Annotated in this window: 62 protein-coding genes and 1 pseudogene (1 of these 63 cut by a window edge); 38 read left to right on the forward strand and 25 right to left on the reverse strand. The window is 67.1% G+C overall.

What is annotated here, in order from left to right; all coding sequences use genetic code 11:
• Positions 1–15: 15 nt before the first annotated feature.
• Positions 16–1,176 (reverse strand): IS110 family transposase, encoded by a 1,161-nt coding sequence (locus tag NDR87_RS32930; RefSeq protein WP_251941284.1) that lies wholly within the window; start codon positions 1,174–1,176, stop codon positions 16–18.
• Positions 1,177–1,719: 543 nt separating this feature from the next.
• Here NDR87_RS32930 and NDR87_RS32935 point away from each other — a divergent pair.
• Positions 1,720–2,196, forward strand: a complete 477-nt coding sequence (locus NDR87_RS32935; protein WP_251917919.1) for a hypothetical protein — start codon at positions 1,720–1,722, stop codon at positions 2,194–2,196.
• Between the two features lie 398 nt (positions 2,197–2,594).
• Here the strand turns inward: NDR87_RS32935 and NDR87_RS37500 are convergent, their stop codons facing one another.
• A complete protein-coding gene (locus NDR87_RS37500; RefSeq protein ID WP_286014331.1) occupies positions 2,595–2,717 on the reverse strand; it encodes a hypothetical protein in 123 nt (40 codons plus the stop codon).
• A 42-nt stretch (positions 2,718–2,759) separates the two neighbouring features.
• On the opposite strand from NDR87_RS37500, the gene NDR87_RS32940 reads away from it, so the two are divergent.
• Together NDR87_RS32940 and NDR87_RS32945 are read left to right on the forward strand one after the other, a co-directional pair.
• Positions 2,760–2,978, forward strand: a complete 219-nt coding sequence (locus tag NDR87_RS32940) for a hypothetical protein (RefSeq protein ID WP_251917918.1) — start codon at positions 2,760–2,762, stop codon at positions 2,976–2,978.
• A gap of 572 nt (positions 2,979–3,550) precedes the next feature.
• Positions 3,551–3,796, forward strand: coding sequence for a hypothetical protein (locus NDR87_RS32945; RefSeq protein WP_251917917.1), 246 nt, complete (start codon positions 3,551–3,553; stop codon positions 3,794–3,796).
• Between the two features lie 570 nt (positions 3,797–4,366).
• On the opposite strand, the gene NDR87_RS37960 is transcribed toward NDR87_RS32945, so the two are convergent.
• Positions 4,367–4,576, reverse strand: a complete 210-nt coding sequence (locus NDR87_RS37960; protein ID WP_372494376.1) for an NUDIX hydrolase — start codon at positions 4,574–4,576, stop codon at positions 4,367–4,369.
• Positions 4,577–4,650: 74 nt separating this feature from the next.
• Entirely contained in the window at positions 4,651–4,968 is a 318-nt protein-coding gene (locus NDR87_RS32950) for a hypothetical protein (protein WP_251917916.1), read from the reverse strand.
• A 362-nt stretch (positions 4,969–5,330) separates the two neighbouring features.
• Between NDR87_RS32950 and NDR87_RS32955 the strand changes: the two genes are divergently transcribed.
• Positions 5,331–6,227: an aminoglycoside phosphotransferase family protein gene (locus tag NDR87_RS32955; RefSeq protein WP_251917927.1), complete on the forward strand. Its 897-nt coding sequence runs from the start codon at positions 5,331–5,333 to the stop codon at positions 6,225–6,227.
• Positions 6,228–6,288: 61 nt separating this feature from the next.
• Here the strand turns inward: NDR87_RS32955 and NDR87_RS32960 are convergent, their stop codons facing one another.
• Positions 6,289–7,677 (reverse strand): FAD-binding oxidoreductase, encoded by a 1,389-nt coding sequence (locus tag NDR87_RS32960; RefSeq protein ID WP_251917915.1) that lies wholly within the window; start codon positions 7,675–7,677, stop codon positions 6,289–6,291.
• A 63-nt stretch (positions 7,678–7,740) separates the two neighbouring features.
• On the opposite strand from NDR87_RS32960, the gene NDR87_RS32965 reads away from it, so the two are divergent.
• Positions 7,741–8,733, forward strand: coding sequence for a YafY family protein (locus NDR87_RS32965; protein ID WP_251917914.1), 993 nt, complete (start codon positions 7,741–7,743; stop codon positions 8,731–8,733).
• A 156-nt stretch (positions 8,734–8,889) separates the two neighbouring features.
• Positions 8,890–9,113: pseudogene (locus tag NDR87_RS32970) on the forward strand (transposase); the annotation flags it as partial.
• Between the two features lie 345 nt (positions 9,114–9,458).
• On the opposite strand, the gene NDR87_RS32975 reads toward NDR87_RS32970, so the two are convergent.
• A complete protein-coding gene (locus tag NDR87_RS32975) occupies positions 9,459–10,136 on the reverse strand; it encodes a DUF6461 domain-containing protein (protein WP_251917913.1) in 678 nt (225 codons plus the stop codon).
• Between the two features lie 462 nt (positions 10,137–10,598).
• Here NDR87_RS32975 and NDR87_RS32980 point away from each other — a divergent pair, with 462 nt between their 5' ends.
• The gene (locus NDR87_RS32980; protein WP_251917912.1) at positions 10,599–10,745 is read left to right on the forward strand and encodes a hypothetical protein; all 147 of its coding nucleotides are present in this window, start codon (positions 10,599–10,601) and stop codon (positions 10,743–10,745) included.
• 267 nt (positions 10,746–11,012) lie between these two features.
• On the opposite strand, the gene NDR87_RS32985 is transcribed toward NDR87_RS32980, so the two are convergent.
• Positions 11,013–11,528, reverse strand: coding sequence for a hypothetical protein (locus NDR87_RS32985; RefSeq protein WP_251917911.1), 516 nt, complete (start codon positions 11,526–11,528; stop codon positions 11,013–11,015).
• Between the two features lie 579 nt (positions 11,529–12,107).
• On the opposite strand from NDR87_RS32985, the gene NDR87_RS32990 reads away from it, so the two are divergent.
• From NDR87_RS32990 to NDR87_RS33000, 3 genes are all read left to right on the forward strand, one after another.
• Complete coding sequence (locus NDR87_RS32990) at positions 12,108–12,986, forward strand: 3-hydroxyacyl-CoA dehydrogenase (RefSeq protein ID WP_251917926.1); 879 nt, start codon at positions 12,108–12,110, stop codon at positions 12,984–12,986.
• A gap of 335 nt (positions 12,987–13,321) precedes the next feature.
• Complete coding sequence (locus NDR87_RS32995) at positions 13,322–14,317, forward strand: ketoacyl-ACP synthase III family protein (protein WP_251917910.1); 996 nt, start codon at positions 13,322–13,324, stop codon at positions 14,315–14,317.
• Positions 14,318–14,563: 246 nt separating this feature from the next.
• A complete protein-coding gene (locus NDR87_RS33000; RefSeq protein ID WP_251917909.1) occupies positions 14,564–15,589 on the forward strand; it encodes a hypothetical protein in 1,026 nt (341 codons plus the stop codon).
• A 551-nt stretch (positions 15,590–16,140) separates the two neighbouring features.
• Here NDR87_RS33000 and NDR87_RS33005 read toward each other — a convergent pair.
• Together NDR87_RS33005 and NDR87_RS33010 are read right to left on the reverse strand one after the other, a co-directional pair.
• On the reverse strand, positions 16,141–16,611 hold the full coding sequence (locus NDR87_RS33005) for a hypothetical protein (RefSeq protein WP_251917908.1): 471 nt from the start codon (positions 16,609–16,611) through the stop codon (positions 16,141–16,143).
• An 82-nt stretch (positions 16,612–16,693) separates the two neighbouring features.
• Positions 16,694–16,852, reverse strand: coding sequence for a hypothetical protein (locus NDR87_RS33010; RefSeq protein WP_251917907.1), 159 nt, complete (start codon positions 16,850–16,852; stop codon positions 16,694–16,696).
• A gap of 298 nt (positions 16,853–17,150) precedes the next feature.
• Here NDR87_RS33010 and NDR87_RS33015 point away from each other — a divergent pair, with 298 nt between their 5' ends.
• The 6 genes from NDR87_RS33015 (at position 17,151) to NDR87_RS33040 (ending at position 23,130) form a co-directional block, all read left to right on the forward strand.
• The gene (locus NDR87_RS33015) at positions 17,151–17,891 is read left to right on the forward strand and encodes a hypothetical protein (protein ID WP_251917906.1); all 741 of its coding nucleotides are present in this window, start codon (positions 17,151–17,153) and stop codon (positions 17,889–17,891) included.
• Between the two features lie 384 nt (positions 17,892–18,275).
• Positions 18,276–19,184 carry an ABC transporter ATP-binding protein gene (locus NDR87_RS33020; RefSeq protein ID WP_251917905.1) on the forward strand — a complete coding sequence of 303 codons (909 nt, stop codon included), beginning with the start codon at positions 18,276–18,278 and terminating at the stop codon, positions 19,182–19,184.
• On the forward strand, positions 19,181–19,960 hold the full coding sequence (locus NDR87_RS33025; protein ID WP_251917904.1) for an ABC transporter permease: 780 nt from the start codon (positions 19,181–19,183) through the stop codon (positions 19,958–19,960). The genes NDR87_RS33020 and NDR87_RS33025 overlap by 4 nt, the downstream gene beginning before the upstream one ends.
• A 38-nt stretch (positions 19,961–19,998) precedes the next feature.
• On the forward strand, positions 19,999–21,150 hold the full coding sequence (locus NDR87_RS33030) for a sensor histidine kinase (RefSeq protein WP_251917903.1): 1,152 nt from the start codon (positions 19,999–20,001) through the stop codon (positions 21,148–21,150).
• Entirely contained in the window at positions 21,150–21,815 is a 666-nt protein-coding gene (locus NDR87_RS33035) for a response regulator transcription factor (RefSeq protein ID WP_251917902.1), read from the forward strand. The genes NDR87_RS33030 and NDR87_RS33035 overlap by 1 nt, the downstream gene beginning before the upstream one ends.
• A gap of 70 nt (positions 21,816–21,885) precedes the next feature.
• A complete protein-coding gene (locus NDR87_RS33040) occupies positions 21,886–23,130 on the forward strand; it encodes an MFS transporter (RefSeq protein WP_286014332.1) in 1,245 nt (414 codons plus the stop codon).
• Between the two features lie 130 nt (positions 23,131–23,260).
• On the opposite strand, the gene NDR87_RS33045 is transcribed toward NDR87_RS33040, so the two are convergent.
• Positions 23,261–23,377 carry an excalibur calcium-binding domain-containing protein gene (locus tag NDR87_RS33045; protein ID WP_251917900.1) on the reverse strand — a complete coding sequence of 39 codons (117 nt, stop codon included), beginning with the start codon at positions 23,375–23,377 and terminating at the stop codon, positions 23,261–23,263.
• A gap of 8 nt (positions 23,378–23,385) precedes the next feature.
• On the opposite strand from NDR87_RS33045, the gene NDR87_RS37505 reads away from it, so the two are divergent.
• Positions 23,386–23,520 (forward strand): hypothetical protein, encoded by a 135-nt coding sequence (locus NDR87_RS37505; RefSeq protein ID WP_286014333.1) that lies wholly within the window; start codon positions 23,386–23,388, stop codon positions 23,518–23,520.
• Between the two features lie 563 nt (positions 23,521–24,083).
• Here the strand turns inward: NDR87_RS37505 and NDR87_RS33050 are convergent.
• On the reverse strand, positions 24,084–24,950 hold the full coding sequence (locus NDR87_RS33050) for an LLM class flavin-dependent oxidoreductase (RefSeq protein WP_251917899.1): 867 nt from the start codon (positions 24,948–24,950) through the stop codon (positions 24,084–24,086).
• A gap of 161 nt (positions 24,951–25,111) precedes the next feature.
• On the opposite strand from NDR87_RS33050, the gene NDR87_RS33055 reads away from it, so the two are divergent.
• Positions 25,112–25,795: a rhomboid family intramembrane serine protease gene (locus tag NDR87_RS33055; RefSeq protein ID WP_251917898.1), complete on the forward strand. Its 684-nt coding sequence runs from the start codon at positions 25,112–25,114 to the stop codon at positions 25,793–25,795.
• A gap of 16 nt (positions 25,796–25,811) precedes the next feature.
• On the opposite strand, the gene NDR87_RS33060 is transcribed toward NDR87_RS33055, so the two are convergent.
• Positions 25,812–27,173, reverse strand: a complete 1,362-nt coding sequence (locus tag NDR87_RS33060; RefSeq protein ID WP_251917897.1) for a flavin monoamine oxidase family protein — start codon at positions 27,171–27,173, stop codon at positions 25,812–25,814.
• A gap of 207 nt (positions 27,174–27,380) precedes the next feature.
• Between NDR87_RS33060 and NDR87_RS33065 the strand changes: the two genes are divergently transcribed.
• Positions 27,381–28,274, forward strand: coding sequence for a 3-hydroxyacyl-CoA dehydrogenase family protein (locus tag NDR87_RS33065; RefSeq protein WP_251917896.1), 894 nt, complete (start codon positions 27,381–27,383; stop codon positions 28,272–28,274).
• A gap of 95 nt (positions 28,275–28,369) precedes the next feature.
• Here the strand turns inward: NDR87_RS33065 and NDR87_RS33070 are convergent, their stop codons facing one another.
• The 4 genes from NDR87_RS33070 to NDR87_RS33085 all read right to left on the reverse strand — a co-directional run bounded on the left by NDR87_RS33070 (position 28,370) and on the right by NDR87_RS33085 (position 31,604).
• Positions 28,370–29,161 (reverse strand): acyl-[acyl-carrier-protein] thioesterase, encoded by a 792-nt coding sequence (locus NDR87_RS33070; protein WP_251917895.1) that lies wholly within the window; start codon positions 29,159–29,161, stop codon positions 28,370–28,372.
• Between the two features lie 100 nt (positions 29,162–29,261).
• Entirely contained in the window at positions 29,262–30,401 is a 1,140-nt protein-coding gene (gene hppD / locus NDR87_RS33075) for a 4-hydroxyphenylpyruvate dioxygenase (RefSeq protein ID WP_251917894.1), read from the reverse strand.
• The gene (locus tag NDR87_RS33080) at positions 30,398–30,895 is read right to left on the reverse strand and encodes an EF-hand domain-containing protein (RefSeq protein ID WP_251917893.1); all 498 of its coding nucleotides are present in this window, start codon (positions 30,893–30,895) and stop codon (positions 30,398–30,400) included. Before NDR87_RS33080 ends, hppD begins: the two co-directional genes overlap by 4 nt.
• Positions 30,896–31,079: 184 nt before the next feature.
• Entirely contained in the window at positions 31,080–31,604 is a 525-nt protein-coding gene (locus NDR87_RS33085) for a DUF4142 domain-containing protein (RefSeq protein WP_251917892.1), read from the reverse strand.
• A gap of 148 nt (positions 31,605–31,752) precedes the next feature.
• On the opposite strand from NDR87_RS33085, the gene NDR87_RS33090 reads away from it, so the two are divergent.
• Positions 31,753–32,367: a hypothetical protein gene (locus NDR87_RS33090; protein WP_251917891.1), complete on the forward strand. Its 615-nt coding sequence runs from the start codon at positions 31,753–31,755 to the stop codon at positions 32,365–32,367.
• 27 nt (positions 32,368–32,394) lie between these two features.
• Entirely contained in the window at positions 32,395–32,595 is a 201-nt protein-coding gene (locus NDR87_RS33095) for a hypothetical protein (protein WP_251917890.1), read from the forward strand.
• On the opposite strand, the gene NDR87_RS33100 is transcribed toward NDR87_RS33095, so the two are convergent.
• Both NDR87_RS33100 and NDR87_RS33105 read right to left on the reverse strand, forming a co-directional pair.
• Positions 32,570–33,160 carry a GNAT family N-acetyltransferase gene (locus tag NDR87_RS33100; protein WP_251917889.1) on the reverse strand — a complete coding sequence of 197 codons (591 nt, stop codon included), beginning with the start codon at positions 33,158–33,160 and terminating at the stop codon, positions 32,570–32,572. The genes NDR87_RS33095 and NDR87_RS33100 overlap by 26 nt on opposite strands.
• 66 nt (positions 33,161–33,226) lie before the next feature.
• Positions 33,227–34,075 carry a helix-turn-helix transcriptional regulator gene (locus tag NDR87_RS33105; RefSeq protein ID WP_251917888.1) on the reverse strand — a complete coding sequence of 283 codons (849 nt, stop codon included), beginning with the start codon at positions 34,073–34,075 and terminating at the stop codon, positions 33,227–33,229.
• A 138-nt stretch (positions 34,076–34,213) separates the two neighbouring features.
• Here NDR87_RS33105 and NDR87_RS33110 point away from each other — a divergent pair, with 138 nt between their 5' ends.
• From NDR87_RS33110 to NDR87_RS33125, 4 genes are all read left to right on the forward strand, one after another.
• Positions 34,214–34,993: an NAD(P)H-dependent oxidoreductase gene (locus tag NDR87_RS33110; protein ID WP_251917887.1), complete on the forward strand. Its 780-nt coding sequence runs from the start codon at positions 34,214–34,216 to the stop codon at positions 34,991–34,993.
• Positions 34,994–35,282: 289 nt separating this feature from the next.
• Positions 35,283–36,341 carry a phenylalanine--tRNA ligase subunit alpha gene (pheS, locus tag NDR87_RS33115; protein ID WP_251917886.1) on the forward strand — a complete coding sequence of 353 codons (1,059 nt, stop codon included), beginning with the start codon at positions 35,283–35,285 and terminating at the stop codon, positions 36,339–36,341.
• Positions 36,342–36,371: 30 nt separating this feature from the next.
• Entirely contained in the window at positions 36,372–38,873 is a 2,502-nt protein-coding gene (gene pheT / locus NDR87_RS33120; protein ID WP_251917885.1) for a phenylalanine--tRNA ligase subunit beta, read from the forward strand.
• A 389-nt stretch (positions 38,874–39,262) separates the two neighbouring features.
• Positions 39,263–39,502, forward strand: coding sequence for a hypothetical protein (locus tag NDR87_RS33125; RefSeq protein WP_251917884.1), 240 nt, complete (start codon positions 39,263–39,265; stop codon positions 39,500–39,502).
• Positions 39,503–39,516: 14 nt separating this feature from the next.
• On the opposite strand, the gene NDR87_RS33130 is transcribed toward NDR87_RS33125, so the two are convergent.
• Both NDR87_RS33130 and NDR87_RS33135 read right to left on the reverse strand, forming a co-directional pair.
• A complete protein-coding gene (locus tag NDR87_RS33130) occupies positions 39,517–39,921 on the reverse strand; it encodes a VOC family protein (RefSeq protein WP_251917883.1) in 405 nt (134 codons plus the stop codon).
• Positions 39,922–40,315: 394 nt separating this feature from the next.
• Positions 40,316–40,666, reverse strand: a complete 351-nt coding sequence (locus NDR87_RS33135; protein ID WP_251917882.1) for a PepSY domain-containing protein — start codon at positions 40,664–40,666, stop codon at positions 40,316–40,318.
• A gap of 119 nt (positions 40,667–40,785) precedes the next feature.
• Here NDR87_RS33135 and NDR87_RS33140 point away from each other — a divergent pair, with 119 nt between their 5' ends.
• Positions 40,786–41,463 (forward strand): response regulator transcription factor, encoded by a 678-nt coding sequence (locus NDR87_RS33140; RefSeq protein WP_251917881.1) that lies wholly within the window; start codon positions 40,786–40,788, stop codon positions 41,461–41,463.
• Between the two features lie 28 nt (positions 41,464–41,491).
• Positions 41,492–42,922 (forward strand): HAMP domain-containing sensor histidine kinase, encoded by a 1,431-nt coding sequence (locus NDR87_RS33145; RefSeq protein ID WP_251917880.1) that lies wholly within the window; start codon positions 41,492–41,494, stop codon positions 42,920–42,922.
• Positions 42,923–42,931: 9 nt separating this feature from the next.
• On the opposite strand, the gene NDR87_RS33150 is transcribed toward NDR87_RS33145, so the two are convergent.
• Positions 42,932–43,339, reverse strand: coding sequence for a DUF6463 family protein (locus NDR87_RS33150; RefSeq protein ID WP_251917879.1), 408 nt, complete (start codon positions 43,337–43,339; stop codon positions 42,932–42,934).
• Positions 43,340–43,432: 93 nt separating this feature from the next.
• Between NDR87_RS33150 and NDR87_RS33155 the strand changes: the two genes are divergently transcribed.
• Positions 43,433–43,993: a TetR/AcrR family transcriptional regulator gene (locus NDR87_RS33155; protein ID WP_251917878.1), complete on the forward strand. Its 561-nt coding sequence runs from the start codon at positions 43,433–43,435 to the stop codon at positions 43,991–43,993.
• Here NDR87_RS33155 and NDR87_RS33160 read toward each other — a convergent pair.
• Positions 43,915–45,156, reverse strand: coding sequence for an MFS transporter (locus tag NDR87_RS33160; protein ID WP_251917877.1), 1,242 nt, complete (start codon positions 45,154–45,156; stop codon positions 43,915–43,917). The genes NDR87_RS33155 and NDR87_RS33160 overlap by 79 nt on opposite strands.
• Positions 45,157–45,239: 83 nt before the next feature.
• Between NDR87_RS33160 and NDR87_RS33165 the strand changes: the two genes are divergently transcribed.
• Entirely contained in the window at positions 45,240–45,731 is a 492-nt protein-coding gene (locus tag NDR87_RS33165) for a helix-turn-helix domain-containing protein (protein ID WP_251917876.1), read from the forward strand.
• Here the strand turns inward: NDR87_RS33165 and NDR87_RS33170 are convergent.
• On the reverse strand, positions 45,655–46,575 hold the full coding sequence (locus NDR87_RS33170) for an ATP-grasp domain-containing protein (RefSeq protein ID WP_251917875.1): 921 nt from the start codon (positions 46,573–46,575) through the stop codon (positions 45,655–45,657). The genes NDR87_RS33165 and NDR87_RS33170 overlap by 77 nt on opposite strands.
• A 65-nt stretch (positions 46,576–46,640) precedes the next feature.
• Here NDR87_RS33170 and NDR87_RS33175 point away from each other — a divergent pair, with 65 nt between their 5' ends.
• A complete protein-coding gene (locus NDR87_RS33175) occupies positions 46,641–46,922 on the forward strand; it encodes a hypothetical protein (protein ID WP_251917872.1) in 282 nt (93 codons plus the stop codon).
• A gap of 281 nt (positions 46,923–47,203) precedes the next feature.
• Positions 47,204–49,072 carry a Xaa-Pro dipeptidyl-peptidase gene (locus NDR87_RS33180; RefSeq protein ID WP_251917870.1) on the forward strand — a complete coding sequence of 623 codons (1,869 nt, stop codon included), beginning with the start codon at positions 47,204–47,206 and terminating at the stop codon, positions 49,070–49,072.
• 4 nt (positions 49,073–49,076) lie between these two features.
• Here the strand turns inward: NDR87_RS33180 and NDR87_RS33185 are convergent, their stop codons facing one another.
• On the reverse strand, positions 49,077–49,898 hold the full coding sequence (locus NDR87_RS33185) for a hydrolase (RefSeq protein ID WP_251917869.1): 822 nt from the start codon (positions 49,896–49,898) through the stop codon (positions 49,077–49,079).
• A 163-nt stretch (positions 49,899–50,061) separates the two neighbouring features.
• Here NDR87_RS33185 and NDR87_RS33190 point away from each other — a divergent pair, with 163 nt between their 5' ends.
• Together NDR87_RS33190 and NDR87_RS33195 are read left to right on the forward strand one after the other, a co-directional pair.
• Positions 50,062–50,229 carry a hypothetical protein gene (locus NDR87_RS33190; RefSeq protein ID WP_251917867.1) on the forward strand — a complete coding sequence of 56 codons (168 nt, stop codon included), beginning with the start codon at positions 50,062–50,064 and terminating at the stop codon, positions 50,227–50,229.
• Between the two features lie 15 nt (positions 50,230–50,244).
• A complete protein-coding gene (locus NDR87_RS33195; RefSeq protein WP_251917866.1) occupies positions 50,245–50,589 on the forward strand; it encodes an MmcQ/YjbR family DNA-binding protein in 345 nt (114 codons plus the stop codon).
• Between the two features lie 7 nt (positions 50,590–50,596).
• Here the strand turns inward: NDR87_RS33195 and NDR87_RS33200 are convergent, their stop codons facing one another.
• Positions 50,597–51,091, reverse strand: a complete 495-nt coding sequence (locus NDR87_RS33200; RefSeq protein WP_251917865.1) for a MarR family winged helix-turn-helix transcriptional regulator — start codon at positions 51,089–51,091, stop codon at positions 50,597–50,599.
• 74 nt (positions 51,092–51,165) lie between these two features.
• Between NDR87_RS33200 and NDR87_RS33205 the strand changes: the two genes are divergently transcribed.
• The 5 genes from NDR87_RS33205 to NDR87_RS33225 form a co-directional block, all read left to right on the forward strand.
• Positions 51,166–52,101: an NAD(P)/FAD-dependent oxidoreductase gene (locus tag NDR87_RS33205; RefSeq protein ID WP_251917863.1), complete on the forward strand. Its 936-nt coding sequence runs from the start codon at positions 51,166–51,168 to the stop codon at positions 52,099–52,101.
• A 138-nt stretch (positions 52,102–52,239) separates the two neighbouring features.
• The gene (locus NDR87_RS33210; RefSeq protein ID WP_251917861.1) at positions 52,240–52,800 is read left to right on the forward strand and encodes a phospholipase D-like domain-containing protein; all 561 of its coding nucleotides are present in this window, start codon (positions 52,240–52,242) and stop codon (positions 52,798–52,800) included.
• Positions 52,801–52,810: 10 nt separating this feature from the next.
• Positions 52,811–53,575 carry an alpha/beta hydrolase gene (locus tag NDR87_RS33215; RefSeq protein WP_251917860.1) on the forward strand — a complete coding sequence of 255 codons (765 nt, stop codon included), beginning with the start codon at positions 52,811–52,813 and terminating at the stop codon, positions 53,573–53,575.
• 9 nt (positions 53,576–53,584) lie between these two features.
• Entirely contained in the window at positions 53,585–54,076 is a 492-nt protein-coding gene (locus NDR87_RS33220) for a hypothetical protein (protein ID WP_251917859.1), read from the forward strand.
• Between the two features lie 34 nt (positions 54,077–54,110).
• On the forward strand, positions 54,111–54,319 hold the 5' end (the start) of the coding sequence (locus NDR87_RS33225; RefSeq protein WP_251917858.1) for a hypothetical protein. 814 nt of this gene lie beyond the right edge of the window; only the first 209 of its 1,023 coding nucleotides appear in the window; the start codon lies at positions 54,111–54,113; its stop codon lies off the right edge, out of view.

Genomic DNA, 54,319 nt, shown 5'->3' on the forward strand with positions numbered 1-54,319 from the left:
TGGCACCCCTTTAGGTCAAGACCTTCTCGGGGTGTGGGGGTTAGCCTGTGTGGTGGGTCCGGGTTGTGGCTTGTCCGAAGGATCGGTGTGCGGGTTGGAGCCGGTCACGCTGGAGTCAAGAGTCGTTCCCGATTGCCCTCCCGGGCCCGTCAATTCACGGCGTTGCTGATCGGCGAGTATGTGGGTGTAGACGACGTTGGACAGCCGGCGTTTGAGCGCGCGTAGCGCTTCCATCGAGGTCTTCCCACCCGCTTTGCGGGCGTCGTAGTAGACGCGGCCGGGCGTGTGGTGGCGGAGTTGGACCACGGCCATGATGTGCAGGACGCGGTTGATCTTGCGGTTACCGGCACGGGACAGTCGATGCCGCTGCTGCTGTCCGGAGGAGGCGTCCAGGGGTGCGGTGCCGTTCCAGGATGCGAACCGGTCCCGGTTGGCGAAGCGGTGGATATCGCCGGTATCGGCCAGAAGCCGTGCGGCGGAGGATGGTCCGATGCCGTGCAACTCCATCAGCGTGGAGCCGCGTTCGAGGACCAACTGCCGCAATTCCTTGTCGGCTTCTTTGATCTTGCGGTCGATGGTTTCCAGTTCCTCGATCAGCTCCATGACCAGCCGCTTGTGGACCGTGGCGACCGGGCCGCGCGGTGCGATCGTCGCCACCAGTTCGCGGGCTTGGCGGGCGGACAGGAACTGTTTGGCGCCGCCGGGGATCAGTTCCAGCAATTGCCGGTGCAAACGGTTGATGGTGTCGGTGCGGGCGTGACCCAGTCCGTCGCGACGGTCGGCGAGCAGCCCGAGCGCGACCAGTTCCGGATCGACGCTGACACGTCGCAGATTCGGGGCGTGCAGGGCCGCCAGGGCGACCGAGTGCGCGTCGACGGGGTCGGTTTTGCGGCCGTTGCCGGTGGCGAACACCCTGACTTGTGCCGAGAGTTTCGTCGGTACGTCGATGACGGTTTCCCCGTCGTGGACCAGCCGGTGCGCCAGGTGACGGCCGATGCCGTTGCATCCCTCGACCGCCCAGACACGATCGGGGAATTGTCCTGTTGCGGCGAGCATTTCCGCATAGCCGGCGCGGTCGGTGCCGTATCGGCCGGTGGCCAGCACGCGGCCGGTCTGGTCGATGGCTTCGATGGTGGCCGAGCGTTTGTGTGGATCCATCCCGATGATGACGGTCATCGCCAGTCCTCCCGTTGGTCGCCGACAGCTGGTGTCCGTGCGGGAGGGCACCGCTAGTTCGAGCCGTGGGCACACCACCTTTCGAGCCACTCCCGACACGGCACCCGATGGGAGGCAAGCCAATTTGAGAGCCACACCGAACCCTGATGGTGGGCAGCCGAACGAGAGAGCACCCCCACCGGGCACCTGGACCGGATCCTGGCCGGGACCCGATCGTGATACCAGTTTCTAACTAGCCGAATGCAGGATGACCAGCGATATTGCTGTGATGTAAACGGACATGCCGACTACAGTCGACGGAGTGGAGTACGAGATGTGGATCGACGGGAACATGCGGACGGTATTCGCGGATCCGACGTTGCCCGTGGACCTGAAAGACCCGTACGCCAATGTCGTTGGGATCGTCCGGGCTGGCTCCGCCGTGGCCCACGCGGCAGCGGCGCAGGACGTCCGGTCATGCCGAATGCCGTGCGTCGCTCGATGCTGCCAGACGGGCTCGTTCGGAGAGCTCACGTCGGTAAATCGGATGACGGTTCTCCCCGTGTGGCCGTAGCCTTCCCGGCACCGGGCGGTAACACCGTCCCGGTAATACCGTTGAGGACGCCCGGAATGATCACCGAAACGATTCCCATGTGGACCTCCCAGCGAACGCTGGTTCCCCTGCGTGATGTGCTCGAGTTGTTCCCGCCGAACAACTGGCGGTGGACGGTCGAGGAGTTCGACGGGATGTTCGGACGATTACCTACCGACATCACCTGGGCCACCTGGGCCCGGTTCCAGGAGATGGTGGCCACAGGGGCAGTGGTATTCGACTGGAACGGAATCCAGCAGTTCGCAGACAGTGTCGATCAGATGATCGAGGGCCGGATCGTCGCGACCGATGAGAACGACAGCACCGTGGTCCAGCTGGACGCGTTCGACAGCAGTGAATACCAGATCGTCATCGATCCCGCCTGGAGCGGTGCGGCTGCGGTCGTTTCCGCTGTTCGTTCCGAGATGGTGCCCCGTCAAGCACCGTAGTCACGAGTGCTCGCGCGCATGGTGAGGAATGGCTACCTCACCCGATATTGATGTCACCTTCGCCGGTGACGATCTCGTGTTGGGGCTAGCCTCGGCCGCGTACCTCGCCCGGTACGCCGGAACCTCCCGGGAGCACTGCAGTTCCGACCTTCGCCTGTACTTCGTATGGTGCTGTGAGCATGGCCTGGTGCCACTGACCGCCAACCGGCCGAAAATCGAACGCTACGTGGGTTGGATACGCGAAGTCCGCCGATACAAGCCCGCCACGGTCGCGCGGCGGATGGCGGTGATCGCGGGCTCCTACCGCACCTATTGTCATCGACGGCGTCCTCGACCACTCACCCGCCGAGTACGTCCGGCGACCGCGGGTCGCCAACGAGTCACCGACACTGGGGCTTTCACACCTGCAGTTCGAAGCCCTGCTGTCGGCGGCGCAACCGGTTCGACTTCGCGTTGGTGGTGATGCTGGACCTGCTCGGGTTACGGATCTTCGAATACAAGGCCGCCGGATGGATCGGCACTGCGCCACCCGCCGACGTCGCCGGCCGGCCGAGGTGTCGGTGGTGCGTCTGCCGCGGATGCACCCGCACATGCTGCGGCACAACATGCTGCGGCACACCCTCGTGACCACCACGCTCGACGCCGGAGTCGACCTGCGCGATGTCCAGATCGCCGCCCGCCACGCCGACCCACGCACCACCATGCGCTACGACCGCGCCCACACCAACCTCGACCGGCACCCGAACTACATCCTGGCCGCCTATATGGCCTCAGGCACATGACAAGTCAACACCCCCGCATGCCGAGAGGCGGATGTCGGTAGGCCGCCGGCGACCCCGGTCCGTCGCGGTGTGCAGTTCGGGAAGGCGCGCATACATGTACATGTCGCGGGTTGGCCAGCGATCTTCTTACACCTGCGAAGCAGGCCCTCACGTCGGTATCCGGCCGACTCCGCGGCGCGCCATGATCCCTCGTTCCATGGCTCGACACACAGCTCTGGCCGCGACACTTCGATCGGCGGTCCAATCCAGTACCCGACGGTCCGTGATCGCAGCAATAATGGGGGTGTTCTCGCGCCGTCAATGGCGCTTCATAGCAACGAGGTTGCATACGTTAGCGCGGTGCGTCTATGGGGAGAGTTCCCGCTGGCAGCAGCGGTGAGGATACGCCGCCCGATGAGGCGGGCCACATCAGGTTTCTCCGAACTTGTGTAGGGCTGGCATTCGCTCTGTGGGCGGCGGCTCTGGCACAGCCACTGGTCGACCTTACAGAAAGTAACTGGGGAGTAAGGGGTGTAATCCAAACCATCGAGGTCTACCCGTTCGAAACTGGGGTAGCTCCAGGTGCGGCTGGTTTGTTCGTCGGCGGTACCTTCCTGGCCATCATCGCGGCGGGGATCGCCGTGGGCACGCTCTCGTCTCATGACGCCCGCATCCGGGGCTACGGTGGTGTGCTGGCCCTCTATGTCTTCATCTGGTGCGGCTACGGTGGATTCATTTTCCTGAGTTCGTTCGACGCTGGCACGCCTCTTACCGGTATGTGGATGATCCTGACGGCCAATCTATTGCTGGCGGCGGCCATGCTCAGCTCGAACCACTAGCGTAGTACTCCAGCCGGACTTCACGATCAGGTGAGGTGGCGGGATCGTCGCTGGTAGTGGCTGATGTTGGTGCCGACGGCGCGCCTGGTCTATGTGGGCAATGCCGGCGTAGGGCGCCACACGTGCTGTAATACCTCGCCCCGGACGGCCCGGTCCGGGGCGAGGTCGGCCATCGAGAACGGCTGCAAAGCAACGTATCTCGGCCTCAATGAATTTGACACGGTCAAATACTGCACATCCGCCGCTCAACTGCCAGATCTGACGAGCTGAGCGGCTTTTGGAATCGACGTGAGACGTCCGCTCATGCCGCTTACGGGGCGCTTCGGATCGGCCGAGCCGCAGCCGACCGATCGCACCATCACATCTATTGCTGGTCCAGCAGTGATTGGACGGTAGCGCGCACATGCCACACGAGATCGAGTTCGAGAGCCTCCTGTAGCGTTGCCCACACATGATCGTCATGCTCGGAAGGAGCAAGAACAACTGCGCCACAGTCGTTTTCGATCGCCCGATAGGTCAGAGTGTGGAACGTAAGCGGGCGACCGTCGGTGTCGGCATTCGTATAGTGCGTCAGCGTCTCGGCAACACTGATTCGCAGGCCAGCTTCCTCCCATGTTCCCGGATCGCAGCCTCGGCACACGATTCCCCGTCCTCGACGGTGCCACCGGGGATATCCCACTGGTGGCCCAGATAGCGGCCACCCCGTCTCCGCAGCAGTAGCACTGTGTCCGCACGAGTTATCCATGCATGCGCTACAAACCGGTCCGTGGTCTCATCCACTCGATCCGCCCCTCAGCCGTCAGCCAGTCGACTACGACACGATAGTCCCGCTGACGCCGACTTCAGAGCGTTCGTCAACCGCAACAGAATAGGTTGTCGCAGGGTTTGCCCACCTCACTGCCGTAGGCCACGAAGTTCTGGATCGGTGACAGAATCCGCTGGACAATGTGGTTCTCCCACACCGGAGCGGATTCCTCGGCTTCCGTTCGCCAAGACGGCGCTTGATCGATGTCGATGTCGAAACGCCTCTCAGCGTCGACGAACAGCGTCCAGATCGGGTGATCGGGAAAACTGTTGATTCGCAGCACCCACCACTGCCCGTCGACCAGGGCAGCAACCGGGAAGTAGGCATTTCCGGTCCTTCGCCATCGGGGGCGTTCGTACAGTTCCATCCCCATAGTCTCCCGATCCCGTCGTTCACTGTCAGCGGGACGTCCGGTCAGCTTTACAACTCCGAATGGCCAGTTCTACTGATGTCCTAACATGCTGCCCTACCTTTCTGGTGTAACCCTGGTCGTCCGGAGTGATTGGGGTGTGCAGGCGGGGCGGGTATGCCTTTCATGCCTGCTGCCTTTGATGGCTCCAAACGGCCACCACCAGTACCTCGGAAGATCAACGGGCCGAGATCATCTGGGATGGCAGACCATCCTCAACTGCCGATTTCAGGATGTCGTACTGCGAAGTCCAAGCCTCGATGCCTGGGCAAATCGCTTGCGCTGGAAGATCGCCATGCCCGAGTCTGCTTGGTGTGACGATGCACGTCGGCCAGTTGTCCATTTCGCATGCGACCGTGCGGGTCTTGGTGGATGAGCAGTTCCCGGAATGGCGCAATCTTCAGATCAGAAGCGTGACCGGCCTGGGAACCGACAATGCCATCTTCCGGGTGGGTGACCGGTTCGCGGCACGGTTTCCATTGCAGCCCAGCGACTTCGAGACGACGCGGCGGCGGCTGCAGGATGAGGCGGCAGCGGCACGTGAGCTGGCCGGGCGTACGCGATTCCCGACACCTGAACCGGTCGCGCTGGGTGAACCCGGGGCGGGTTATCCGCTGCCCTGGGCGGTGCAGACCTGGCTGACCGGCGTTGCGGCCACTGATGAGGACCCGGGCGAGTCGGTCGCCTTCGCTTGCGAACTGGCCGAGTTCATCCGCGGTGTGCGCGCGATCGACACCCGTGGCCGCACGTTCGGCGGTGACGGCCGGGGCGGCGAGCTACAGTCCCACGACGATTGGATGCGGACTTGTTTCCGGCATAGTGAGGGCCTCATGGATGTTTCGGTATTGCGTTCGATGTGGTCGATCATGCGAGAGCTGCCGCGCGGTGCGACCGACGATGTGATGAATCACGGTGACCTGATTCCCGGGAACGTGCTGGTGTCCGGTGGGCACCTGGCCGGAATCCTCGATGTCGGTGGATTGGGGCCGGCGGATCCTGCCTTGGACTTGGTGAGTGCCTGGCACCTGCTCGACGCCGGTCCGCGTCGCATACTTCGCGATCAGCTGGAATGCGATGACTTGGAGTGGGAACGCGGGAGGGCATGGGCGTTTCATCAGGCAATGGGTCTGGTGTGGTATTACATCGACAGCAATCCGATCATGAGCCGGATCGGCCTGCGCACCCTCGACCGCATCGCGGCCGACATGCCCGCCTGAAGTAAACCGTCGTCTGTGAGAGGGATTCATATTTGTCCCCGAACGCACGGTTTGAGGACCGTCAGATTAGGTCTGCGTCCGAGTCGTTCGGTGGCGCAGGCGCCGGGATCGGGTGGTTGGCGTACAGGACGCCGCGCGGGTCATAGTGTGCCGTGATCTCGCTGAGGCGATCGGCATCTGCTGGCGTGAAGGCGGTCCGCACCTGATCCGGCTCGAGAGGGCCGAACGTGAAGTTCAGCGAGAGCCCGAGCCGGTGGAGTGTGAAGGGGGCGAGCAGCTCGTCATGGACCTGAGACACCCCGCTCGGATGGCCGTCGTGGATCAGGGACAACACGCCCACCGAGTACTGGGCAGACCGATGGCCCACGGCGTTCGGAACATTCGGGGTGCGCGCCATAGCGCCCCCGAGGTGTCGCACCCCGACGGTGCACCCGCCGGGTGTGGCGCCAGCTCGATGGGCGAGTGCGGTCAGGGCGCGCGGATCGAGGTCGTCGACCAGCACGCTCTTCCCCCGGTAGGCCGCCGGCCGGTCCGGTTCGTCGGAGACCGCCCCGGACTGCGTGTAGGGAAGGGTGCGCAGCGTGTTCCGCAGCTGCGGTCCGGCGCGGAGCAGCGGCTCGACGAGACGTCGTCCTTCTTCCTCCGGTCCGGCGAAGCTGACCTGAAGTTGGACTACCTGACGTCCTCGCACGTCCGCCGGGATCATGGGTAGGTCCGGGAAGGGGATCAGCACCGCCGCCGAGGTCATCGCCTCCGGTACCGACCTGGTCCACTCGGTCCAGGCGGTGAGCACCTCGGGGGATTTCGCGAGGTCGAACATCAGGTTGCCGCCGTAGAGCTCTGCGACGGGCATGAGGTCGATCTCCATGCCGGTCACGACCGCGAGGTTGCCGCCACCTCCGCGCAGTGCCCAGAACAGGTCAGGTTCGTCCTCAGGGCTCACCTGCCGGATCTTGCCGTCTGCGGTCACCGCCTCGAATCGCGTCACGTGGTCGGCGGCGTAGCCGTAGCGTCGGGCGAGGAGCCCGATGCCCCCACCCAGGGTGTAGGCGACTGCGCCGACCGAGGGGAGGCTGCCCGACAGCGGGGCCAGCCTGTGTGGTGCCGCCTGCTCGATGACATCCTGCCACCTCGCCCCGGCCGGGACCCACGCCCTACGCGTCGCGGCGTCGACCCTCACCTCACGCATGCGCCTCGTATCGATCAGCAGGCCCCCGTCGAGAGCGCGCGTGCGCCCATGCCCGGTGGCCTGGACCGCCACCTGCATCCGGTGAGCCGCGGCGAAGGAGACGGCTCGAGAGACATCCTCGGCGCTCCTCGCCTCGAGCACGACCGCCGGGTGATGCGGCGCAAGGAGCTGGGCACCCGCCCTATCTTCCGGGTCTTGGGTACCGCTGTATATGGTTCCGTCCACGTCGAAGGGCTGAATGTCGGTCTCGGTGATCTCCATGACTGCGACGCTAGACATTCTTCCGGACATTAGGCGTCCGCAATGAGTGGCAGTCTGGACTTCATGACGGACGAACCTCGACGGCGCGATCTGCCCGAGCGGATGCTGCGTCTGCTCGGCCTGCTGCAGACGCGACGGACCTGGACGGCCGCCGAACTGGCCCAGCGGCTGCGAGTGACCGAGCGAACGGTGCGCCGCGACATCGACCGGCTGCGGGCCCTCGACTACGCGGTAACCGGAACCACAGGAACGTCGGGCGGGTACCGGCTTGCAGCCGGGAGCAGTATGCCGCCCCTATCGCTCGAGGACGACGAGGTCGTCGCGGTGGCTGTCGGGCTCGCCATGGCCAGCCGGGGGAGCGTTAGCGGGATCGAGGACGCCTCGCTCACCGCCCTGGTCAAGCTCGAGCAGATCTTCCCGGCGCGTCTGCGCCCGCAACTGGCTGCGATCTCCCGCGCCACCAGCGCCGCACCCGGCGATTACGCAGCACAAGTCGACCCGGCCACACTGGCCGTGCTGGCCGCCTGCTGCCGCGAGCACGAGAGCGTCCGCTTCGGCTACCGCGACCGTACCGGACGCCGCAGCGCACGGCGGGTCGAGCCGCACAGTCTCGTCATCCTCCGCGGCTTGTGGTACCTCGTGGCATATGACCTCGATCGCGAGGACTGGCGCATCTTCCGCATAGATCGAATCGACACTCCTCTGCGCACCCACCGACCCGCCGAACGGCGGGACCTGCCGACCGCCGATGCTGTCGGCTTCGTCATGCGCTCACTGGCGGCGGCCTCCTACCGCTACACGGCGCGACTAACCGTGGACCTCTCGGCAGCAGACGTCAGGGCAGGCATCTTCGGCCTGATCCCCGGCGAGATCGACGACCTCGGCCCCGGCCGGTGCCGGATCCGCCTCACGGCCGAGTCTCCGGAGCTGGTCACCCAGTACATCGTGCTCGTCGCCGCCCTCGGAGCCGAGTTCGTCCTGGACGCACCCCCTGATATCACGGATCGTCTGCACCGGCTCGGAACGCGACTGGGTCGGACCCGGTCGCATGATTGATGACGTAAGCCGGGACGCGATCCCGATGCGATCGGCGCTCTTCCACCTGCTCAACGAGGCGGCCCCACGGAAGGTGAACCATCCCGGGCACCTCCTTCGTTGTTGCCCCAGCACCGGCAGTACGTAGAACCGTTCGGCAGTAGCCTCGCGGTCCACTTGGCGAAGCCACGGGCCCGTGGTCTGGCCGGGGTGCACCTGGTCACCTCCGATGCGCACGCCGGCCTCAAACGAGCGATCAGGAGCAGTTCGTCGGCACCGCCTAACAACGGTGCCGGGTGCACTTCATGCACAGCATCGGCGCCGCCGCCTCTGCCAAGCAGATGCCGCCGAACCTGGCCGCGATCAAGACGATCTTCGCGCACAAGGACCCCGATGACATGCGGATCCGCCAACAAGAACTGGGAACGCCCGCCACCAACACCTGGGAACCGACACCACTGAGCCTGGTCGTCAGCCGCCGTCTATAGCTGGGAGTCGCAGCAGGACGTCCGCACATGCCGCTGGGCGGGCGGTAGGCGTAGTGAGATCGATTGCGTCGCATGACGTCCGCACATGCCGAATACAGGATAGTTTGAACCCGCCAGTATCGAGAATCGAACGATTTCGCGGCGACACCAGGTGGATGTCGAGCGGACCGAGATGCGCTCTACGACTTCACCGGCCGTACCAGCAAGCGCACCGGGCCCAGCGGTGGTGTGGTCGGGAGGTGGCTATCCCGACCTGTGCTACCGGCGGGGGGCGATAGGCCCGATGAGCAGGGGCTGGTCCAGCATGTCTGCGGTGAACGACACTCCGGTGACCTTCGCCGCCAGGGCGAAGGCCCTCGGCACGCCGGTGCTGAGGCTGATGTCCCAGGCGTCCGAATCGCTCTCGGGTTCATCCTCATCGGCGTCATAAATGTAGTCATCGTCGGTCATGTCCAGCTGCATGCCCAGCTCGCGCATGTAGTCGTTGAGCCGGTCGGGCTCGCTACCCCAACGGATATGCGGGTACCACAGTTGGTGGCCGGTCACGATCGTCCCGTCGATCGCGTATTCGAGGCTGTGCTCGGCGTAGTCGTGTCGGGTTATCGCCAGGACTTCACAGTCTCGCGATAGCTCCGCCAGCGTCTTGTGGTCAGTCACCCACCACCCGCACGGTTCGATGGCCACGCTCCAGGCACCGGCCCGAAACACGCCCACGTAACCGCCGCCTTCCCCGCCGCCGGTCTTGCCGAGGAGCTCGTTGAGCTCTTCGAAGTCCGACTCCTGGCCGGAGGCGCCACCGTTGCTGAAGCGGCGCACCACCTCCGGCGGGTCCAGGTTTCGGAAGAAGGCGACGCTGAAGATCACGCCCAGCGGACCCGCTTGGCTCTCGGATGCGTTGAGCCACTGGAATGGGGCAAGGGGATCGGTTGTCGCCATGTGGGTGATGGTGGCAGACCCCACCGACAACCATTCGATCGTCTGGATGCTTGATCATTGTCCTCAGCGCGGACTTCCCGTGGCTCCGTTGACGTCCGAGCGGCTCGCCGGCCTGATCCGCGAGGGTCAGCAGAACACCGGACTTGCTGCCACTGGCGACCATTCTTGCCGCGCGGGCGAGGTGGCCCTCGGCACCGAGCACATCGGATCGCCATCCGGGACCGCCCGAAAGCACTGAAATGCCGCGTTCCGGGCGTGCGGCCAGTCGCAGTCGTTGGATGCCAGCCGGTTTCACGGACGTGCTCTTCTGCCGAATGGAGCTTTCGCGGTCAGTCCTGCCAGCCTCGGGTTCGGTAGCAGTCACGAGATGCCCTGGGATTTGGACATTCGCGGCCTGGCAGGCCGCGTAAGGTCAGGGAGTTGCATCGAGCGTGCAGGAGCATTCGCTGAGGAGGCCATGCTATGAGTGACCCGCAGTCCGAACGGGAATCGAACATTCCGGACGCACCCGAGGGTGACACCCGTCGTGAGTCGACGGAGAAGCCGGAAATCAGTGCTGACAGCGCGCCTCCCGATTTCGAGGGCGCAATTGAGTTCACAGACGAGTGAGGAGACCTGCCCGGCTCGCTGGCCGACAGCGAGCCCGGCGAACGCACTCTATTGCCGCGTGGAGCGCGTTTCGAGGCCGCCACGCGGCACACCCAAAGATCAACGCGCAGAGATCATCTCGGCCTCGGCGATGCACATAATGCCGAGGTGCGTGCATTCAAGTGGGCGCACACTTCTGTCGGCTGCTGGATGTGACGTCGCAAGTTCAGTACTGCTGGTGATTGATGCCAGATGTGGTGAATACCCCACTGAGGGCGTGTTCGGCGTTTACGGTCGTGTGGTGGCGTCCTCGACGTCGGCGTATTCGATTTCTCCGAAGAGCAAGGAGATGTTCAGGAAGGATCCGATGACCCATTCCCGCGCGCTGGTTACCTTGGTCGTCGACGACACACCGGCCTCGAGCTCGAGCAATTGCCGATCGACTGGCCAACCGAGCGCGGCGGCGCGCTCGGACGACGCGTCGATCGACGGAACTCCGACCACGACCGCGAACGGTCCCTCGCCGCGCTCGGCCAACACGGCGCGAAGAGCGTCCGCGGCGGGCAAGCCACCATACGGTGCCGCGAACTCGAGTCCGGCATCCCACGAAATCAGCGCACGGACACCGGCGGACTCGTTGACAACTTCGTCGAATGTTGTCTCGAACAGCTCGCTCATCTGCTTGACGTAACGCGGCAGATTTTCCGGCTCGACGAGCCAGGTGAAATGATCGATGCGGTTCTTCGCAGGCATGATTTCCCTCCATGGATCCGAAGTTCTATGTGCTGGCAGCTCGGTAATCATGATGTTGCTGTATCAAGTCCAGGGGGAGGGAGAGTTTTTCCTGGTAACGCCAGTCCTACCCTCGACTTTGACCAGAAAAACGACGAGCGGTGCGACCCTGGATTCGCTGCGTTCCGGCGGGCCCGTCGCGAATGTCACAGTACGGTTGGTCTTGCGTCAAACCCTTGGCAGCATGTCAGGGGCCGCAACCGGGATGCCAGATCGGCGGCCCGACCGCAGTTCAGTACGACGCGCGATAATGCCGCGTTCCGCGCGGTCCGAGACGGGCCACGCAGTACGCCGAACAGCAACGCGCAGAAGCTCGGCCATGGGAGACCTTCGTAGTCGGCGCCTGCTTCGGGGGTGAGTCGTAGAAGGGCGTCCCACGTCGTCCGGTGCATCAATCCACTGTCGGTGGAAGCTTGTCGCGCCATGTACACGTCGAGACCTACTGATTGCCGACTGCGAAGGTGGTACCGCCGTTACCAGGAAGAACTGTCCCTTACAGGCGCTCGCGAGCCGCAGCAGACTGGTGTCCGACACCGCCGGTGCGCGCACATTCTTCGTTATCTGAAAGAGGTAAGCAGAAAGGGGAAAGCAATGACTTTCGAGATTCGTAAGGTGACCGTTCTCGGAACCGGAGTGCTGGGTTCGCAGATCGCGTTCCAGACCGCGCTGCACGGGTTCGACGTCACTGCCTACGACATCGACGAGGACGCCCTCACCGCCGCCCGCGATCGCTTCGCCAAGCTCGCGGCGACCTACCGCGATGAGGTGCCCGGCGCGGCCGACGGCACCGCCGACAAGACGGCGTCGAGCATCGAGCTCAGCTGCGACCTCGCCCACGCGGTTGCCGACGCCGATCTGGTCATCGAGGCCGTGCCCGAGGTTGTGAGTATCAAGCAGGACATCTTCAAGCGACTGAGTGAACTGGCACCGGAGCGGGCTATTTTCGTCACGAACACGGGTCACCTGCTCCCGAGCGAATTGAAGGACTTCACCGGGCGTCCGGACAAGTTCCTCGCGCTGCACTTCGCCAACGAGATCCGCGAGCGCAACACCGCCGAAGTCATGGGGACGCCCGAGACCGATCCCGCGGTGTACCGGGCGGTCGTGGACTTCGCGGCGGCGATCGGTATGGAGCCGATCGAGCTACACAAGGAAAAGGCGGGATTCTTGCTCAACTCGATGTTCATCCCCTTCACGAACGCTGCTCTGGGCCTTGCCGTGGACGGGTACGCCGAGCCGGAGATGATCGACAAGACCTGGCGGATCGGCACGCGGGCCTCGATGGGCCCGTTTCAATTGTTGGACATCATCGGTTTCAACAGCGCCTACAACGCGCTCTCTTCCGGTAACGAAGACGAGCAACGGTTCGCGGCCTGGTTGAAGGAGAACTACATCGACAAGGGCAAGCTCGGTGTCGCCACCGGTGAGGGCTTCTACCGATATCCCGCAAACAACACCACGGAGGCCTGACGACCTAGTGTCGATGGCCCTGTCGGCACGCCACGCTCGGTATTCAGCACCGCCCGAACAGCAGCCGACAAAATCCGTCGGTCATCTCGAGGCAGCGTGTTATCGCGTCGAGTCCCGGGGGAGGAAGGTTTTTCCCAGGAAAACCGTTCCCGCTCTCGTCATATGAAATGCCGATACGCTGAAGCAGTGGTCCTGCTCGCTGACCAATGAGGGTGGCTACCAATCAGAAGGCCAACCGGTCGTAGACGTATTCGTCCAGTGGCGATGAGGTAAAGATAAAGCTCAACCATTCTCCCGGCGTCGAGACCGAACCAGAGACAAGTTAGGAGCAAGACATGCTTTGGAACGATGTCTATGTAGGAGGCACTGGGCGGTTTTTGCCGCCTCTCGTCGACGCATCCTCCCTCCTCGACGATGACGACGAACATGTCGATCCCAGCGCCCTCGAACTTTCCGACTACCAATCATTCTCGGCCTCACCGGATCTGACAGCACCGCAGATGGCTGCCCGCGCCGCAGCCGGGGCGCTGCGCCACGCCAATTGCGACAGTGCCGACATCACCATGCTGATCTACGCATACTTCGACGAGCAAGATCATCTCACTCCCGCATGCCATCTACAGCGCGTCCTGTCGATCCCCGACGCGATCTCGGTCGAGCTGGGGAACGCAAGCAACGGTGGTGCCGCCGCAATCGAAGTGGCCGCCGGACACGTGCGTATCGCCCCCTCGGGATCTGCCGCGCTTGTCACTGCCGCCAGTCGATTCCAATCCCCACGCTGGCGGCGGTGGCATCCCGCCTTGAGCTCGTTTCTTGCCGATGGCGCCGCAGCCGTTGTTCTAGCCAAAGATGGCGGATTCGCCCGCCTCATTTCTACCGCGCACACTTCGGCTCCCGAACTCGAACATCTGGCTACCATCACCAAGGACGGCAAGTCGAGCGGGCCGTTACTCCTCATGGAGGAAAATCTCGAACCCCACCAGGCAACTCTCGCACGGGGAATGCAAGACACCGCCTCCCAAGCCTTGGAAGAAGCCGACATCAAACCCAGCGACCTGACCCGCATGGTTGTCACCGGCTTGGGACTCGCTCCGCTGTCCGCGCTCGTTCTGGAACCATTGGGCATCCCAGTCGACCGGACCACATGGTCACTGCAACGTCAGCTCGGCCACGTCGGTTCCTGCGATCAGCTGATCGGACTCGACCACGTCATACGCGAAGAATCGCTTCGGCCCGGAGACACCATTCTGGTTTTCGGCTCGGGCCTGGGCTTCCGCTTCACCTGCGCCGTACTCGAAATCACCGAACAACCCACGGCCACAACCGCATGACACGGGACATGTCGGATTGTCCAGGACAACTTCACCCTGGACCGCTAGGACCGCCGCACTGTTGCGGTGATCTCTAGTTGGTTTATGTCTTCCCCCGGGTTCAAAGCGTGAATGTGCTTGTTAGAGACGGGCGGAATGTGAATCCGGAGAACATTGAAGGAAGGCTTCTTGTCGGTGATCGAGACGACCGGCCTTGATCGGGCCGACGTGAGAGCTGAAGAAGAGAACCGAAAGGGGATTACTGCCATGAGTGATACCGCTACCGGGCGCCAGAAGGCGCTGATCATGATCTCCTCGGCACGAGAGGTGCCGTTGGGCGAACCTGCCGGAACCCGCCTGTCGTCGGGGTTCTTCCTCAGCGAGATGGGCCCGCTGTTGCAGGATTTCCGGCGTGACCACAACCTTGTCTTCGTGACGCCGGATGGTCGGCCGCCGCAGTTGGATGTCAACTGCCTGTTCCTCGCGGGCTACGCCCCGCTCGACAAGCAGGCCGAGGTGGGCGCCGAGGCCGCGGCCGCGCAGGCGGCGGACTTCGACCCCGAGGCGTTCCGGCGCGACCATCCGGAGCTGGTGGCGGCTCGTGACCGCGAATTGCAGACCGCATATGAGCTACTGGGCCGGATCCCGGTGTCGGATCCCCTGCCCATGACCGACAAGGAGGTCGTGTCGATCCGCGACGAGGTCGCCGAGACCTTCCGATCCCAGCCGGTTCACGAGTGGATGTCGGCCAAGGACCTCATCGACCGCGACCGTGACCCCGCCGATCCGTTCGACCTCGGCGACTTCGCCTTCATCCACCTGCCCGGCGGTCATGCCCCGGTCGTCGACTTCGGTGACAACCCCTATCTCGGCGCGCTGCTCAATATCCTGCACGACAAGGGCGTCGTCCTTTCCATGATCTGCCACGGCCCCCTGGCGCTGGTCTCGACCAAGTACCGCGTCAGCGACGACGGCCGGATCACCACCGACGGTGACCACCCGCTGGCCGGAGCGCACGTCACGACGCTCGCCAAAGAGCTCGAGCGATCGTCGACGGACGCTTCGAAGGGCGGCTACCTCGCGCTCCCGGGCAAACAGACCCGGTTGACCGAATATGTCGAGGACCGGCTGCGAGAAGCCGGATACCGGGTCGAGATTCCGGCCAACCCACTCGAGCCCCTGGCGGTCTACGACGAGGACAGGAACCTGCTCACCGGCGACGGTCCGCAGGCCATGCGGGAGCAGACCACCCGACTCCGCACCATCCTGACCCGGGCGGAGGCCGCGCTATGAGTGCAGCAGACAAGAACAAGCAGCTGATGAAAGAGATGTTCGACCGGCTCGCGTACGGCGACGCAACACGTATGAGCGAGCTGTTGCTGGCCCGTGCCAAGGTGATCGGTACGACGATCCGGGGGCGAAGCCCTGCTGAAAAGCAGTGCTGGCGCATAAAATCCGTACCAAAGTCGCCCTCTGCTCACCGAGCGCCGTATTCAGGTACCCATCGAGGCGACATATCGACTCGAGGAGTACGCCGATGCCTACGGCCGCCTGGCCGCGCCGGGCAAATTCGGCAAGATTGTCTTCACGCCATAACTCGTGATCACAGTATCCTTGTAGGTGGGAGATCGATGACGTGCTGATCGGCCTGGTTGACCTGAACATCGATGAGTTGGTGCGTTGCCGGATCAGCGGGTTGCTTGTTTATCCAGTTCGCCGTGCAGGAATGCTACGGTGCGGTCTCACTCGCGCCGTAGCGCTCCCAGTGTTGAATGCACCAAAATGCCGTGGGGTGCGCGGTCTGCGGTGAGCACTCGCCGATCCGAAAGATCGGCGAATGGAGATCATTTCAGACGAGAGAACGCAACCAAATGCCGATCATGTGATGGTTCGTATGCGTCACGCGAAACGTCGGCGCGTGTGTTGGATGACTCGGCAACTACCGCGAGGCCGGGGCAGGAGCCGACCGCTGAGGACGGGACGGTCGAGGCGGGCATCTTCTTCGGGCACCCCGACACCGAGGTTCTCCGCAAGCTTGTAGAACAGTCGCGAGCTCCCAACGGGCCGTATTTTCGGTCGTATTCGTCTTCTTCGAGTCGGGCGCCGAGGGTCTGGCCCTCGGCGTCGAAGCGGTGCGGGTCGCTGCCTGTCCGTGCGAAAGCGTCCGTGCTGAGTCCGGTGATGAGGCGGCCGTTCTCGGCGTACTGGAACACCACTCCCATGGCGGCGTGCAGCACCAATGCCGCGGTTCCGAGCGAGGCGCGCAGCACCAGTCCTGGGTCTTCCATCGATTTCCGGCTACCGTGCTCCTTCACCCAGGCCCAGCTTCGGTAATGCCCTGCAGTGACCACATATCCGTCATGGTCATAGAGAAGATTGCCCAGCTCGTAGTGGAAGTCATTCGGCCGCGCACCCCACCGTGTCCTGGTCGATGCCCATTCGCTCCAACAGCTCTCGGGCGTTGATCTGACGGGCGAAGGTGAGGTTGACCTGCGGCAGATTCCTGCCGTACAGCCAGCCGAGGCCGCCGGTGTCGTCATCAGGTGAAGCAGTCACAGCGGCTGACACTGCCATGAGCCCCCGACATCCATGGCGGGCCCGCCCGGAACCGCAGTCTAGGGCTACGGCCACTGTGGCAGACAATCCGGTTTCATGCGCCTGGCGGTTGCGAGACCCATTGGCATCGGAGCGTCCAGAAATGCCGCTGGTCGCGCGGGCCGGGGCAGCCGCACGGCACGCCGGAAGATCAACGCGCAGAGACCATCTCGACGTCCCGACGCGCCGTAATACCGATGAGCACGCATGGTTCCGGTTCGGACTTCGAGCGGAACGCACTGCCAGTACAGTCCCGCGCATGACTTACTACCTCGCCCACAGAGGCGGTGAGTGCGCGTTCTTCGGTGTCCCTTTCCCCGCCGTCGGAGTTCGAGTGGAGTTCGACAGGGACAAGCTCTTCGCAGCCCGTGAACGATTGTCGGGTGCACCGGCCGGTCCGAAGGCCGATGAGGACGACGGACTCGTCGTGCACGAGGAGCCAATGGCGGTGCTGGCGTTGCCCGATCGACTGTGGCGCGTCGACGACCTCGATGGTGAAATCCGGATTCATCCGAGCAACCGCTGGATACGGTGCACGTCTTTGACCGTGCGCGAGGAGCTACCCAACTGGTTGGTGATGGGTCCGCACGGCGACCTGGTGGCACAGGTGATCGACCAGGCGCGAGACCTGACCGATGAACAGGCCCGAGCCATCGCAGCCATGGACCCGGACGAGGAGATCCGGTTGACGCGCACCGTGTGGGATCGATGGCTTCACAACCCCGAATCGCCGGTCGGCTGCGGCTCGCCGGTCGGCGCCGGCCTGCTCGAGGTGCACCAGGCGGTGACCGCAGCCGCACGACGGACAGGCCCACACCTGTTCGGTTGGGACCAGGAAGATGAGGCGGAGGTCATCACCGACATGGCGTGGCGACAAGCCGACGCGGCCGCTACCGCCGCTGCTCTCGCATATGGAGCACCGCACATCCTCGACGACCAGGAAAACCGCCGACTGGCCCTGCGCTGGACCGCCGTGATCGGTACAGCGACTTCCGCCTGACTCGAATCTTTCCCGCGCGGCTGCCCCGACTTCGAATCATCCGATACCACCGCTGGTCACGCGGTCGGGGTAGCGAAATCGACTGCGCCGCGGAACGTCCGGTATTGGCGATGAGCGAGCATTCGTCCGTTCCGGATATGACTCCTGTCTACGGCGATCACCATTACGTCAGAGGTAATCGACAGGATGCGTTGGTGTGGCCGGGATGGCGGTTATGAGTGATCTTGCGGGCAGCACCACCCGTACTGTCGTCGAGGAGTTGCTGAGCCTGATCGGCTCAGGCGGCGGTCGTCGAACGGGTGGGTCCGTGGTACCGGAGAGGGATACGGGAGACCACTCTCGTGCGGGATGTGCTCGGTGCGTGGGATTTCTAGCGTTGACGGTGTGATCGAAGCACAGGGTTTGACGAAAACCTTCGGCACCGCTGTCGCCGTGGACGAGGTGTCGTTCCGGGCGAATCCTGGGGCGGTGACGGGTTTTCTGGGACCCAATGGGTCGGGGAAATCGACTACGTTGCGGTTGATTCTGGGGCTGGACAGTCCGACCCGCGGCCGGGTACTGGTCGACGGGAAGCCGTACCGGGAGCTGGTGCGGCCCCTGCATATCGTCGGGGCGCTGCTGGATGCACGCGACGTGCACGGTGGGCGCAGTGCGCGCGGGCACCTCGCGATGCTCGCTGCGACGCACCGGATTCCGCGGCGCCGGATCGGCGAGGTGCTCGATCTGGCCGGGTTGGCACCGGTGGCCGATCGGCGGGTGCGAAGCTTTTCGCTGGGGATGCGGCAGCGGCTCGGCATGGCGGCGGCGTTGCTCGGAGAGCCTCGGGTGCTGATTCTCGACGAGCCGATGAACGGGCTGGACACGGAGGGCATTCGGTGGCTGCGGATCCTGTTGCGGTCGATGGCCGATCGAAACTGCACGGTGCTGTTGTCCGGCCATGTGATGAGCGAGATGCAACTGGTGGCCGATCACCTGCTCGTGATCAACGGCGGTCGGTTGATCGCCGACGAGCCTGTCACGGAGTTCGTTGCCCGCCACAGTGATCCGATCGTGCGGGTCCGCGCCGCCGACTTGGCGGCCTTGGCCGGACTGCTGGGTTCGGAGATGGAGATACGCGGTGAGGTCGGTCTCGTGCGCGGTATCGGATCGCGGGAGATCGGACGGCTGGCGGTCGCGTACGGCATCGTGCTCGACGAACTGACCCCGGTCCATGGCTCGGTGGAGGACGCGTTCACCCGCCTGATCGTCGACCATCGGCGGTCTTCGCGCCCTCAGGTTCGGGAGAACGCATGACCGCCATGCCATCTGCGGCAACCACCGGTGCGGTGCTGAGCGATCAGATTCGGTCGGAGCTGATCAAGATCTGCTCGGTGCGGCCGCTGCGGTGGCTGCCGGTGCTGGCGGTGCTGATCGCGCCGGTGCTGGCGCTCGTCGTCGGGCTGACCGGCAGTCTGGAGCCCGACGACACCGTCACCGGTGCCGCGCTGACCGGAGTGTCGGTGGCCCTGGCGGTCGTCGGGTCCTGGGGCGCCCTCGTGGTCACCACCGAGTTCGGCTCCGGCACCATCCGGCCGGTGCTGGTCGCGACGCCCCAACGCCGTATCGTCCTGGCGGCGAAGACGATCGTGGTTGCGCTGGTTGCCACCCTCGTGGGTGTGCTGTCGCCGACGCTGGCCTACCTTGTCGGTGTGGCGGTCATCGACACCGCGAAATATACTGCGGGGCAATTCTTTCCGGGCATAATAGGCATTTGTGGATGTTTTCCAACGGTCGCGACGCTGGGGCTCGCGGCCGGAGTGGTCGTCCGGAATTCGGCCGCCGCGGTTGCCCTGATGGGTGCGCATCTCGTACTGCCGCAGATGACCGCCGCGCAAGCCGTCGGAGATCTGCACAAATGGATGACCCTCATCGCTCCGTCCGCGGTGGTTGCGAAACTGTCGGGCAGTTCGGATGCGGCGCCGGAGATCATGGGAACAGTCGGCGGATGGCCACGGCTTGCTCTGGTCGTTGTGGGCGCGATCGGCGCACTCGCCGCTGCCCGACGGATGCTGGATCGGGCGGACGCGTGAACCCCGCGCCAAATCGGGTCGTGGCCGATAGTGGATACATGACCGCGATGACCGCACGCCTGGCTCGGCTGCAGCCGTGGGGGTCATGGTTCGTGTTCGGAGCCATGGTGGTTGTCGCGAGCGTGATGTTCGTGGTCGTGACCCATACGCTGATGTCGGACACCGGCTTGTCGGACCGGCAGGCAATCGGGCTGGCGCTGGTGCAGGGACTCGCGCTGATGCTGGCGCCGCCGCTGGCGCCGCTGGCGTGGGCGTGCTCGATGACGGCGGTCGTGCTGGCGTCCGTGTGGGCCGGTGCGGGTCTGTGGGTGGACGCGATGACCAACAGCTACCTGATCGTGCTCGGCGCGATCGCCGTCTCGGTACCGGCCCGCCACGCCGTGGCCTACTGGGCCGGAACCAGCGCGGCCGGAACACTGCTGGCGATCGTCCGGCGCCCGGATGCTTGGCTGTCGAATTTGCTCGAGGTGATGGTCCTCGCCGCCGTGGTGCTGGTCGCCGGTGCCGCCCTGGGCGGTCTCGCGGCGGCGCGGCGGCGGCTGCGCGATGAGCAGGCGGCGGTACAGCGGCAGCGGGAACGTACGGCGCTACTGGAGGAGCGGACCCGCATAGCCCGGGAGCTGCACGACGTGGTGGCGCACCATATGTCGGTCATCGCGATCCAGGCCGAGGCTGCCCGGTACCGCGAACCACAGTCCGCGCCGGAGACATTCGCCGCGATCCGTGACAGCGCCCGCACGGCACTGGGGGAGATGCGGCGGATTCTCGGTGTGCTGCGTTCCGGCGATACCGGGGCGGCACCGCAGCCCACCCTCACCGATGTGCCGCGCCTGATCGACTCCGTGCGCGCGGCCGGAACGCGGGTCGACCTCGACACACCCGGTGACGTAGCGACGGTCCCTGCGGGGATCGGCTTGTCGGCCTACCGGATCGTGCAGGAAGCGCTCAGCAACGCTGTCCGGCACGCCCCGGGCGTGCCGGTTCGAGTGCGAATTAGTCTGCAAGACAGCGATTTACACATCGATGTCCGCAATTGTTTCCCCTGGGAGGCGGGGCGCGGCACCGGATTCGGTCACGGACTGGCCGGGATGAGAGAACGGGCCGAGTTGCTCGGCGGGACATTCACCGGCGGTCCGACCGGCGACGGGCACTTTCGAGTGGCGGTGACACTTCCGATCCGGGACGTGTGATGGCGCCGATCCGGGTTCTCGTCGCTGACGACCAGCCACTGGTGCGGGAGGGGTTGGCCGTCATACTGAACGCGCAATCCGACATCGAGGTGGTCGGTTACGCCACCGACGGTCGGCATGCAGTGCTCGAAGCCGAACGGCTGCGGCCGGATATCGTGCTGATGGATATCCGCATGCCCGAGCTCGACGGCATCGAGGCGACTCGCCGAATCATCGCATCCGGCCACTCCGCGAAGATCATTGTGCTGACCACGTTCGACCTCGACGAATACGTCTACGCCGCACTCCGAGCCGGGGCCAGCGGCTTCCTGCTCAAGGATGCCTCCGCGCATGCCCTCGGTGACGCGGTCTGCGCGGTCGCCCGCGGCGATGCCATGCTCGCCCCCTCGGTTACCCGCCGTCTGCTCGAACACTTCACCCCACCCGAACCGCCTTCTATCGCATGGGAAAAACCCGAAGCACTCACCACCCGCGAAACCGACGTGCTGATCCAGATCGCCCGTGGGCAGTCCAACGCCGAGATCGCCGCCGCACTGCTGATCTCCGAGCAGACCGTCAAGACGCACGTCGGCCGCGTCCTCGACAAACTCCAGCTACGCGACCGCACCCAGGCCGCGATCTACGCCTACGAGACCGGACTGGTCAACCCGGGCCGACCGGCCTGAGCGACAACTCTGCAACGCATCTCGCGCAGGCCGAAGTCCTGTGAGTAGCCCAGCAGGGAGGCTGCTGTCCATGCGAAAACCGCTGCCGAATTTCCTTGCCGCACGGGCGTTGAGCGTCCTCGGCGACCGCGTTACCGACGTTGTGCTGCCGCTGGCGGTGCTCGCGGCCTCCGGATCCGCGGTCACGGCGGGTGTCGTTGGTGCGGCGGCCCAGCTGCCGCAGATTCTTGCAGCGCTGCATGTCGGCGCTCTGGTGGATCGTCGGGAACGCAAGAGCCTCATGGTGATCGTGGATCTCGTCCGGGCGGTCGCGTTCGTCGCGATCGGGGCGGAGGTGGTGTTCGGCGGGGCTCGGTTGGTGCCGTTGGTGCTGCTCGCGCTGGTGACCGGTGGCTGCGACGCGGTGTTCCATGCGGCGGCGAGCAGCTACCTGCCGAGTCTCGTCGAAGACCGAGATCTTATGCGCGCCAATGGGTTTGTGGAAGGCTCGGACGCTGCGGCGACGTTGACGGGACCGGCTGCGGGTGGTTGGCTGCTGCAGTCGCTGGGGCCGTTGGTGGCGTTCATAATCAACGCAGTGAGCTTCGTGGCGTCGGCCATGCTGCTGGGCCGGTTGCCGAAGAACGTTCCAGCGCCCGGGGAGTCCGGCGGCGAGGAGTCGGTGCTGGCCGGACTGCGGCTGGTGTGGCGGGACCGGGCGCAGGCTCTGCTGCTGACGAGCGCGTGCTACCTGCACCTGCTCGCGGCGGCGGCGTTGCTGCCGTTGCTGGTGCGCGCCCACGACCAGCTGCGCCTGACGCCGCTCACGACCGGGCTCATCGTATCGGCGGCGGGTGTCGGTGGTCTGGTGAGCAGCTTCGTGCTTACCCGGTTCTGCGACGTCGCCCGGTGGCAGCTGCTGCTGGCGGCGGTGCTTTCGGTGAACGGTGGTGCGGTTGGCGTGCTCGCCGTGTTCGCCGCTCCGCTGTGGCTGGCGGCGACGGTGCTGGTGCTCGACGGCGCGTCGGCGCTGGGTTTCATTGTGGTGGCTACGATGCGGCAGCGCCTCACACCGGATGCGGTGCGCGGGAGGGTGAACGCCGCGAGCACCGCGGCGACGGCCACGGTCCGCATGCTCGCCGTCGCTGGCGTGGGCGCGTTGATCGACCTGGCCGGTCCGCGTCCGGTGCTGTTCGGCCTGGCGGCCCTCGCGCTACCGTTCGTTGTTCCGCTCGTTGTTTTCCGCACCGTTTCTACCGGAACCCCCAAGCAGGACGATGAACCGATGAGGTGCCGGACTCCATATCGGCCAGGAGGTTTACCTCGCCGTCCGTGACATGCTGCCCCAGCGACGCACCTTGCCAGTGGGCAGTTTCTCTGAATGGCGGCTGCACAGGGCAATCGTCGTCAGGTCGGAAACCTGCCGACAAAGCGAGTGCGAGCTCGTCGAGGATGAATGACGAACATTATTCGCAGGCCACGCCGTCGTCGTCGCGGTCGAGACCGCTGCGATACCCCGGCTCGCCTCGGTGCAGAGGTGCGACGCCCGCTGCCCTGGCCTCCTTGCACGAGCCGTAGTACACCTGCGGCGATGGCGGTACCGCTCGAACGGTGGTGGGTACGGGCCGTGCGGGCGGTGGGGGTGGTGCAACCGGTCGTGGTGGTGGGGGTGCAGCAGCAGTGGTCGCCGTCGGCGGCGCGGCGGGGGGAGGCAACAGAACCGTAGTCGGTGGCGTGGCCGATGCCGTTGTGGACGGCGTGTGGATAACGGTGGTTGTTCGCGTCGCAGCAGGAGGCGAAGATGGGCTCGTGGGCGAGGTGCGATCGGCGCTGGTGACACACCCGGCGAGAAAGCATCCGCCGACAACGGCGGCGGCCGTGCAGACGGCACGGTTCACTGACAATGAATTCTCCTGATCGACTTGAAGGTCGGGAGCTGAAAAGGCGAGCAACGGTGGCATTCCCGGGAAGCACTGCGCGAAAGTTCCCGTCGAGGAAGCCGACAGTGCGCTCCGTCACAGAGTAAATCGGAGCCCTACTCCTCGCGTTACAGCACTCTGCACCGGCTGCTGCTGCCCGAATGCCGAATATGGCAATAATCCCCCCTGGTCAAAGAGAAGCGCATCCTCGCCAGCCAGCTGTAGGGCAAGCGAGATCCGGTGCGATGCAGCATTCGGCGCGGCCAGCTTATGCGGGCCTGGCGTACTCGAAAGTCTGACGCAGGGGTGGAGTAACTCAGATGGCAGAGGTCTCACAGCGGATAAGCGGTGTCGCGGGAGCAGTCTTGGTTCACGGGAGTAAGTGGCGGACCTCCTCGGCGATGAAGCGGACGAAGCCGACGGGGTCGGGTTCGTCGGGGGTGGGTTCGAGGATGACGGTGTCGGCACCGGCCTGTGTCCAGCGGGCGATGGTGGCGGCGATGGACTGTGCATCGCCTACGGCGCAGAGGCCGTCGTCGATGTCGTGGCCTAGTTTTCGCACTTCGGCTTCGGCGCGGTCGGCGGCGTCGGGGCCGGTGGCGGCTACCAGTTGGACCATGAAGGAGAAGTCCGCGCTGGGCTTGTCCGTCGCTCGGTCCTGCTGCGTCAGGTCGATGGCCTGTGGCATGCCCGCCAGTGTGGTGCCGGTGACGACGCCGTCGGCGGTCTCGCCGGCCAGCCGCAGGGTGCGCGGTCCGAAGCCTCCGACTACCACGGCCGGTGCGGTGAGTGGTGGCCAGTCGAGAGCGACGTCGTCGAGCCGAATATAGCGGCCCCGCACGGTGATTCGCTCTCCGGCGAGCAGGCTCCGCAGGGCGTGGAGATATTCGCGCAGCAGGGTGAGCGGTGCGGCGACTCGTGCGCCGACCTGGCTCATCCATTGCTGATTGCCGTGGCCGACACCCCAGATCGTCCGGCCGGGGAACATTCGCTCCAGCGTGGCGATTTCCATTGCCGTCACGGCGACATTGCGCAGCGGCGCCGGGAGCACGCCGACGCCGATGCGCACGCGTTCGGACCAGGCCAGTGCGGCCGCGGCGGTCGAGATGCCGCCCTCGGCGAAGCAGTCCTCACACAGCCAAAGCTGTTCCAGCCCAACCGCATCGGCCACCCGCACCACCTCGCGCAGCAGCTCGGGAGGGTGCTGCGGCTCGAATACGACACCCAGACTTGTCATGTCCGTATCGTTACCAGTCGGAACCGTCTCGGTCGATGGAATATTCGGTAGCGCGGAAATGGCCGCCGCACCAGGCGCGCGGCGGCGTTCGGCGGCGATGTTCTTGCCGCCGATGATTTTTCGGGCGTTACCGTATCGGCCTGTTCTGCGAGAATGATTCGGTGAGGTTCTCCGATCCGGGTGACCGTGGTGTCCGGCAATTGTCCCCGTACCGGGTCACGGCCGTTCTGATCGCGGTCAATGTCGTTTGTTACCTAGGGCAACTCGCCTACCCGCGGGCGGTGGATCTGTTCGGCGGTATCGGCCGGGGCCTGATGCGCGATGGCGAACTGTTCGTCGACGATGGGCGTGGATACAGCGGTTCCGAGCCGGTCGGCATCGCGCACGGCGAATGGTATCGCCTGATCACCAGTGGTTTTCTGCATCTGCCACCGGAGGAGGGGATCGGTGTCGGGCATCTCGTGGCCAACATGATCTGGCTCGTATTGCTCGGGCGAGTGCTGGAGCCGGGGCTCGGGCATCTCCGGTTCGCTGTGCTGTATCTGGGATCGGTGGTCGGGGGCAGCGCGCTGGCGTATCTGCTGACCCCCGATGACAACGGGATAGGCGCGTCCGGGGCTGTCTACGGGCTGGTCGGCTGCTACGTGGTGCTGTACCGGAGCCTGGGCGTCGATTGGGCCGATGCCCGTGGCCTGCTGGTGTTTTCGGTGGTCTGGCTGGTCGTCTCGGCGTACATCACATCGTGGTCGGCGCATCTCGGCGGCTTGCTCGCGGGCGTGGCGATCGGGCTGGTGTACTCGATGCTTCGCCCACGGTACCGGGGCGTCCGGTCGCGGCCCCGGTGATGGACGTGAATGGCGGTCAGGGCGCGGGGCTGCCGAGAGGGCCGAGGACTGCGTCGACCTCCTGGGCCGCGCGTTGGCCGGATTGGATGGCGCCGTCTATGTAGCCGTTCCAGACGGTGGCGGTCTCGGTTCCGGCCCAGTGCAGCGGTCCGATCGGGCGGCTGAGCGCCGGTCCGAATCGGGTGAGGGCCAGCGGGGTGGTGAAGGTGGTGCCGCCGCCGCGGGTGTATTCCTCGGTGTTCCAGTCGTGTTCGATGTAGGCGATGGGTTCTGCGGCCTCGGGGCCGAAGTATGAGCTCAGGTCGGCCAGCACGTGTCGACGGCGTTGCTGTTGCGACAGCTCGGCGGCGGTGTCGGCGTTGGTGCCGACCATGAAGCCGACCAGCACGCCGGATGTCCCCGCGAGCGGGGTGTTGTCGAAGACGAAGCTCACCAGGCGACGATCGCTCGTGGCCTGGCCGTTGCGCCCGGCGCGACGCCAGAACGGTTCCTCGTAGACCACGTTGGCCTTGATCGCCCGACCGGTCGGCATGCGCTGGGTGAGCTGGTCGCGGTCGGACGGCAGGCCCGGGGTGTAGCGGATTCGTCCGGCCAGTACCGGCGGAATCGCGATGATCGCCCTGTGGGCCCGCCACGATTCGCCTCTGGCGCAGGTTATTTCGACGGCGTTGCCCGTCCAGTCCACCTGGGTCACCGGGCTGTTCGGTACCACCCGGTCGCCGAGCTGATCGGCCAGCGCGACGGCGATGCGCTGGGTGCCGCCCACGACCCGGCTCTGCTGCGCCGCGAGCAACGATCCGAAGCCGCCGGCGGAGGCGATGTAGTAGCAGACCCACAGCGCCGAGATGTCCGCCGGTTCCGCGGCGAGGATGGCGCGAATCATCAGGCTCAGGTAGGTACGCCCGGAACGGGTGAGGAGATGACGCTGGATCCAGGTCTCGAAGGTCTGCCCGTCCAGCCGCCGTGACCGATCCCATTGCCAGGGCGTCGTCGTGGATAGCTGCGCCGCGAGCCGGTCGAGCCGTGTCAACGCCCGACCGAGGTCGGCGCGGACCAGCGGGTCGAGCGGCGGGGTCTGGCCGGTGTGCACGCTGCGCCGGCCGCCCAGTTCGGTGACGGCCCGGCCCTCGGTGTGGGTGGGGTAGGTCGTCAGTCCGAGTTCCTCGATGAGCTCGAGCACCCGCTGCTGGCCGGGTCCCACCCACTGCCCGCCCACCTCGATCGATCCGCCGTCGGGCAGTGTGTCGTTGAGCAACCGCCCACCGACGCGGTCGCGGGCTTCCAGCACCACGACGCGCCGACCGGCCCGCGTGAGTTCGCGGGCGGCCACCAGCCCCGCGACACCCGCGCCCACGATCACCACATCCACGGTCTCCACGGAAACCTCCTAGGGATTGGGTGTGTATATTATATACATAATGTATGTCTCATACATAGTGTATGCGCCTTTGCGCAACGCGACCAGTGTCTGCGGTCACCTTTGCCGTATTCGACAAAGGTCGCGCCGAATCGCGTTGCGGGCCTCCGACGGATATAGCTTTGGTCTGTTCGGACACCGTGCGCCATCCAGCCGTCTGGAGGTTCTGTGACTATCCCCTCGGATTATCTCGACCGGCCGGTCGCCGTGGTCGGCGCCGGAACATTGGGGCGTCGTATTGCCTTGATGTTCGCGACCCGTGGTGGTCTGGTCCGTATCCATGATCTGGATGCGAAACAGGGTGCGGCGGCAGTCGATTTCGTGGATCGGCAATTCGACGAGGCGAGGCAGAGCCACCCGGAATGGATGCGGGGTCGCGCCGAATACGCCGCGGACCTGGCGGATGCCGTCGACGGGGCGTGGTTGGTCGTCGAATCCATCCCGGAGCGGCTCGATCTCAAACAGGCCCTGTTCGCCCGATTGGAGGCCGCGGCACCGCCGGATGCGATTCTGGCATCGAATTCCTCGTCGTACGCGAGCCGGTTGATCGTGGCGGGCCTGTCGACCACCCAGCGTATGCTCAACACCCATTTCACCCATCCGCCGATCGGCATCACCGTGGAGGTGATGTCGTGCGGCGAGACGTCGCCGCGGGTGCTGGACTTCCTGATGACCATCCTTCCCGACTACGGTCTGCGACCGTTTCTGGTGCATCGGGAAAGTACCGGATTCATTTTCAATCGGATCTGGGCGGCGATCAAACGGGAGTCGCTGGCCGTCGTCGCCGAGGGCGTGTCGACGCCGGCGGACGTCGACGAGATCTTCCGGCTCGAGCTCGGGGTCGACATGGGCCCTTTCCGGGCGATGGACGAGGTGGGCCTCGACGTCGTCTACGACATCGAGCAGCATTACGCCGAGGAGAATCCCCACCTGCCGACCGAGCCGCGAAAGTTGTTGCGGCGCTACATCGACAGCGGCAAGCTCGGCGTCAAATCGGGTGCGGGGTTCTATTCCGACTATCCGCCGCCGGAAACCGTTGTCGAAGGCCGCGATTCGAAGTGATCGAGGCACGGTCGATACCCCAAGGCGGTGAATCGCCCTGGGGGACCGAACGATTTCGATGTCTGTCGACCGAGCCGATGCGCCCGACCTGGCGGTCAGGACGGCGCGAGGGGACGTGATTCGATGCGGGCCAAGGTGCGGGCGCTGCCGTCGACCTCGAGCTGCACGTGCAGGCCGGTGTCGCTCTGCCAGGCGCGGATCAGCACGTCGTCGCCCGCCATCACCGGGCCCGCGTGTTCGAGGATCACCCGGTACGGCGGCGTGTGCGCCTCGGGGAACCGGGCGAGTGCCTCTTCGATCGCCTCCCAGTGCACGGCATTGTTGACGTGCCCGTAGTGGTCGACGTCGGTCACCCGCAGCGGGAATGGCCACGCCTCGGCGTCGACATCGGTGTGCTCGGCGAGCGCGGCCTGCCACCGCAGCCGGTGTTCGGTGGTCGCCGCGAGCATCGGCGCCATGAATCGGTCGCTCATGCGCGCCGGGCGCCCGGCCTCGATGTCGACGTGGATGAGGAACATCTCCGTCTCGATCAGGCCGCCGTTCTCGCTGCACACCTGAATGCGCATGTTGCACCACCGATTCGACAGCGCGGACGGCCACCGCCGCAGATGCACCTGGTCGCCGAACTCGATGGGGCGCAATACGTCGATCACGGTGCGGCGAACGATCCACCCCCGATGCAGATCCCCCTCCTCGACCACCTTCAAATGGTCGTATCCGATGTCCTGGAGGTATCTGGCCACCGCGTCGAGCCGTAGCCGCTGGTCACCGTCGGTGTCCCCCAACCGCACCGGCCATTCCTCATGGAACGCCCGGCTCAGATCCGGGCACGGCGGCAGCGGAAACGCGATGTCGGCCAACCGATCGACGGTGGTGGCGGCGCTCATGAACGCTCCTTTCGCAGGTCACGCGAGAGCGTACCGACCCGCCCGCGGCATCGCCCGCTCGACACGGCGCTGGTTGGCGACCGGAGAACGTTGTCCGGGTTCAGAGGTTTCCGCGGCGGTCCTGTTCGCGTTCGATCGCCTGGAACAGCGCGGCGAAATTGCCGACGCCGAAACCCTGGGAGCCGTGTCGTTCGATCAGTTCGAAGAAGCCGGTCGGGCGGTCCTGTGGTGGGCGGGTGAGGATTTGCAGAAGGTGGCCGTGTTCGTCGCGGTCGACCAGCGCGCCGCGGCGGGCGAGTTCGGCGATCGGGGTGGTGATGGGGCCCATCCGGTCGAGCAGGCCCGGGTCGTCGTAGTAGGTGGCCGGGGTGGGCAGGAATTCCACGCCGCGGGCGCGCATGCCGTCGATCGCGGTCAGGATGTCGTCGGTGGCGAGGGCGACGTGTTGTACTCCGGGGCAGCCGTAGAACTGCAGGAATTCGTCGACCTGACTGTTGCGGGCGGATTCGGCCGGTTCCACGACCGGGAATCTCACCAGCCGCCGGGGGTCGGCGACGACGCGGGATCGCAGAGCCGAGAACTTGGTGGAGATCTCCCCGTCGACGAACTCCGCCATCGTGGCGAAGCCGAAGATCCGTTGGTAGAAGTCCACCCATTCGTCCATTCGGCCCGCCGCCACGGCGGCGACACAGTGGTCGACCGCGTGGAAGTACGGGGCCTGGGCGCCGGACATCGCGAGGGTCGTCGCGGTGTAGCCGGGCAGGTGGACGCCGTGGTAGCGGGACCGGTCGACGAAGGTGTGCCGGACCTGTCCGTAGGCCGCGATCGTCGCGAGCGTCACGGTCCCGTCCCCGTCACGGATCTGGTGCGGCTCGACCAGGCCCCGCGCGCCCTGTGCCAGCGCGTGGTCGTAGGCGGCGCCGACGTCGGACACCGCCAGACCGATATCGATCACCCCGTCGCCGTGTTCATGGACGTGCTCACCGAGTTCCGTGCCCGCCCGGGTAGCGCCGGTGACCACGAAAACGGCCGCGCCCGAACGCAATACATAGGAACATTCGGCCGGACTGCCCGTCTCCGGCCCCCGATAGGCGACCGGAGTCATCCCGAAGGCGCTGACGAAGAAATGTGCGGACTGGAACGCGTTGCCCACCGCGAACACGATCGCGTCGAAGCCGTGGACGTCGAATGGGGTATTCGAGGTGGTGGGCGCGGGGGCTGCGACGGCCGGGGTGCTCATGCGTGGGTGAGCAGGTCGGCGATCGGGTCCTCGGCGGTGTTGGTGTAGTACCTGCAGATCACGTCGGCCCACTCCGTCGCGGTGATCCTTCCGGTCCCCGCGGTGTCGAGCTTGGCGAACATCGCGGCGGCGTGGTCGGCGTCGAATCCGACCACCCGCATGTAGTCGGTGTATTCGGCCCGGTCGATCATGCCGTCGTCATTGCGATCACAGATCGCGGCGACCGCGTCCGCATACGGTCGCAGATAGGCCGCGTTCGACGTGGAGTCGGTGACCGCGGCGAGGTATTCCGCCCTACTCACCACGCCGTCGCCGTTCGCATCGGCGTGGGCCAACAGACCCTGCCAATATCCTCGATGCGAGGCCATCAGGGCCCGTGCCTTGGCCGAGGTGGGCGGTTCTCCCAGACCGGTGATGATTCGCTCGGCCAGCATCAGGAAATCCGACTCCTCCAGTACGCCGTCCCCATTGGCGTCCAGGAGGTCGAACCGCATGCGGATCCTGCTCGAAGCGGCATCGCTGACAAGGGCATTGCTCATGATTCCGACCGCCTTCCGTGGGGAGAGGGATGCAGATCACAGCAGTCCGATCATAGCGAACCGACCAGTCGTTCTTCTAGGAGTATGCGCGGATGCCGGTGGTCACGGCGGTGGGTTCGCCATGACCACCGAGGTGCGGTCAGCAGCGGGTGAGGGCGTCACGCACCATCATCAGATGGTGGGCGACCACCGGCTCGGCGTTGCGGGCCAGCGTCTTCACCTGGTCGGAGGTGCCGAATGTCTGCTCTTGGGCACCGGCCTGGAGGGACTGGATATGGAACCGCTCCTGCATGCGCAGCCAGGCCAGGTCGAAATCGCGGCCCATCAGCACGCTGGTGTTCATGATCTGCTGGATTTGATCGGGATTCGGCGTCAACGGCAGCATCACCCCGTTCGGGAGGGCGACCGCCGCGCCCATCGCGTCCAGACGCGTGTGGTCCGCGACGAGCATCGCGCCGAGCTGGCGCACCTGCGGGCACATGCCGCCGAGGGCGGCACGCGCGCCGGAGATCATCTCCGCCATATGACCCTGATGCGAGACCACCAGGTATGTGCTGTCCTGTGGAGGTAACGCGACCGGCTCCGCCGAAGCGGTTGCGGTGGCACTGAATCCGAGCACGACGGCCGAGGCGGCTATCACCAGTAGGCGGCGTAAGGATCGCATGACTGTCTCCTGTCAGAGAGGTGGGACATCGCCCGGATGCCCGCTCCGGTCCGGTCTACGCCACGGGTCGCGTCGAAAGTCGTTGCCGTCGAAGGAGATAACCGCGAGCGGCGAGGGTATGATCTGCTGGAGAAGACGGGGGAGTCCGATGCGAACCGTGCCCTGGGTGATGGCCGCTGTCCTACTGCTGGCCCCAGCCTTCGGTGCCGCATGCGCGACCGAACCGGAGGTGGGCAGCGGATCGCCGACGACCTCGGTCGGCCTGCCGTCCAGCTCGGTAGCGCCGCCTCCGACTCTGCCCCCGGCGATCTCGGCGCCGCCGCCCGCTCCGTCGACCGGTGAGGAGCGCGCGGTCGCCGTTCTGGGACCCCTCGGCTACCAGGGAATCAACCTGGGAATGACCGACATTCAGGCCCGGGGACACACGGTGATCTCCGCGGTCGAACCCGCGGACGATCCCGGCGCATGCCGCGCCTTCTCCGCCCGTGCCGGGTGGGGCGGCTACTTCAACGAACGCAAGGTCGTCTCGATCCACACGATGAACCCGCGCACTCCGGAGGGAATCTACGTGGGCTCCACGCTCACCCAGGTCCGCGCGGCCTATCCGGACCTGCGACTGGGCGTCGACTGGAGCTCGGCCGCCGTGCCCGGTCATCCCGCACACCGCTACGGGTTCAAGGGAATCAACGCCTCCTCCGGCCCCGACGCCAAGGTCACCGAACTGCTGCTGTTTTTCGCCGACAGGAATATCTGCCACAACTGAATGGCGTTGCGCGGCACACTGGATGCCATGTTGACCGCATTGAAACAAGCCCTGCGCCGCATCTTCGGCCGCAAGGTGTCCGTGGGTGGCCCACCCGAGCTCGGCGGCGGTGGTTCGGCCGGTGTCCGCGAACCTCGCCGCCCCGTGCCACCGACCCCGCACCTGCGCGGCGCGCAGAACATCCCGCCCGACTCCGATCCGGTCAGCCTCCCCGGCGCCGATCGCTAGGAGCGGGCACATCCTCGGTTGGGCGCAACAGTTCCCACACCACGTCGACGCCGACCTCGCCGGGAGTCATCGGATCACGCGGGGGTGTGCGACGCGCGATCTGGGTGAAGCCGAGTCGGCGCGGTACCGCCGCGCTCGCGGTGTTCGCGATGTCGTGCCAGATCTGGACCCGTTCGATTCCGGATAGTGCGAAGGCCTGATCGACGAGGGCGGCCGCGGCGGCGGTGGCGTACCCGTGGCCGGTGTACGCGGGATGCAACCAGTAGCCGACTTCGAGCCCATCGGGACCGATGCGCTGTTCCAGACCGCACGCCCCGATTATCTGCCCGTTCACCGTGATCGCGTAGGAATACGAGTCACCCGCGTCCCAGGCGGCGCGGGTATGGGCCAGGAACTGCGCTATCGCCGCGCGTGGATGTTCACCGGCGGGTGTCACCCAGCTCATCCAGGGCCGGAGATGGGCGAGTGATTCGTTCACGACCCGGTGCAGCGTCTCCTCGTCGGTATCGCGCAGTCGACGCAATTCCACGCCGCCGTATCGCAGCGACTCCTCAGGGCCCGACATGCCGCCATGATGGTCACGGCGATACGGGGCGGGCAACCGCTTTTCACCGCCGCGAGTGGAGATGCGTTATTCGCGGATCCGCGTGTCGACGGGGGACTGCGCGTCAGCGCTGGCCGCTCCCAGACCCGCGAGTAGGCGCAGCCCGTCCTCGGCGGGACTGCCGGGGAGCGCGGACAGCACCAGCAGTTCCATCCCCGATTCGTCCGGTAGGGCGAAGTTCTCCTGATGCAGTTCCAGTACGCCGACCAGCGGATGCCGAAAGGTCTTGCGGCCGTGGGTGCGAGCGCGCACGTCCGCGCGCGCCCAGAGACGGCGGAAACGATCGCTGCCCATCGCGAGTTCGCCGATGAGCGAGGCCAGGCCGGGATCCTCGGGGTATTTGCCCGCGGCCAGGCGCAGATGGCCGACCATGTCCAGGGTGCAGTGCTCCCACTCCGCGTACAGGCCGCGCTCGGCTTCCTCGAGGAAGAGGTGCCGAGCGGTGTTCAGGCCCGGCATGGCCCGGCCGTAGAGGAGTCCGGCGAGGCGGTTTCCGGCGAGCACGTCCAGGCGGTGGTTCATGATCAACGCGGGCGCCTCGGCCACCAGGTCGAGCACGCGCAGCAGCTCCGGGCGGACGCGGCCGCCCGGCGCCTTCGGGCGGCGGTGCCGCTGCCGGGCGAGCCGGTAGAGGTGGCCCCGTTCGGTCTCGTCGAGGCGTAGGACGCGGGCGAGTGCGTCGAGGACCTGCTCGGACGGTTCGGTCGCGCGGCCCTGCTCGAGGCGCACGTAGTAGTCGACGCTGACGCCGGACAGATGCGCGACCTCCTCGCGGCGCAGCCCTTCGACCCGGCGGTACCGGTCGGTGGGAATGCCGACGCTGGCCGGATCGACCCGGGAACGCCGAGTCCGCAGGAAGCCCGCGAGATCGTCCATGGCACAAGTATTGCCGCGGCGCCGGGCACGAGGGTGGTCCTGTCGTTACCAGGAAGTCCCGTCCGATGGACGAGCGGCCCCTGAACGCCGGGCGCGACGGCGCCCAGGATCGAGGGCATCCGATCCGAAGGAGTTCGCATGAAGACGCTCATCGTCTACGCCCACCCGGAGCCGAAGTCGCTCAACGGCTCGCTGAAGGACCTCGCGGTGTCCACGCTGGAGCGCGCCGGGCATCAGGTGCGGGTGAGCGACCTGTACGCGATGAACTGGAAAGCGGTCGTGGACGCCGCGGACTACGGCCCCGACGCCTCGAACCCGCTGCGGGTCGCCCGGGACTCGGGCCGGGCCTTCGACGCCGGGACGCTCACCCCGGACGTCCGCGCCGAGCAGGACAAGCTGCTGTGGGCCGACACGATCATCTTCCAGTTCCCGCTGTGGTGGTACACGATGCCCGCGATCCTCAAGGGCTGGGTGGATCGGGTGTTCACCTACCACTTCGCCTACGGCGTCGGCGAGCACAGCGCCGACAAGTACGGCGAGCGCTTCGGCGAAGGCACCCTCACGGGCCGCAGGGCGCTGCTGTCGGTGACCATCGGCGGCCCGCAGTCGCACTACTCGGCGCGCGGAATCAACGGTCCCATCGACGATCTGCTGTTCCCGATCCAGCACGGCATCCTCTACTACCCGGGCATCGAGGTGCTGCCGCCGTTCGTGCGCTACGGCGCCGACCGGATGACCGACGCGGACTACGCGGACGTCGCCAAGGCATGGAAGGAGCGCCTGCTCACCCTGCAGTCGACCGAGCCGATCCCGTTCCGACGGCAGAACTTCGGTGACTACGAGATCCCCGCGCTGCAGCTGAAGGAGGGACTCGAACTTGTGGGGCGCACCGGTTTCGGGCTGCATGTGCGGCGGTGAGGAGGGCGTATCTGCCGAGACGCCGCATCATGTTCGCCGTCAGCGATTGCGTCGGTGTGGACCGCGGGTCGGCGACCAGGCCGCAGGCGTCCGCCGTGCCCGTGACGGCGGTCACCGAGAAGCCGAGTGCTCCCGGCGACTCCCGACCAGCGCGTTCCGACCGTACGGGCGTGAGCAGCGGAAATCTCGGTGAAGCGGCCTGGTCGCATCGCCTACGATGCGACCAGCGACAATATGGGACGGGCAACCGCCCGCGAGACCCGGAGCAGCAGGGGAGAGACGAAGCATCGTGGCCGAGGACAACGCAGCCGAACAGAACGAGGCCCTGAGCGAGGAATCGCTCTCGGCCGCGGCCGAAGCGGCGGAGAAGGCGTTCGCCGCGGCCGCCGACCTGGACGCGCTCGCGGCGGCCAAGACCGAGCACATGGGCGGCAAATCGCCCATCTCGCTGGCCCAGCGTTCGCTCGGCACTCTGCCCAAGGAGCAGAAGGCCGACGCCGGGAAGCGGGTGAACGTCGCTCGCGCCCGGGTGACCGACGCCTACCAGGCCCGACAGGCGCAGCTGCAGGCCGAGCGCGATGCGGCGGTGCTGGTCGCCGAGGCGATCGATGTCACGCTGCCCGCGCGGCGGCAGGCGGTCGGCGCGCGGCATCCGATCACCGTGCTCTCGGAGCGGATCGCCGACGTCTTCGTCGCGATGGGCTGGGAGGTCGCCGAGGGGCCCGAGGTCGAGACCGAGCACTTCAACTTCGATGCGCTGAACTTCCTGCCCGATCATCCGGCGCGCACCATGCAGGACACCTTCCACGTCGCGCCGGAGGGTTCGCGCCAGGTGCTGCGCACCCACACCTCCCCGGTGCAGGTGCGCTCGCTGCTCGAGCGCGAACTGCCGGTCTATGTGGTGTGCCCGGGGCGCACCTTCCGCACCGACGAGCTGGACGCCACCCACACCCCGGTGTTCTCCCAGGTCGAGGGCCTGGCCGTGGACAAGGGCCTGACCATGGCGCATCTCAAGGGCACCCTGGACGCGTTCGCGCGGGCGCTGTTCGGGCCGGATACCCGAACCCGCATGCGCCCCAGCTTCTTTCCGTTCACCGAGCCCTCCGCGGAGGTCGACGTCTGGTTCCCGGACAAGAAGGGCGGGGCCGGGTGGGTCGAGTGGGGCGGCTGCGGCATGGTGAATCCGCGCGTGCTCATCGCCAGCGGCATCGACCCGGAGGTGTACAGCGGCTTCGCGTTCGGCATGGGTCTGGAGCGCACCCTGCAGTTCCGCAACGGCATTCCGGATATGCGCGACATCGTCGAGGGCGACGTGCGTTTCACGCTGCCGTTCGGCATCCAGTCCTGACCGTCTCTACACGAGGAAGCGAAACGTCAAGTGCGAGTAGCGCAGTCCTGGCTGGCCGAAATCCTGCGGCGCACCACGCCCGAGTGGGCGGTGACGCCGGAGGAGCTCGACGCCGGGTTCATCCGGGTCGGTCTCGAGGTCGAGGAGATCGCGACCCTTGAGCGGGTCGGCGGTGACATCGAGCAGCCGCTGGTGGTCGGCCGCGTCGCCGAGATCACCGAGCTGACCGAGTTCAAGAAGCCGATCCGGTTCTGCAGGGTGGACATCGGCAAGCCCGACTTGCAGGAAATCATCTGCGGCGCGACCAATTTCGGGGTCGGCGACCTGGTCGTGGTGGTGCTGCCGGGCGGCGTGCTGCCGGGCGGTTTCAAGATCACTTCGCGAAAGACCTACGGGCACACCTCCAACGGCATGATCTGCTCGGTCGCCGAGCTGGGCATCGGTAAGGACCACTCGGGCATCCTGGTGCTCGAGCCGGGCACCGCCGAGCCGGGCGCCGACGCCAACGAGCTGCTCGGGCTCGGCGACACCGTCGTGGAGCTGGCCATCACCCCCGACCGTGGCTACGCCTTCTCGGTGCGCGGCCTGGCGCGCGAGCTGGCCTGCGGCTTCGATCTGGAGTACGCCGATCCGGCCGTGCGCACGCTGCCCGACGCCGAGGCCGACGCGTGGTCGATTCGACTGGAGCCGGAGTCGCTGTGCACGCGGTTCGCGGTGCGCAAGGTGACCGGCATCGACCCGAATGCGGTGAGCCCGTGGTGGTTGCAGCGACGGCTGCTGCTGTCGGGGGTCCGCCCGATCTCGCCCGCGGTCGACGTCACCAACTACGTCATGCTCGAGCTCGGCCAGCCGCTGCACGCATTCGATGCCTCGAAGCTCAACGGCGGCTTGGTGGTTCGCCGCGCCAACAAGGGCGAGACGCTGCGCACGCTCGACGATGTGGAGCGCACGCTCGACGCCGAGGACGTGGTGATCGCCGACGAGTCCGGGGTGATCTCGCTGGCCGGTGTGATGGGCGGGGCGACCACCGAGGTCGGCGGCGACTCCACCGAGATCCTGCTCGAGGCCGCGACCTGGAACCCGGTGGCCGTCGCGCGCACCGTGCGCCGCCACAAGCTGCCCTCGGAGGCGGCCAAGCGCTACGAGCGGGTCGTGGATCCGGAGCTCAATGTCGTCGCACTCGATCGGGCGGCCACACTGCTGGCCGAGATCGCCGGGGGCACAGTCGAATCCGTGCTGACCGACGTCCGGGTGCCGACGCCGGGTCCGCAGCCGATCCGCATCGACATCGACCTGGCCGACCGCACGGCCGGGGTGAGCTATCCGACCGGAACCTCCGCGCGCCGACTGGCCCAGATCGGCTGCGCGGTCGAGGTGGGGGTCAGCGACTCCGGGCACGGACAGCTGGTGGTCACCCCGCCGAGCTGGCGGCCCGATCTGGCCCAGCCCGCCGATCTGGTGGAGGAGGTGCTGCGGCTCGAGGGGCTGGACAAGATCCCGTCGGTGCTGCCGACCGCCCCGGCCGGTCGCGGGCTCAGCCCGACCCAGCGCCGCCGCCGCGCGGTGAGCCGCGCACTGGCCTTCGCCGGGACGGTCGAGGTGCCGATCTCACTGTTCATGCCCGGCAATGCCTTCGACGCCTGGGGTCTGGACGAGGACGATCCGCGCCGCCACAGCCTGCGCGTGCTCAACCCGCTGGATGTGGAGCGCGCGGAGCTGGCGACCACGCTGCTGCCCGGGCTGCTGGAGGTGGCCGCCCGCAATATCTCACGGGGCGAGCGCGATCTGGCGCTCTACGGCATCGCCCAGGTGGTGCTGCCCACCCCGACGACCGGTCCCGTGGAACCGCTGGCGGTGGACCGGCGGCCGAGCGCCGAACAGGTCGCGGCGCTGCTGAATTCGCTGCCCGCGCAGCCGGTGCACGTCGCGGCCGTGCTGGCCGGGCGGCGCGATCCGCGCGGTCCGTGGGGGCCGGGCCGTCCGGCCGAGGCGGGGGATGCCTTCGCCCTGGTCGACGCGATCGCCGACGCCGCCGCAGTGACCATCGAGCGCCGGGCGGGCGCGTACCTGCCCTGGCATCCGGGGCGCTGCGCCGAACTGGTCGTGGACGGCGCGGTCGTCGGCCACGCCGGCGAGCTGCATCCGGCGGTGTTGGAGCGATCCGGCCTGCCCCCGCGCACCTGCGCCCTCGAACTCGACCTGGACGCGCTGCCGCTGCGCGAAATCCGGCTCGCCCCCGCGGTTTCCCCCTTCCCGGCGGTGCTGCAGGACGTGTCGGTGAGTGTGGACCGGGCCGTCCCGGCGGCCTCGGTCGAACAGGCCCTGCGCGCCGGCGCCGGTGCGCTGCTGGAAAGCATCTCGCTGTTCGACGTCTACGAGGGCGCCCAGGCGGGCGAGGGACGCAAATCCCTCACCTACGCCCTGCGCTTCCGTGCCCCCGACCGCACCCTGACCGAGGACGAGGCAAGTGCGGCAAGGGATTGCGCGGTGTCGGCCGCGGCCGAGGCCGTGGGAGCGGTGCTGCGCGGCTGAGTGCGCAACGGTGCGTCCGGCCGAACATGGCTGGGTGCTGTCGCTGGTCGAGCCGCCCTTGTGCACCCGGCTGAAGCCCGCGTCGACTGTGCTGATCGCCGGTGCGGGTGGAGGTCCCGGGCGTCCGCCGTCCACCCGGCCAGTACCGGCCCGGAGGAGTTTCTCCCGGTCGGGACGCCCGAGGAGGTATCGGGCGGATATCACTCCACGCGCTCACCGGTTTTTCCGCATCGACGCGACACCGCCGCGCGTGGCTTCCCGGGATGGTGGAGGGGGATATGCACGATTGTGCGCCGGTGGGCTTCTATCATGGCCTACGCGTATGTACTGCTGAATGGCTTCCAGCTCGGTATCAGTGCTCGTTATCCCGCTCGGAAGGAGCGTTCCCGATGGGCTCTGAACTAGGATCGGCGATTCTCGGTTCCGGCACCGCGATTCTGGGCCTGGGCTCCTCGGCTCTCCCAGCGGTCCTCGGTGTCGGCTCGGCAGCTGTTCCCACGGTCCTCGGCGCGGGCTCGGCAGCGCTCGTCGCCCTGGGAATTCTGACCGGGATCGTGGCAGATGCCGTCGGGATACCGGCGGCCATCGTCTCGATTCTCATCGGGCTGGGGCTGATACCGCGTCCGTGAGGAAATGGGCCCGACTACCGGGCCTCCTGAGCGACGGCCACCTCCTCGACCCGACGGCGGAGCAGGCAGAATTCATTTCCCTCCGGATCGGCCAGGACATGCCAGGACACGTGACCGGTCTGGCCGATGTCGACCTTGCGCGCGCCCGCGGCGAGCAGCCGTTCCAATTCCGCGTCCTGGTCACGGTCGGTGGGGTTCACATCGAAATGCAGGGGCAGTTTCCCGCTCCTCGGATCGGTACTGCGACCGAATATCAGGGTGGGCTGCGGACCGCCGAAGCCGATTCCGGGCGGGCCGATCTCCAGGTGGGTGTCGCCCTCCCAGCCGAGTTCGACGTAGCCGAGGACCTCGCACCAGAAGTCCGCCATCCGCTGCGGGTCGGCACAATCGATGACCAGTTCGGTGATCCTGCAAGCCATGCGCGCGACATTACGTGAGCGAGGACGTGCCGAACAACGGTTCCCGGTCTCCCACGCATCCGTGGAGCGCAACGGATCTCGCTGTGCCGCGGCGGAGCGGGACACCGACCGTTCACTTGGAATTTCCGAGCGGAAATAAATCCGGGCCTCGCGCGGCGGCGAATGACTCTGTGACCGGGCGGTGAGAGGGGATGCACCGCAACGGGTTTGGTTCCCGGCGAAGGGAGGTGCAAACATGGGACTGTCCGAAGGTCTGCCGATGGCGCCCATCGATGTCGTATCCGGCCGCGGTGGCGTCCTCGGCAGGCTGTTATGACCCCGGAATCGGAGCGGATATACGCGCGAGCGGCTGCCTCCGTCGCGACGGTGACGGAGGCAGCCGCGGCCGCGGTGGTCAGTCGTCGTCCTGCTCGACCGACAGCACCGTGCCGTTGCCCGCGTCGACGCGCACCTCGTACTCGACACCCTGCTGGTTGCGGACGTCGACCTCCCACACCGTGGCGCCGTGATCGTGGTCCAGGTCGGTGCCCTCCACCGTGGCGCCGGGCACGGCCTGGCGTGCCGCGTCCTCGGCCTGCTGGGTGCTGACCGTCGGATTCGCGAGGCGCTCATAGCCCGGCAGGCGCGATGCGACGGTGCCGTCCGCCGACGACGCGGCGGCCAGCGCGACACCGCCGCCGACGAGGACGGCGGCGGCCGTTCCGGTCACGAGCAGTCCGGCGCGGTGACGGCGAATGAAAGCCATGGTGAATCCTCCTGTGACGGTGAACTTTCGACTACGTTCACCACCCTGGCAGGACGTGGCTGAAGCCCTGCTGAAGACACCTGAAACGCGCTTCAGGAACGATCTGTCAGGCTGAGGGGATGCGTCTGCTGATCGTGGAGGACGAGAAGCGGCTCGCCGACACCCTGGCAAAGGGGTTGGCGGCCGAGGGTTTCGCCGTGGACGCGGTCCACGACGGCGCCGACGGGTTGCATCGCGCGAGCACCGGCGACTACGACCTGATCATCCTCGATGTCATGTTGCCGAAGATGAACGGCTACCGCGTCTGTGCGACGCTACGCGCCGCGGGCCACGAGACGCCGATCCTGATGCTCACCGCCAAGGACGGCGAATACGACGAGGCCGAGGGATTGGACACCGGCGCCGACGACTATCTGAGCAAGCCGTTCTCCTACGTGGTGCTGCTCGCCCGCATTCGCGCCCTGCTGCGCCGTCGCACGCGCGGCGGCGTCCCGTCGCTGCGGGTCGGCGATCTGACCGTCGAGCCCGGTACGCACACCTGCCGCCGTGGCGATCGGGAGGTGAGCCTGACCGCGAAGGAGTTCGCGGTGCTGGAGCACCTTGCCGTGCACGCCGGGCAGATCGTGTCGAAGGCCGATATCCTGCACCACGTCTGGGACTTCGCCTACGACGGCGATCCGAATATCGTCGAGGTCTACATCAGCGCGCTGCGCCGCAAGATCGATACCCCGTTCGGGCGGCGGTCGATTCGCACGGTGCGCGGCGCCGGTTATCTGCTGGCCGCCGACCATGGCTGATCGGCGGCGATGGCGATGGTGGAGTTCGGTGCGGGCCCGCACCACGGCGCTGGCCACGGCCGTCGTCGCGGCCGCGCTGGTGGCCGCCGGAATCGCCGTGCTGACGGTGTTGCGGCACAACCTGGTCGACAGCGCGAGCCTGCAGGCGGAGATGACCGCGCATGATGTGGCCGCGCAGATCGCGGTCGGCACCGAGCTGTCGAATCTGAAGCTGCCCGACGCGGACAGTCAACCGGTGCAGGTGGTTTCGTCCGCGGGGAAGGTGCTGGCCGCCGACGATGATCTGCGCGACCTGCCGCCGATGGCCGATTTCGCCTCGGCGGGAACCGGTTCCGTGCGCGCGATCGAGGACGACGACGATGACGATCCGGCGATTCGCGGCCTGTCCACCACCGCGACCACTTTCGGCGATGTGCGGCTGTCGATCGACCACGACGGCACCCGCGCCGACTCCTATCGCGTGGCCGCCATCGGCATGACCACCCCGCGCGGCCAGGACGTGACGATCTACTCCGGCGCCTCGCTCGCCACCGCCGACCGGGCGGTCGCCGGGGTCCGTGATGCCATGCTGATCGGCCTGGGACCGCTGCTCGCCCTGGTGGCGATGGTGACCTGGCTGGTGACCCGCCGCGCCCTGCGGCCGGTGGAGGCGATCCGCAGCGAACTGGCCGAGATCATGGGCGGCGATCTGTCCCGCCGGGTGCCCGAACCGGCCGCCCGCGACGAAATCGCCCGCCTGGCCCGCACGACCAACAGCACCCTCGCCGCCCTGGAGGCTGCCGCGGACCGGCAGCGCCGTTTCATCGCCGACGCCGCCCACGAACTGCGCAGTCCCATCGCCAGCCTGCGCACCCAGCTCGAGGTCGCACACGCCTACCCGCGGCTGCTCGCCCTGGATGGCCTCATCGGAGACACCGTGCGGCTCGAACATCTGGCCGCGGATCTGCTGCTGCTGGCCCGCCTCGACGCGGGCGAACAAGCTCGACGTGAGCCCGTGGACCTGGTCGCGGTGGTCCGCGACGAACTCGCCCGCCGAGCCGGTGATCGCCATCCGGTCCGGGCCGCGCTGCCCGATGCGCCGGTCACCGTGGCGGGCAGCCGGATTCAGCTCGGTCGCGTGGTGACCAATTTGGTCGACAATGCCCAACGGCACGCGGCGGCGACCGTGCGGATCGCGGTGCGGGGCGGTGCGGGCCGGGCGATCCTGGAGGTCGCCGACGACGGTCCGGGGGTTCCGGTCGCCGATCGGGATCGGATCTTCCAGCGTTTCGTCCGCCTCGACGATGCTCGCAGCCGCGACGACGGCGGCGCGGGCCTGGGGCTTGCCATCGTTCACGACGTCGTCGAACGTCATGGCGGCGTTATCCGTGTCGACGACGATGCGCTCGGTGGGGCGCGATTCACCGTCACTTTGCCCACCGGGGACGCGACCGATGCCGCGTCCCAGCGTCTTTCGTGACGGCGGCGGTCACGAGGCGGTCTGCGCGGCGCCGGAGCGCGGCGCGGAATCGGCGCGGCGGGCGCCGATCAGCAGCAGGACGGTCGCGAGCAGGAAGACCGGCCAGGGGGTGAACGCGAGGACGATGGCGTCGATCACGGTCCAGGCCAGCAGCGTCCACGCGATGAACGACGGTGGGGTGATGCCGCGACGGTCCAGCCACAGCACGGTCACGCCGAGTACGGTGAGCGGCACGCCGAAGCTGGCCATCGACAGCCAGTACGCGCTGTTCGCGGGGCTCATCGCGGCGAGGTCGTCGTTCCACAGCTCGCCGCTGAACCAGGCCCCGGCGTGGCGCGCGGCGCCCTCGACGGTCAGCGCGCCGACCGTGTGCATGACCCCGCACAGGGTGATGATCCAGCCAGCCCACTTGATCATGGGCCCTCCCTCGATTCCTGATATACGGTGGCGTATAGGACGGAGTCTAGCGCTGATATACGGTGGCGTATAGAAGGAAAGAGGAGGCGCAGCGTGGGCGTGGCCCGCACTCCACGCCGGACGTGGATCGAGCAGGGACTGCGGACATTGGCCGCGAGCGGGGTGGACGCGGTTCGGGTGGAGGTCCTGGCCAAGGCGCTGGGGGTGACCAAGGGCGGGTTCTACGGCTACTTCGCCGATCGCGACGCGCTGTTGGAAGCGATGCTGGACACCTGGGAGCGCGAGAGCATCGACGAGGTGCTCGACCGCGTCGAATCCGAGGACGATCCGCGGGCGAGAATACTGCTCGCCAGCCAATTGCCCGGGTGGGACCGGTTGCTGGCCATCGATCTGGCGATCCGCGACTGGGCCCGGCGCGACGAGTCGGTGGCCGCGCGGCTGCGCCGGGTGGACGATCGGCGAATGGGCTGGCTGCGCGAGACATTCGCCGCCTGCTGTGCGGATCCGGACGAGGTCGAGGCCCGCAGCCTGCTCGCATTCTGTCTCGCCATCGGCAATCAGCTCCTGGCCGCCGGTCACGACGGCAGCACCCGGGACGAGGTGCTCGCCCGGGCGTCGGCCATCGTGCTCGGGGCGAGTGGAGATTGTTGCTGAGTCCGGTCGCCGCGGGTCAGGCCCCACAGTGTCAGTGCGGCAAGGGAATACGCCGCGCCTGCCCAGCAGGAGGCGGGCCAGCCCCAGTTGCTGTATGTCCAGGTGGTCGTGAGCGCGCCGAGGGCGGAGCCGAGCGAGTAGCAGGCCATGTAGGCGCCGATGACGCTGCTCGCGCGGTCGGGATGTGCCACGGTCAGCAGGTGCTGACTGCTGACCTGGACTGCCTGGACGGCGAAGTCGAGCCCGACGATGCCGAGGACGAGTAACCACAGACTGGTTTCGGCCCGGCCGATGAGCAGCCAGGAGGCGGTGAGCAGGGCCAGTGCCGAACCGGTGATCGCCTGTGCGTGACCGGAATCGGCCCAGCGGCCCGCGCGGGCCGCGCCGAGCGCTCCGGCGAGGCCCGCCAAACCGAACAGCCCGATCTGGGTGGTGCCGAGGTGCCAGGGCGCGGCGCCGAGGGGGAGGGCGAGCCCGCTCCAGAGGGTTCCGAAGGAGGCGAACAGGAACAAGGCGATCAGACCGCGGCTCTGGAACAGCCGATCCGTGCGCGCCAGCCGGCCCATCGAGGTCAGCACCTGCGCGTACCGTGCGCCGGAAGTTCTGGGATCGGGGTCGAGCACCACACGGGCGAGAAGGGCCAGGGCCGTGCAGAATACGGCGAGCGCCGCGTACCCGGCCCGCCAGTCGACAATGTCGCCCAGCACGCCCGCCAGGACGCGGACGCCGAGGATGCCGATGACGACACCGGAGGTGACCGCACCGATATTGCGGCCCCGCTCGCCGGGCGCGGAGACGGCGGCGACATAGGCGACGCTCACCTGAACCACGACCGCGAACAGACCGGCGACCGCCAGTCCCGCAATGGCGACGGCCCCGTTCGGGGCGGCGGCCGTGACCGCGGCCCCCGCGGCGGTGAGCAACAGATGAATCGTGATGAGCCGACGGCGATTCAGCACGTCGCCGAGCGGGACCAGCAGAACCAGACCGGCGAAGTATCCGATCTGCCCGGCGGCCACCAGCCCGCCCAGCCACCCCCGACCCAAACCCAGATCGGCACCCGCCGCTGCCAGTACCGGCTGAATCGCATAGATCGTCGACACGGCCACCGCGCATACCAGCGCCAGGACGAACCGCTGCGACCTCGAAACCCCTGTCGCCATCACGCCTCCCAATAAGTAGCAAAATGCAACCATTCGAGCGTAGGCAATAATGGTTTCAGATTGCAACCCAACGAGGGAGGCTCATGACCACGACGCCCGCTCCCGGCCGCGCCTGGACCGACCCCACCTGCCCCGTCGCGCGAACCGTCGACCTCGTGGGCGACCGCTGGAGCCTGCTGATCGTGCGCGACGCCATGGACGGCGCGGCCACCTTCACCGAATTCCAGCAGCGCCTCGGCATCGCCCGAAACATCCTCACCGACCGCCTGCGCCGCCTCGTCGACCACGGCATCCTCACCACCAGCACCAACCCCGGCGGCAAGCGGCACAGCTACGAACTCACCGAGGCGGGGCGCGATCTGTTCACCGTGGTCGTGGCGTTGCGCCAATGGGGTGAACGTCATGCCTTCGCCGACAACGAATCCCATTCGGTACTCGTCGATCGTGACGGGCGGCCGGTCGCGCGATTGCGCGCTGAAGATCGTCGGGGCAAGCCTGTCACCGCAGCGACGACCCGAGTCCGCAGGGTGGGGGACGGCGACGATTCGCTTCGGGCGCGTCGAGCAGAGCCCTGATGATCGGCCCCGGTTCCATGCCGCCGGGCAGGTCGGATACCTGGCCGTCGCCGACCTCCACGACCCGCCAGACACCGTCCGCGCGCAAGGCGAGATCCGTTGTGAGGAAACGGGTATCGAGTTCGACGACGCGTTCGGCGACGGCGTCCAACGGGGGAGCGGGACATTCGGTCGGGGTATCCGGGTGGGCGGTGACCAGCACTGGCGCTCCATCCAGCCACCACACCCTTGCCTCGGCCGCCCTGGTGGCGCCGAAGGGTTCGTAGGACCGCAGCACGATTCCGCCGGCGAGATGGTCGCCCTGTTCGGCGAGGAACGCGGTGACGACTCGGTGCAGGTGGGTGGTGTCGGCGAGGTCGGGGATGTAGCAGGCGGTCTCCCAGGCGTGCTTGGCCGATTTGACGTAGTCCTTGACGATGCCGGGGCCGTTGCCGAGTGGGGCTGCCAGGGTGGCGAGGGTGGCTGGGTCGGGGATGTGGCCCGGTGGGGTGGGCAGCCATCGGCTCGCGGGGGTCACGGCCGCGAATGTCTCGTACCAGCCCGGTAATTCGTGTGCTGTGCGATATGCCGTGGCGTGGGTCAGCAGGGGTGTTCCGCGTGCCGCGAGGGCCTCGGCGAGCGCCGCGTAGGCGCGCGAGGGGATCATCCAGCCGCGGTACCAGGCAGGACCGAGGTCGCGGGGGACGTTCCGGACGGCGGCCGCGGCGTCGCCGGTCAGCAGCAGGTCGTGGTCGATGAGGCCGATGGTCGCGCCGAGGCGTTGGGCCGCGGCGGTTTCGGGGGCGAAGTGGGGATCGGTGCGTCGCGGTTGGAGCGGATCGGCGCAGGACAGCAGGCTGGGCATGGGGCCATCATCCCCGTCGTGCGGTGTATTGACTTCCGTCGGCGTGGGGGTCGACAGTTGGGTTCGTGGGAGTCGTGGCGGAGGAGCTCGATGTCGCGCCGGGCGAGGAGTTCGAGTCGGTGGGGGTGGTCGAGATGGCGTTGAGTCCGATGGGGGCCGGGGACATTCACGGGGTGATCGATGAGATCGCCCGTGTGGCAGCGGATATGGGAGGCGAGTACTTCCACGTGACCGATTCGCTGGGGCAGACCATCACGGCGGTGGTGTATCGCCGCAGGCGACTCGATACCCCTATCGGCCTCCTCGGACGGCTGCGACGGCGCCGAGGGGATGCGGCTGGGCGGTAGCAGGGCTGATCTTGCCGGGGCGTTGTGGGCGGTCACGACGTTGCGGCGGGAGCCGCCGGAAGGTTGCCGATGCGTGAAACGCACCGAAGCAGAGATCATGTCGCCCGCGTTACCCAATCTTGTTGTGCCCCTGTTCTTATCGAATAGCCATCCTGCCGGTCGGATTCGGGTCATTACCGGTGGATATGCCCTCTACCATTGGTTTTCCCGGGCAATTCCGTTGGGCCAGTGCGATTTTCGCTGCCCGCGGGATCTTGGTGAACGGGCCTCAGGAGGGAATCATGGCATCCAGTCGGCGACAATCACAGCGGGTCGTGCTGTTCGCCGCGGCCGCGGCACTGCTGCTGTCCGGCGGCACCGCGGTCGCGGCCCCACCATCGGCCGAACCCAGCTTCTCCGGCGGCGAGGCGCAGCCGGTGTTCAATGCGGCCGAGGCCGTGCGGGAGGACGTCTGGGTGCGCGCGCCCATCGACAGCGACCGCGACGGTAAGGACGACGAGGTGCACGTGCAGGTCGTGCGCCCGGCCGGGGCCAAGGGCAAGCTGCCGGTCGTCTACCAGGCCAGCCCGTACTTCTCCGGCGGTAACGACGTCGCCAACCACAACGTCGACGTCGAGCTCTACGTGCCGCCGGGGGCGCGCGACCCCCGCTCGGCGCTACCGCCCGGCCTGCCGCCGGGGCCGATGCGCGGCCGCGCGACCGAGGAGCTCGCGACCGCCGGAATCACCCTGCGCGAGGGCCGGATCACCTGGCAGTACGAGGACTACTTCCTGTCCCGCGGCTTCGCGGTGATGTACGGCGAGTCGCTGGGCACCGGTAAGTCCACCGGCTGCCCGACCTCCGGCGGGCGCAACGAGACCGTCGGCTCCAAGGCGCCGATCGACTGGCTCAACGGCCGCGCGCAGGCGCGCGACGCCCAGGGCAAGCCGGTCGCGGCCCGCTGGGCCACCGGCAAGGTCGGCATGATGGGCGTGTCCTACAACGGAACCCTGCCCATCGCCGTGGCCAGCACCGGCGTCCAGGGCCTCGAGGCGATCGTGCCGATCGGCGCGATCAGCAACTGGTACGACTACTACCGGGCCAACGGCGCGGTGGTCGCGCCCGGCACCTACCAGGGCGAGGACACCGACGTGCTCGCGAAGTACGTCTACACCCGCGCCGACCGCAATATCTGCAAGCCGATCATCGATGAGCTCGAGCGCAAACAGGATCGGGTCACCGGCGACTACGGGCCGTTCTGGGACGAGCGCAACTACCTCAACGAGGTCGGCAAGGTACGCGCGGCGGTGCTCTCGGTACACGGCCTCAACGACTTCAACGTCAAGACCCTGCAGGCCACGCAGTGGTACCAGGCGGTAACGAAAGCCAATGTGCCGCACAAGATCTGGCTGCACCAATCGGGTCACACCGATCCGATCGGGCTGCGCAAGCAGGAGTGGCTGCGCACGGTGAACCGGTGGTTCTCCCGATACCTGCTGGGCCAGAACAACGGCATCGACCTCGAACCGAGGTCGACGGTCCAGCGTGAGGACAAGTCCTGGGTGGACGAGGCGGACTGGCCCGCACCGGGAACCATGACCGCCACCACGATCTTCCAGCCCGGCGGCCGTCAGACCGGCGGTCTGGTCCCGGGCGGCCCGATGGGTGTCGGCGCGGTCAGCGAGAGCCTCGACGACGACGCGACCAAGCTCGCCTCCCAACTCGTCGCGGCTCAGAGCTCACCGAATCGCCTGGCGTACCTGTCCAAGGCCGCCAAGACCCCGCTGCGAGTGAGCGGGACGGTCGAGGTCAACCTGGGCGTTGCGTTCAAGCGTCAGGCCGCGAATGTGACCGCCCTGCTGGTGGATCGGGCTCCCGACGGCAGCTCCCGCATCGTCACCCGCGGCTGGACCGATCCGCAGAACCGCGACGCGATCGACAAGACCACACCGATCAAACCCGGTGAGGAATACCGGATCAACGTCAAGATGCAGCCGCACGATTACGTGCTGGCCAAGGGGCACCGCCTCGGCATCGTGATCCTGTCCAGCGACAACGAGTACACCCTGCGGCCCAAGCCCGGCCCCGGCTTCACGGTGAACCTGGGCACCACCCGGGTGGCGCTGCCGATCGTGGGCGGTCAGCCCGCGCTGAATGCCGCGATCGGATAGCCGATCAGATCAGATGGTCGAATTCGCCGCTCACCCAGCGGATATGGCGGGTGGCGGCGGATTCGACCGTTTGTTTCGCGTCGTGGTCGAGGGTGTCGCCGCCGAGGGTGTAGAGGCGGTCGTAGTCGTAGGAGGCCAGGGTGTCGACGATGCGGCGGACGGCGGTGGGGGACAGCGGAACGTGGCGGGGGACATTGCGCTGGAAGGAGACCCAGTTCGGGTCGAGGCAGCCCGCGATGGTGTCGCCGCTGAGCAGTGTGCCGTCGGGGGTGCGGGCGACGCAGCTGCCGCGCATGTGGCCGCCGGTGTGGATCAGCTCCAGGCCGGGCAGCGGTTCGGCGTGGCCGGTCCAGAATCGGACCACCGGGTCGGGCCGGGGCAGCCATTCCCGATCGAGCTCGTTCACCAGCACCGGAACGCGGCCGAAGGCGTGGCTCCAGGTGATCTGGGCGGCGAACATGTGGGGGTGGCTGGTGGCGATTGCCGCGATGCCGCCGAGTTCGCCGACCAGCCCGGCGATTTCGTCGTCCAGGTAGGCGGGCGGGTCCCACAGCAGGTTGCCGTGCGGGGTCTGCACGAGGAAGGACCAGTGGCCGATGGCCAGACGGGGTTCGCGGCGCAGGCTGTGCACGCCGCGGCCGTGGTCGCGATGGACGATGCGATGCGGTTGTCGGGCGAGCTCCGCATGGGTCGTCCAGCGGCCGTGCGGGCCGAGGTCGCCGCGTTCCTCGTCGCCGACGGCCGCACTGGCGAGCACGCAGTGCGGCGGTGGCGCGGCCGAATCCGGATGTTCCAGTCCGCAGCCGTCACATATCCAGGTGGTCATGATCGGATTCTGGAACCTCGAGTGGGCTCGAGGTCAACCGCGTCGGATCCGATAACGATTCGGCGGCGGCACGGTGAGCGGATGGGTAAAGTGGTTCGATCCGGGTGGCCGCCTGGGAATTCAACTGGCACAACCCCTTCGACGCGAGCCCGAGGAGGACGCCATGAAAGAGCCGGTCTGCATCGATTGCTGGCGGCGCGACAACCTCACCTTCGCGCAGCGACTGGACCCGGCGTTCGTCACCCCGGGCCCGGTGCACCGCTGCGCGATTCACCGCTCCCTGCACGACGATCTGCGCGGCGGACCCGGCCCCGCGCCGGTGGCCGCGTAGCCGAAAGGCCCGGCGATGATCACCGTCGACGATGTGCGTCGGGTAGCGCTGTCGCTGCCCCGCTCGTACGAGGCGGTCGTCGCCGACCGCATCAAGTTCCGCGTCGGGCGCATCGTCTATGTGGCCTTCTCCCGGGACGAGACGGTCATGGGCTTCGCCTATCCCAAGGCCGAACGCGCCGCGCTGATCGCCGCCGAGCCGGACACCTTCCACCTCCCCCGCCCCTCGGACCTGCGCTACAACTGGGTCGACTGCTGGACCAACGCCCTCGACGAGCCACGCGTGCGCGAACTCGTCGTCGACGCCTGGCGCATGGTCGTCCCGAAGTTCCTGCACGACCATCCGAGCACCGGCGGGTGAGGCGGGGTCAGTCGAGAGCGCCTTCCATCGAGCGCGCCAGCACCTCGAGCGCCTCGAGCACCCGGGGCCGATCGGCGCCCAGACCGGTGAACAGCGCCCCGTGGGCCTGTAGTTCGCGGGGAAATACGTCATCGATCAGCCGGATGCCCGCGGGGGTCATGCGCAGCAGAGCCGAGCGGCGGTCGTCGGGGTTGGGGGTGCGGGAGATGAGGCCGCGGCGTTCGAGTTTGGCGAGGGTCTTGCCGACCCCCGCCCGGGTCATGTTCAGATGTTCGGCCAGGCGGATGGCGGTGAGCGGTTCGTCGGCGTAGCGGAGCGGGACCAGGAGGCCGACCTCGGCGCTGGTGAGATCGGCAGTGGCGTAGAGGGTTTCGACGGCGAGATCGAGCAGCGCGGAGATGCGTTTGATCTGGGCGACCAAGCGCATGGGGGAGGTGTCCAGGGTGGGGTTGTGGGCGGCCCAGCGTTGGCAGGTCAGGTCGCGCAGGGTGGGGTCGGTCATCGCCCTCCTTTTGTTAACTGGTTTACAAAAATGCTAGCCTGCGTCGCCAAGTCGAAGAGCAGTGGGGAGCAATCATGGTGGAGTACGAGGTCGTCGTGATCGGCGGCGGCGCGGCCGGGCTGAGTGCCGCGACGGTGCTGGCTCGGGCGCGGCGGCTGGTGGTGGTGATCGATGCCGGGTCGCCGCGCAACGGTCCGGCGCGACATCTGCACGGCTATCTCTCGCGCGACGGGATGGATCCGGCGCGGCTGCTGACCGTCGGGCGCGCGGAGCTGGCCGCCTACGGCGGTGAGTTGCGTTGTGCGCGAGTGCGTTCCATCGAGCGGTGTGCGGGTGGGTTCGAGGTGCGATGCGAGGGGGCGGCGGATGTGACGGCGCGCGCGGTGGTGGTGGCCACCGGTTTGCGCGACGAGCTGCCGCCGATTCCCGGTGTTCGCGAACGGTGGGGTGCGGACGTGGTGCACTGCCCGTACTGCCACGGATACGAGGTCCGCGATCGTCCGATCGGCGTGCTCGGCGGCGAGAACCGGCCGTTCACCCTCCATCAGGCCGCGCTGGTGCGGCAATGGTCGGCCGATGTGCTCTTCTTTCCCGATCGGATCGTGCTGACCGGGGAGGAGCGAGCTCGCCTGGACGCGCGGGGTGTTCGGATCGTCGACGGCGCGGTGGCGCGGCTGGTCGGCGAGGGCGGACGGCTGCACGGGGTCGAACTCGCCGACGGTTCGGTCGTGCCTCGGTCGACGGTGTTCGTCGGTCCCCGGTTCATTCCACGGGACCGGCTGCTCACGGCGCTGGGTTGCCAAGTGGGCGAGGGCGGTTGGGTGCGGGTCGACGGTGCGGGGCGGACCAGTGTGGATGGGGTGTGGGCCGTGGGGAATGTCGCCGATTCCGCGGCGCAGGTGATCGGTGCGGCGGCGGGTGGATCGCGGGCCGGGATCGATGTGAACCATTATCTGCTGGAGCGGGAGGTGCGACTCGCGATGGGCGAGCTGAGCGAAGCGGGACGGTAGCTGAACTAGGCTGCGGGCGTGTTGATTCTCGCGTTGGGGCGCGGGATGGTCGCCGCTGTGCTGGCTCGATCCGGCCCGTGAGCCCGCGATCGGCATCGGCTACCTGTGATAGCGAATGGCTCGCTGTAACGTGCTGCCATGAGCTTCGTCATCGACGGTTCGTGCACCTGCTATCTCATGCCGGGCGACCACGACGAGGCCCGGCAGCGCTTTCTCGAGCTGGTCGCCGGGCCGGGCGAGACCTGGATCATCGCCTACGGCTTCACGCTGCCCGGCGCGATCGATGCGCTGGTCGCCGCGCATCGCGACGGCGTTCGACTGCATCTGTATCTCGATCACACCCAATCGACCGGGGCGACCGAGCGGCCGCTGGTGCGGCGGCTGGTCGAGGCCGGGGTCGAGGTGACCATCGGGACCAGTACCAGCGGGGCCAAATACATCTGCCACACCAAGGGTTTCGTCACCGACGCCGCATCCGGGCCGCAGTGCTGGGAGGGATCGGTGAACTTCAGCACCAGCGGCTGGCTGCAGGTCAATACCGCCATGCAGTTCTCCTCGCAGACCTGGCGCGATCACTTCGTCGCGCAGTTCAACACGCTGGTCGCCTACGCCTGGCGGGAGGAACGCAAGTTGCAGCTCATGCCCGCGCCGCCCGCGGGCTTCGCCACGGACGCGCCGACCCTGCCGCTGTCGGTGTAGGAAGAAGACCATGCGACATCCGGCCGAACCGATCCTCAACGCGTTGACCTTCCTGCCCGAGCGGCGGATCCTGCTGACGCCGCGGGAGTACGGGCTGGACTACGAGGACCTGTATTTCACCGCCGCCGACGGCATCCGGATCAACGGCTGGTTCGTGCGGGCCCCGAAGCCGGTGGCGCACATCCTGTTCGCGCACGGCAACGCGGGCAATATCGGCGACCGGTCGGTGGTGCTGGCGCTGCTGGCCGCGGCGGGGCTGGACGTACTGATCTTCGACTACCGCGGCTACGGCCGCAGCGCGGGGCGCCCGAGCGAACGCGGCGCCTATCTCGATGCCCGCGCCGCTCGCGCGGCGCTGCTCGACCGGCCCGGGGTCGACCCCGAGCGGGTGCTGTACCTGGGCAAGTCGCTCGGAGGCGGAGTGATGATCGAACTGGCCACCGCCCATCCGCCCGCCGGGCTGATTCTCATGTCCACCTTCACCGGGCTGCGCGACGCCGCCCGCGCGGTCTATCCGTTCCTGCCGAAACCCTTCGTGCCCAATGCCTTTCCCAGTCTGCGCCGGATTCGCTCGGTGCACGTGCCGACGCTGATCATGCACGGCGACAACGACGAACTGCTGCCGGTGCGGATGGGGGAACGGCTCTACGAGGCGGCCCCGGGGCCCAAGGAGCTGAAGATCTACCCCGGTGGTGGGCACAACGACCTGGTGCTCTCCCCGGCCTGGGCCGAGACCGTCGCGCAGTGGGCGCGTTCGGTGCTGCCCGATGCGTAGCCTGGAAACATGTCTGATGTCAGCGATCTCGCGGCGCTGGTGGCGGCCCTGCGCGACGAGGATCTGCTCGCGGTCGTGGTGACCGCCACCACCGGGCGGCCCGGGCTCGAGCGGTTGCATCTGGTCGCCGTCGAACTATCCGCGCATGCCGGTCATGCCACCCTGGAGCCGGATGTGAGTTCGGCCACGGGCGTCTCGAACCTGTCCGCGCCCGAGCCGTCCGTGCCCACGTCCGGGCAGGTCGCGCCCGGTTCCGGCATACCGGTACCGCCGACGGGTATCGGCGGGGCCGGGGAGTACACCTCCGGCGGAGTCCCTACTTTCGAGTCAGTTCGCGATAAGGTCGAGCAGCGCTTCGGTACCGCACAGGGGATGGGCGAACTCGATCGGCAGACACCGGCGGGCCGCAGTGCCGAGGAACAGTGGCAGGCGCGGGAGAAGGCCGCGCGCGACCGGCTGGACGAGATTCGGAATTCGATGCGCCGCACCGATTCCGGCTAGGACGGCGGTCCGGATGAACTGAGGGTGGAACTCGATGACCGAGCCGCGGGAAATCGCCGAGCGACTGCTCGATGCCCAGGTGGACTTCCTCCTCGCGGAGGTGTCCGGCGAGCGCTTCGCCGAGGTGGTGGCCCGCGACGTGGCGGCGGTGATCGACGTGGCCGACAGCATCGTCTTCCGCGATGTGGTCACCGTCGAGCAGGCCAAGCAGACCGTCCGCAAGCTGGTCGACCGCGGTGGTGA

Origin of the sequence: Nocardia sp. CDC159 (genome assembly GCF_023740735.1) — a bacterium.
Classification (GTDB): Bacteria; Actinomycetota; Actinomycetes; order Mycobacteriales; family Mycobacteriaceae; genus Nocardia; species Nocardia pulmonis.

Bases quoted from the DNA above. Each gene is read 5' to 3' on its own strand.
- NDR87_RS33100 (WP_251917889.1), bottom strand. From the start codon at position 33,160: ATGTCGGGCCCTGAGGAGTCGCTGCGATACGGCGGCGTGGAATTGCGT.
- NDR87_RS33190 (WP_251917867.1), top strand. From the start codon at position 50,062: ATGAAAGAGCCGGTCTGCATCGATTGCTGGCGGCGCGACAACCTCACC.
- NDR87_RS33210 (WP_251917861.1), top strand. From the start codon at position 52,240: ATGAGCTTCGTCATCGACGGTTCGTGCACCTGCTATCTCATGCCGGGC.
- NDR87_RS33160 (WP_251917877.1), bottom strand. From the start codon at position 45,156: ATGGCGACAGGGGTTTCGAGGTCGCAGCGGTTCGTCCTGGCGCTGGTA.
- NDR87_RS33025 (WP_251917904.1), top strand. From the start codon at position 19,181: ATGACCGCCATGCCATCTGCGGCAACCACCGGTGCGGTGCTGAGCGAT.
- NDR87_RS32930 (WP_251941284.1), bottom strand. From the start codon at position 1,176: ATGACCGTCATCATCGGGATGGATCCACACAAACGCTCGGCCACCATC.
- NDR87_RS33035 (WP_251917902.1), top strand. From the start codon at position 21,150: ATGGCGCCGATCCGGGTTCTCGTCGCTGACGACCAGCCACTGGTGCGG.
- NDR87_RS33125 (WP_251917884.1), top strand. From the start codon at position 39,263: ATGGGCTCTGAACTAGGATCGGCGATTCTCGGTTCCGGCACCGCGATT.
- NDR87_RS32960 (WP_251917915.1), bottom strand. From the start codon at position 7,677: ATGGAGATCACCGAGACCGACATTCAGCCCTTCGACGTGGACGGAACC.
- NDR87_RS33135 (WP_251917882.1), bottom strand. From the start codon at position 40,666: ATGGCTTTCATTCGCCGTCACCGCGCCGGACTGCTCGTGACCGGAACG.
- NDR87_RS33000 (WP_251917909.1), top strand. From the start codon at position 14,564: ATGAGTGATACCGCTACCGGGCGCCAGAAGGCGCTGATCATGATCTCC.
- NDR87_RS33050 (WP_251917899.1), bottom strand. From the start codon at position 24,950: ATGACAAGTCTGGGTGTCGTATTCGAGCCGCAGCACCCTCCCGAGCTG.
- NDR87_RS33205 (WP_251917863.1), top strand. From the start codon at position 51,166: ATGGTGGAGTACGAGGTCGTCGTGATCGGCGGCGGCGCGGCCGGGCTG.
- NDR87_RS33200 (WP_251917865.1), bottom strand. From the start codon at position 51,091: ATGACCGACCCCACCCTGCGCGACCTGACCTGCCAACGCTGGGCCGCC.
- NDR87_RS33185 (WP_251917869.1), bottom strand. From the start codon at position 49,898: ATGACCACCTGGATATGTGACGGCTGCGGACTGGAACATCCGGATTCG.
- NDR87_RS33170 (WP_251917875.1), bottom strand. From the start codon at position 46,575: ATGCCCAGCCTGCTGTCCTGCGCCGATCCGCTCCAACCGCGACGCACC.
- NDR87_RS33110 (WP_251917887.1), top strand. From the start codon at position 34,214: ATGAAGACGCTCATCGTCTACGCCCACCCGGAGCCGAAGTCGCTCAAC.
- NDR87_RS32955 (WP_251917927.1), top strand. From the start codon at position 5,331: ATGCACGTCGGCCAGTTGTCCATTTCGCATGCGACCGTGCGGGTCTTG.
- NDR87_RS33070 (WP_251917895.1), bottom strand. From the start codon at position 29,161: ATGAGCGCCGCCACCACCGTCGATCGGTTGGCCGACATCGCGTTTCCG.
- NDR87_RS33165 (WP_251917876.1), top strand. From the start codon at position 45,240: ATGACCACGACGCCCGCTCCCGGCCGCGCCTGGACCGACCCCACCTGC.
- NDR87_RS33180 (WP_251917870.1), top strand. From the start codon at position 47,204: ATGGCATCCAGTCGGCGACAATCACAGCGGGTCGTGCTGTTCGCCGCG.
- NDR87_RS33040 (WP_286014332.1), top strand. From the start codon at position 21,886: ATGCGAAAACCGCTGCCGAATTTCCTTGCCGCACGGGCGTTGAGCGTC.
- NDR87_RS32995 (WP_251917910.1), top strand. From the start codon at position 13,322: ATGCTTTGGAACGATGTCTATGTAGGAGGCACTGGGCGGTTTTTGCCG.
- NDR87_RS33105 (WP_251917888.1), bottom strand. From the start codon at position 34,075: ATGGACGATCTCGCGGGCTTCCTGCGGACTCGGCGTTCCCGGGTCGAT.
- NDR87_RS33080 (WP_251917893.1), bottom strand. From the start codon at position 30,895: ATGCGGTTCGACCTCCTGGACGCCAATGGGGACGGCGTACTGGAGGAG.
- NDR87_RS32990 (WP_251917926.1), top strand. From the start codon at position 12,108: ATGACTTTCGAGATTCGTAAGGTGACCGTTCTCGGAACCGGAGTGCTG.
- hppD (WP_251917894.1), bottom strand. From the start codon at position 30,401: ATGAGCACCCCGGCCGTCGCAGCCCCCGCGCCCACCACCTCGAATACC.
- NDR87_RS33085 (WP_251917892.1), bottom strand. From the start codon at position 31,604: ATGCGATCCTTACGCCGCCTACTGGTGATAGCCGCCTCGGCCGTCGTG.
- NDR87_RS33030 (WP_251917903.1), top strand. From the start codon at position 19,999: ATGACCGCGATGACCGCACGCCTGGCTCGGCTGCAGCCGTGGGGGTCA.
- NDR87_RS33220 (WP_251917859.1), top strand. From the start codon at position 53,585: ATGTCTGATGTCAGCGATCTCGCGGCGCTGGTGGCGGCCCTGCGCGAC.
- NDR87_RS33095 (WP_251917890.1), top strand. From the start codon at position 32,395: ATGTTGACCGCATTGAAACAAGCCCTGCGCCGCATCTTCGGCCGCAAG.
- NDR87_RS32985 (WP_251917911.1), bottom strand. From the start codon at position 11,528: ATGATTACCGAGCTGCCAGCACATAGAACTTCGGATCCATGGAGGGAA.
- NDR87_RS32965 (WP_251917914.1), top strand. From the start codon at position 7,741: ATGACGGACGAACCTCGACGGCGCGATCTGCCCGAGCGGATGCTGCGT.
- NDR87_RS37505 (WP_286014333.1), top strand. From the start codon at position 23,386: ATGGCGGTACCGCTCGAACGGTGGTGGGTACGGGCCGTGCGGGCGGTG.
- NDR87_RS32975 (WP_251917913.1), bottom strand. From the start codon at position 10,136: ATGGCGACAACCGATCCCCTTGCCCCATTCCAGTGGCTCAACGCATCC.
- NDR87_RS33090 (WP_251917891.1), top strand. From the start codon at position 31,753: ATGCGAACCGTGCCCTGGGTGATGGCCGCTGTCCTACTGCTGGCCCCA.
- NDR87_RS33195 (WP_251917866.1), top strand. From the start codon at position 50,245: ATGATCACCGTCGACGATGTGCGTCGGGTAGCGCTGTCGCTGCCCCGC.
- NDR87_RS33015 (WP_251917906.1), top strand. From the start codon at position 17,151: ATGACTTACTACCTCGCCCACAGAGGCGGTGAGTGCGCGTTCTTCGGT.
- NDR87_RS33150 (WP_251917879.1), bottom strand. From the start codon at position 43,339: ATGATCAAGTGGGCTGGCTGGATCATCACCCTGTGCGGGGTCATGCAC.
- NDR87_RS32950 (WP_251917916.1), bottom strand. From the start codon at position 4,968: ATGGAACTGTACGAACGCCCCCGATGGCGAAGGACCGGAAATGCCTAC.
- NDR87_RS33140 (WP_251917881.1), top strand. From the start codon at position 40,786: ATGCGTCTGCTGATCGTGGAGGACGAGAAGCGGCTCGCCGACACCCTG.
- NDR87_RS33130 (WP_251917883.1), bottom strand. From the start codon at position 39,921: ATGGCTTGCAGGATCACCGAACTGGTCATCGATTGTGCCGACCCGCAG.
- NDR87_RS33215 (WP_251917860.1), top strand. From the start codon at position 52,811: ATGCGACATCCGGCCGAACCGATCCTCAACGCGTTGACCTTCCTGCCC.
- NDR87_RS32980 (WP_251917912.1), top strand. From the start codon at position 10,599: ATGAGTGACCCGCAGTCCGAACGGGAATCGAACATTCCGGACGCACCC.